We start from the raw sequence: 56680 nt of genomic DNA, 5'->3' as shown, positions 1-56680 counted from the left end.
CATAGCCTTTCACCGGCCCGCCGGCCGAGGCGCCGGCACGATATTGCCCGCGCACCGTGTGCTTCGGCGCTTCGTTGCCGTTGATGCGCTTCAGCGCCCGCAGCACCTTCAGCTTTTCGTCACGGACAGCATCGGCGTCCATCGACGACGGCGCCTCCATCGCGACCAGGCAGAGCAGCTGCAGCATGTGGTTCTGCACCATGTCGCGCAATGCGCCGGCCTTGTCGTAATAGGTGACGCGGTCTTCCAGGCCGACCGTCTCGGCCACGGTGATCTGCACATGATCGACATTGGCGGAATTCCAAAGCGGCTCGTAGAGCGCGTTGGCAAAGCGCAGCGCCATCAAATTCTGAACCGTCTCCTTGCCGAGATAGTGGTCGATGCGGAAAATCTGGCTTTCATGGAAGTCGTCGCCGACCAGGTCGTTGAGCGCGCGCGCCGAAGCGAGATCGCGGCCGATCGGCTTTTCCAGCACGATGCGCGAATTCGGCGTGATCAGCCCGTGCTCCTTCAGCTTGTGCGAGATGTCGCCGAACAGCGCCGGCGCCACCGCCAGATAGAAAGCGCGGATGTGTTCGCTGTCGCCGATCGCCTTCTTCAGCCTGTCGAAGCCCGCACCTGTGGTTGCATCTGCCGGGATATAGGAGAGCCGCGCGAGGAACGTCTTCAGTTCCGTGGCGTCGATATCCTCCGGCTTCACATGATCGGCAATCGCCTGCCTGGCGAACGACTGGAATTCCTCGTCGGTCATCTTCGAACGTGATGTGCCGATGATGCGCGTCGGCTCGGAAAACTGGTGGTCGCGCTGCCGGTGGTACAGCGACGGCAGAAGCTTACGTTCTGACAGGTCGCCGGTGCCGCCGAAAATGATGAAGTCGAAGGGGTCGACGGGAATGATCTGGCTGGTCATGGTCTGTCCGCTGTGACGCCGGTCGCGATAACGCGGCTGATATAATCTAATCGATTTAAACTTGCCAGTGCCATTGCGTCACATCCGCGTGTGCTCTTGACACGGGCGCTAGCCGGAGGCTTGTCGGCAAGCGATGCTTCCGGAGCCTTCGCAGGTGCAGCATAGTGCCGGATGGCAGCGAAAGCCAAAGGAGAAATCGGCGATGGACGCACATCTTTTCGATGGCCCGGCCAAAGGCGTCGCCGCTCGCCTTCAACGATGAGTGAGAAAAGCATGCGCCTGCAAAACAAAGTTGCCATCATCACCGGCGCTGCCTCGGGCTTTGGCGAGGGCATGGCCAGGCGCTTTGCCGAGGAGGGCGCGCGGGTAGTCGTCGCCGATCTGAACGCCAAGGGCGCGGAGCGCGTTGCCGGGGAGATCGGCGAAAAGGCGATCTGGACCCAGACCGACGTCTCGCTGCGGTCCGAATTCGACGACATGGTCCATGCCGCAATGAGCGCCTTCGGCCGCATCGACATCATGGTCAACAATGCCGGTTACACCCATCGCAACGGTGACATGCTGGAAGTCGACGAAGCGACCTTCGACCTGATCACATCTGTCAACATGAAGGCGATCTACCACGCAGCGCTTGCCGTAGTGCCGGTCATGGACCGGCAAGGCGGTGGCGTCATCCTGACGACGGCCTCCACGGCCGGTATCAGGCCGCGACCTGGCCTCACCTGGTACAACGCATCGAAAGGCTGGGCGATCACCGCGACCAAATCGATGGCAGTGGAACTCGCGCCGAAGAACATCCGCGTCAACTGCCTCTGCCCAGTTGCCGGCGAGACCGGCATGCTTGTGAAATTCATGGGCGCCGACACACCCGAGATCCGCGAGAAGTTCCGCGCATCGATCCCGCTCGGCCGGCTTTCGACGCCGCTCGACATTGCCAATGCCGCGCTTTGGCTTGCTTCGGACGAAGCGGCTTTCATCACTGGCGTGGCGCTGGAAGTCGACGGCGGACGTTGTATTTGAACGCCCGGGTCCTCAGGCGCAGGACTGGCTGATGGCAAGCCACCCGCGATCGCTGTGCCGGCCTTACGCCCCGGTTTTGACGTAGCTCTTGTACACCCAGCCGCGCTTGCCGTTGTAGACGATCTGGCACCATTGCTTGCAGCTCATCACCTGCACCGAGGTCTTGGCAGGCACGGTGAGAATGGCGGCAGCATTCTTCTTCGGGCCGATCCGCATGGTGACGGATCTCAGGATGCGTCCGGTACCCGCAGTATTGGCTTTTCCGGATTTTGCCTTGGTACCGTCGGCGTCCTCACTCGCGGACTGCGCCGCCGGCAGTTGCGGCTTGGGTGTGGGGATGGCGGCGGTCTGAGCACCGTCTGGCCCTGTGTTTTTCGTCGAGCTGCCGGGAGCCGCCACTTTGGCAAACAGTGCCGCAGCGTCGGGCTTCGCTGCCGGGTTAGCAAACGCCACCGCGGCGGACGATTTATTGGCCGCCTGCTCGGTCTGGCTTGCCAGTTGGTCGGATGCTGCCGTGGCGGCGGCCGATGCCGTCTTTGGCCCCGTCCAGCGCGGATCATTGGGAGCCAGCGCTGGTATCTCGGCTTCCGCAGCGGCAACCGCTGTGGAAACCGCATCTGCCTTGCCCGTCGTCCGCGGCGCCGCAGTGACCTTGGCAGGCATGATCTTCGTCGTCTTGACCGGGATGGTCGGAACGATCTGCTCCGGGCTTGCGGCCGCTTGTCGCTCATTTGCCGGCAATGCCAGCCATAGTGCCACCGCGGCAACGCCGAGCAGTGCGGCCGTGCCAAGCGCGGCGATTACCAGATGCGCGTTCGACCGGACCCCATGCCAGAACGTCGGCCGCATATCGTAACCGAATTGCATCGCAAGGCGCCGTCGTTCCGGCGCGCCGAAACTGAAGGGCTCTTTCACTCTTGCCACCTCCATTTGCGGGCCGATGTTCTTACGACCCCATGCCGGAGAGCCGGCATTTCGATCGGCATCGGTCCCAAACCAAAAGCGGGCAAGCCCGCAAAATTCCCCGTTCAGCTGCCCACGAGCATCATCTTTCGCCCGCGATTGTGGCATCACTGCGCCCTTGGCGGGAATTCTGCGCCCAGGTTAAGGATTCTGCAACGTCTGGTTAAATCCTGTCCCGCAACGCGTACCAGTTGAGCGCAAGAAAGAGCAATGGCGCGCGCAAACGCCGGCCGCCGGGGAAGGGAGGAATTTTCAGGTCCTCGATCAGCTTCAGCCGGTCGCGGTTGCCGGCGACCGTCTCCGCATAAAGCTTGCCGAAAAAGTTCGACAGCATGACGCCATGGCCGGAATAACCGCCGATCGAGATCACATTGGGCATCACTTCGCGCACGAACGGCTTTCTCGGCACGGTGATGCCGACATAGCCGCCCCAGCCATGGGTGATCTCGACGTCCTTCAATGACGGATAGATCTCGGCGATCTGCCGGCGGATGTGGATGTGGATGTCCTTGGGATCGTTGACCGCGTAGATCTCGCGCCCGCCAAACAGCAGCCGCCCATCCTTCGATTTGCGGAAATAGCGCACGACGAAGCGCGAATCGTCGACCGCCTCGCCACCCGGCAACACTTTGGAATCGGCTCCCAGCGGCACCGTTGCGCCGATGAAGGAGCCGATCGGCATGATATGCGCGGCGCTCACGGGTTCGAGCGTGCCGCCATAGGCATTGACCCCGATCAGGCATTTAGCGGCGGTGATCGTGCCCTTCGGCGTCGCAACCCTGACCTTGCCGCCGCCGGAGGTGATGCCGGTCGACGGCGTCTGCTCGAAAAGCTTTGCGCCGGCCTGTGTCGCGACTTTCGCTGTGCCGATCACCAGCTTCAGCGGATGGATGTGGCCGGTGCCGGTATCGCGGGTGCCGCCGAAATAATGCGTCGAGCCGAGCCGCTCGGCAGTCTCCGCGGCATCCATGAATGAGATGTGCGGATAACCGAACCGGTTTGCCATGATCTCGGCATGAGCCTTGTAGTCGTCGACATAGCGCTTCTTGTGCGCCACCGACATTTGGCCGGGCATATAGTCGATCTCGATCTGGTTCACCGCGGCGAAGTCGAGCAGATGCGCCTTGGCCTCTTCGGCCAGGTCGAACAGCGCCTTGGCGCGGGAAAAGCCGTATTCCGCTTCCAGCTCCTCTGCCCAGGCCCGCTGTCCGGTGCCGAGCTGGCCACCATTGCGGCCCGATGCGCCATCACCGAAACGATGCGTTTCGATAAGCACGACATCCGCGCCTGTCTTGGCGAGGTGAGCCGCGGCCGACAGGCCGGTAAAGCCGCCGCCGACGATCACCACATCGCATGTCCGGTCGCCGTCGAGCGTCGGATATTCGGGCCTTGGCCCGGCGGTGTCTTCGTACCAGGAGCGGCCGGGGGAGATTGGGGATTGGTAGGGCATGATGCAGCCAAGACTCGGAGATTTTTGCAGAGGCGGAGAGAAATAGTGAGTAATGAGTAGTAGTTGGTGAATAGGAACGGACAGTAACGGTCTTGGTGCGATCCAGCCCCGTTCACTACTCACTAATGACTACTCACTACTCACACGTTCAGCAGCAAATACTCCCTCTCCCACGGGCTGATCACTTCCATGAAGGTCTCGAATTCCGCTCGCTTGATCGCCGCATAGGTCGCTGCGAAGGATTTGCCGAGCAGGGCGCAGAGTTCCTCGTCGGCCTCGAACAGGTCGACGGCTTCGAGCAGGCTGCGCGGCAGGTCGATCTGGTCCTCGTTGGCGGTCGTCAGAACCGGCGGCTCGGCCTGGATCTTGTTGGTCATGCCGATCAGCCCGCAGGCGAGCGACGCCGCCAGCGCCAGATAGGGGTTGGCGTCAGAGGAGGGAATGCGGTTTTCGACGCGCCGCGCCGCCGGGTCGGAGCGGGGCACGCGGAAGGCCGTGGTCCGGTTATCATAGCCCCATTTGTTGTTGACCGGCGCCGAGGCCGACTGCGTCAGCCGCCGGTAGGAATTGACGTAGGGCGCAAACATCACCAGCGCGTTCGGCACATGTTTCTGCATGCCGCCGATGAAGTGGAAGAAGGCGTCGGTCTCCGAGCCGTCCTCCGCCGAAAAGACGTTCTTGCCGGTCTTCTTGTCGATGATCGACTGATGGATATGCATGGCGGAACCGGGCTGGCCCTGGATCGGCTTGGCCATGAAGGTGGCGTAGATTTCGTGCTTCAGCGCCGCCTCGCGGATTGTGCGCTTGAACATGAACACCTGGTCGGCGAGCTCGATCGGGTCGCCGTGACGCAGATTGATTTCGAGCTGGCCGGCGCCCTCCTCGTGGATCAGCGTGTCGATCTCCAGGCCCTGGCTTTCGGAGAAATGATAGATGTCGTCGATCAGTTCGTCGAATTCGTTGACCCCGGCGATCGAATAGCCGGCGCCGCCGCCGATCGGCCGCCCGGAGCGCCCGACAGGCGGGGTGAGCGGGTAGTCCGGATCGGGGTTCTTGCGCACCAGGTAGAACTCGATCTCAGGCGCCACGACCGGTCTCAGCCCGCGTCTGTCATAAGCAGCGAGCACGCGCTTCAGCACGTTGCGCGGCGTGAACTCGACCGAGCGGCCGTCCTGGTGGACGAGGTCGCAGATAACCGCCGCCGTCGGGTCCTCCTCCCACGGCACCACGGTCAGCGTCGAGAGGTCAGGCATCAGCTTGAGGTCGCCATCGTCCTCCGGATAGTGGAAGCCGTTGCCGTCCTCCGGATAGCCGCCGGAAATCGTCGTCATGAACACCGCCGAAGGCAGTGCCAGCGAGGTATTGGAGGTGAATTTCTTCGATGGCATCATCTTGCCGCGCGCAACCCCGGCCTGGTCGGGTGTGATGCATTCGATGTCTTCGATGCCGCGCCATTCCAGCCAGGCGCTGACTTCCTTCCAGTTCTTGACGCCACGATGGTTTTTCACGAAGGCAGGCGTGCGGGCACGTCCTCCGCGGCTCGACGGACGGACTTCCTTTTTTGCAGGCGGCATCAATCACCAGATTTGTTGCAGATTGTGGAGTATAGCCGTTGCCGACGAGGGAAGGGAAGGGGAGCGGGCCGGCCTGCGCCTCGATAATCGGGGAAACACAACGACTTCCGGATAAAAGCCTCCTGGTCTAGGGTCGGCCTCCCGCAACGCTGCAATTAATGGGCCGCATGCAACACAGCCGCAAACTGACGACGATCGGCTTCGACGCCGATGACACGCTGTGGCAGAACGAACAGTTCTTCCGCATGACCGAGAAGCGCTTTGCCGCACTGCTCGCCGATCACGCCGAGGAGGACCGGATTTCAGCAAGGTTGTTGGAGGCCGAGAAGCGCAACCTCGCGGTCTACGGGTTCGGCATCAAGGGATTTACGCTGTCGATGATCGAGACGGCTATCGAGGTCACCGAGGGCCAGGTGCCGGCCTCAACGATCGCCGAAATTCTCGCCGCGGGCCGCGAGATGCTCAGCCATCCGATCGAGCCGCTTCCGTATGCGCGCGAGACCGTGGAAAAGCTGGCCGGCGCCTACCGCCTGGTGCTGATCACCAAGGGCGACCTGTTCGACCAGGAACGCAAGCTGGCGCAATCCGGACTGGGAGCGCTGTTCCATGCGGTCGAAATCGTCAGCGACAAGAGCGCTGCCACCTATAGCCGCATCTTCAGGCGCCACGGCGATGGCCCGGAAAAGGGCATGATGGTCGGCAACTCGCTCAAATCGGACGTCGTGCCGGCCATCGAAGCCGGCAGTTGGGGCATCCACGTGCCGCATGAACTGACCTGGGTGCTGGAGCATGTCGAGCCGCCGGTCTCAGCACCGCGCTTTCGCCAGATAGCCAATCTCGGTGAACTGCCAGGCCTGATCGAGCGTATCGGCAAGATTGATTGATCAGGTCTGCGGTCGGCGCGTCGCCGTAGAGGTCAGTTGCGGCCGACCCCGACCAGCCGGTCAATCACCGGCTGCAGCCGTTCGGTGGTGATCGGCTTGACGACCACCGCATCGACGACGCTCGACAGGCCCAGGCTCTCCGGAGTGCCGGTCTTGACTGAAAGCAGGATCACTGACGGAAGCGATCTGCCTGACGCCCTTCGCAGTGCATCGATACCCGACAGCAAGGCGTCGCAGTCCCCGTTCTCCGCCCCGCCGTCGAGAACGACAGTCCCGGGTATCAGCGCGTACAAGGCCTTTGCCGCGGTTTCGGGAGTTTCCGAGATCGGTTTGAGGCCGGACCGCTCCACGATTTTTGAAACCACGACGCGGTTGATCGGTGATTTTCCGACCACCAGCACCCGCGAGAAATCCGGCAGCATCCGCGTCTCCATGTCCCGGCTAACGAAAGGCGGCTGTTTTGCAGGCTCGATATCGCGATTCGCTGGGCACATGGCGGGGCAGGCCGTTGTTCAACATTTCAATGCAGGGTTGAAACTCGAGCGGTAATTGGCGTGAGATCACTGCTCATGTCAAGCTCAAATGGCATATCAGGAGAATATCGCAAGAAACATTAAAATTAAAATTAAGTGCTTTCTTTGTCGCCGCCCGAAGGAGAAGTTGCACCACAACCGGGCAGGCTCCAGTGAACTTTAGCTTTGCAGCGCGAACGACCAACTACGCAGCCGTAGCCGGGTTGACGAAAGATTGGATGAAGGCGAGGCAGGTCTGTCGCGAGCTTGTCGTATCGTCTCGGCGGACTACCCTTCCTCGTCGGCTAAGCACGTCTCTTTGATCGACGGGAGATGACAATGGAACTCGTGACTCACAAGAAATTCAAAAATGGCCGGTTGATGCCGTGGGGAAAGGGTACGGTCGTTACCGGCGCAAAGGGGTTTGTCTATCTTTCCGGAAACACCGCGACCGTCGAGGACTACGATCCGATCGGCAAAAGCGGCGGCGGCGCCGTCGGCGGTGCGGCCGCGCAGTGGCGCGAAATTCTCACCAACATCAAATCAGACCTGGAAGAGCTTGGCACTGCGCTCGACCATCTCATCAGGCTGACCTTCTTTGTTAAGGGGCCATTTCCCGATGGCGGCGTTCTGAGCTCTCCCAATTTTCGCCTGGACGTCCTGGACGAATTCTTTGCCGAGCACTGCCCGAAGCACTGCAGCTACAACAACCCGCCGCCCTCGGAAGTTATCGGCGTTGCAGCACTTGCGCAGCCTGATCTTGTCATTGAAATCGTTGCACTAGCGGCTCTGCCGGACTAGGCAGAGCCGCGGCGTGCGGGGTGCGATAACATGCGCTCAAAAAAGGCGCGGTGCGGTAGAATTCATCAGTCGTGGCTCCGTTGCGTGACGATGACCGGGATCAGCAGGTCGCCCCAGTTGCCGTCGCCGCCATGGTGCCGTGCCGAGCGCACCAGTTCGACCGAGACGCCGGCCTCGACCGCCTTCATTACCGACTGATTGAGCCTGTGCAGATCGTTCGCCAGCATTCGGATGGTCGCCTGCTGGTCGACATTCATGCTGGTGGCCTGCTCTTCGGCCCGTTCCTTGACGCGGCTTATCGATGCCATTGGTCTTCTCCCTGTGTTGCCATGCCTGTTGTGTTGCCATGCCCGTTGGGCGTTCCCTCTGTTTGTCTGCTATTCCGCTATTCCGCCGCCGGCCTGAACTGGGCCTGCTCGGTCGATCCATGCATGGCCGTGGTCGAAGACTGGCCACCGGTGATCGCCATCGAGACGGCGTCGAAATAGCCGGTGCCGACCTCGCGCTGGTGCTTGGTGGCGGTGTAGCCATAGGCTTCCGCGGCGAATTCCGCCTCCTGCAGTTCCGAATAGGCTGCCATCTGCCGCTCCTTGTAGCCGCGGGCGAGCTCGAACATGCCGAAATTGAGCTGGTGGAAACCGGCCAGCGTAATGAACTGGAACTTGTAACCCATGGCGCCGAGTTCCTTCTGGAACTTCGCAATCGTCGCGTCATCGAGATTCTTCTTCCAGTTGAAAGACGGCGAGCAATTATAGGCAAGCAGCTTGCCTGGATGATGCTTGCGCACGCCCTCGGCAAACGTCCTGGCCTGCCCCAGATCGGGCCTGGAGGTCTCGCACCAGATCAGGTCCGCATAGGGCGCATAGGCGACGGCACGGGCGATGCAGGGCTCGATGCCGTTGCTGACATGGTAGAAGCCCTCCGCCGTACGGCCGGCGCCATAATCGACGAAGGGCCGGTCGCGTTCGTCGATGTCGGAGGTCAGGAGCTTTGCCGCTTCCGCGTCGGTGCGCGCCACGACCAGTGTCGGCGTGCCCATGACGTCGGCGGCAAGGCGCGCCGCGTTGAGATTGCGGATGTGTGCGGCGGTTGGGATCAGCACCTTGCCGCCGAGATGGCCGCATTTCTTCTCCGAAGCCAGCTGGTCCTCGTAATGGACGCCGGCCGCACCCGCCTCGATGAATGCCTTCATGATCTCGAAGGCGTTGAGCGGCCCGCCGAAGCCGGCTTCGGCATCGGCGACGATCGGCGCGAACCAGGTGTCGACCGACAGCCCCTTGCCTTCGCAAGTCTCGATCTGGTCGGCGCGCTGCAGGGTGCGGTTGATGCGCTTGACCAGTTCGGGCGCCGCATTGGCGGGATAGAGCGACTGGTCCGGGTACATGGCGGAAGCGGTGTTGGCATCTGCGGCGACCTGCCATCCCGACAGATAGATCGCCTTCAGCCCGGCCCGCACCTGCTGCATCGCCTGGTTGCCCGACATGGCACCCAGCGCGTTGACGAAATCCTCTTCATGGATGAGCTGCCACAGCCGGTTTGCCCCCATTTCGGCGAGGCTCTGCCGGATCTGCACCGAGCCGCGCAGCCGCTTCACCTCCTCCGGCGAATAAGGCCGTTCGATGCCATCAAAGCGGCCTTGCGGCGCCGACGGGACAAGGTTGTAAAAGTCGGTCATTGGTCACTCCAGGCGGGTTTGATGTCGGTTTTCGGATGGCGTCTTAGAGGGAAAAATATGTGCGCCATGTGTGACATCATTTACACGCCGGCACGACGCAAGCGAGGTAAACCTCCAGATTAGCCAGAAAATAAGGGAAAACCTGTGTTGTGTTTGACTAATGAGAGCTGTAAATCTGTCATGATTGTAAAGGCCGCCATACCATCGGCGGATGTAAATTTCTGTCAAGGGCAGTCGATTGGCCGACCATAAAATCTTCGCCGGGCCGCGCATTCGTCGCATCCGCAACGCCAAGGGGCTAACCCAGACGGCGATGGCCGAAGGGCTCGGCATCTCGCCGTCCTATCTCAATCTCATCGAGCGCAACCAGCGGCCGCTGACGGTGCAGCTGATCCTGAGGCTGGCATCCGTCTACAAGGTCGACCCGCACGAACTGCAAGGCGAGGCGCGGGGATCGGTCGCCGATTTGAAGGAAGTGTTTTCAGATCCGTTGCTGGCCGGCGAACTGCCGGGCGACCAGGAACTCATCGAGCTTGCCGAGGCGGCGCCCAACGCTTCCGCCGCTGTGATAAAATTGTTTCGCGCCTATCGCGAGCAGGCTAAGCGATTATCGGATCTCAACGAGCTGCTCGCGCGCGAGGGCAAGGCCACCGCACTCTCCGGTGCCCGGCTGCCGATCGACGAGGTGCATGAGATTTTCGAACGCCGGCCGAATCATTTTGCCGCGCTCGAAGAGGAAGCCGAGGCATTCACGTCGGTGCTCGATCCCGGCGACGATCTTTTCAGTGCGTTGAAGGCTTGGCTGCGGCGTGAATTCGGCATCGTCGTCAAGGTACTGCCGGTCGCCACCATGCCCAACTGGCGCCGTCGCTATGACCGTCACTCGCAACGCCTGTTCCTGTCCGAGCGCCTGTCGCCATTCGATCAGCTGCGCGAGGTGGCTATGGAGGCCTGTCTGATCCGGATGAGCGTCGCTGTCGCCGCTGAGATCCAGGCGCTGAAGCTGACCACGGACGAGGCCCGCCGGCTGGCGCGTTTCGAGCTCGGCCGCTATGCCGCGCACGCGCTGATGATGCCCTATCAGCCTTTTCACGCCGCTGCGGTCCGCACCCGCTACGACATAGACATGTTGCGGTCGCGCTTCGGCGTTTCCTTCGAGCAGGCGGCGAACCGGCTGGCCACGCTGCAGCGGCCGGGTGCGTCAGGTGTGCCGTTCTTCATGCTCGAGGTCGACAGTGCCGGCAATCGCTTCCGCAAGGCGGGCAGCCACGGCTTTCCGCAAAGCCGCTTCGGCGGCGGCTGTCCGAGGCTGCCGGTCCATGCCGCCTTCGCCCAGCCCGGCCAGATCCTGGTCGAGGCGGTGGAAATGCCCGACGGCGCAGCGTTTCTCTGCATTGCCCGCACGCTCGAGGGGCCGCAGGGCTCGTTTGCCGAGCGGCCGCGCCGCACCGCGCTGCTGCTCGGCTGCGACATCGGTTTTAGCGACGAGGTCGTCTATGGAGCGGCGTTGCCGAGGCCAGCTGCCATAGGCAAGACCGGACAGAGCGCCACGGCGACGGCGACGCCGGTCGGCCCTGCCTGCCGGCTGTGCGAGCGCATCGGCTGCCTCGCCCGCGCCGAGCCACCCGTTACACGCCCGCTCGGCCTCGATGAGATGGTGACGGGGCTGTCGGCATTCGATTTTCAGTGATTCGGCTCCAGCAATATTGCGGCTGAATCTTCGACCGGAGAACCTCATCTGTTCCTGCGGCGGCAACCAGTAAGCTGGTTCGCAGCTGCCGGCCATTGGGGGATAGAGCTGCGCTGGGAAAAGATTGGTTACGTCGACGACAGTGACGCCGCGTCCATCGATTACAATGAACTGCTGCGCAATATGCAATCAGACACTCTGTCCGGCAACGATCAGAGGGGTAAAGGACGGCTACGCGCCCATTACGCTGATCGGCTGGGCGTCGCCGCCGGTTTATGACGCGGCCCACAAGCGCTTGCACTGGGCCAAGGAGCTGCAATTTGGGAACGATGCCGCCCATACGCTCAACTACGACGTCCGTTTCCTTGGCAGGGAGGGCGTCTTCGTGATGAGCTATATCGCGACGGGGGAACAATTGCCGGAGATAAGGCAAAGCCTGGATGAAGTGCTTGGCCTCGCGGACTTCAATACCGGCAAGACATACGCCGATTTCGTGCCGGGCGTCGATACCGTTGCGGCGATTGGCGTCGGTGGCCTGATTGCCGGAAAGCTGGCGGCGAAAGCAGGTTTTCTGGTCGTGGCGCTGATCGCGCTGAAAAAGTTTGGCCTGCTCCTGCTGGTTCCGCTGGCCGGTCTCTGGCGCTTTATCCGCGGCAACAGGGGCACCTCCTAAAGCCATCGTCGACAGGTCGTCTCGGATCATCGCCGGGCGAGGGCGAGGGCCCTCATCGGTGCGCCAAACGGAACATTGAACTGGATCACGCCCGGCCTTCTGCTTTGCGTTACGCGAATGAGGCACGTCTCTGTCGTCCATTGCACGTCGTGCTGCTCCGAATTCGCCGACAGTCGCACCCATGACCGTTACCGCATCATCTCCGGTTGCCGCTTCGCAGATCGTGTCGCCGCAAGGGGAACGCGTCGGTTTCCTGCTTGTATTCCTGTCGGCGCTGATGTGGAGTTTTGGCGGCACAATTGCGCGCTTCATCGACAGCACTGACAGCTGGACGGTGGTGTTCTGGCGCTCGGTCTGGGCCGCCGCCTTCCTGCTCTGCTTCATGGTCTGGCGCGACGGCTGGCGTGGCACGCTGAAGCTGTTTCGTGGCATGGGCCTGGCCGGCCTTGCGGTGGCGTTCTGCTTCGCCACGGCCTCGACCTCTTTCGTCGTCGCGCTTGCCTATACCACCGTCGCCAACATCCTGTTGATGCAGGCCGGCGTGCCGCTTCTGGCGGCGCTGTTTGCCTGGGCGCTTTTTCGCGAACGGGTGGCGGTGGCGACCTGGTTGGCGATTGCCGCCGTCATTGCCGGCGTCGCCATCATGGTATCGGAATCGCTCGATGGCGCGGTATCGCCGATCGGCGACGGGCTGGCGCTGCTCATCGCCGTCATGTTCTCGGTCGCAACCGTCATCACGCGCCGCTTTGCCCATGTGCGCATGACCCCGGCGACTTGCCTCGGCACGATGCTGGCGGCCGCCTTTGCGGCATCGCAAGGGTCGGCCCTCGGCGTCTCGAGCCATGATATGGGCTTTCTCTTTGTCTTTGGCGTGATCAATCTGGGACTCGGCCTCGCCTTCTTCGCCACCGGCGCCCGGCTTGTTCCGGCCGCCGTCGCGGCGCTGCTCGGCACGTTCGAACCGATCCTTGGCCCGATCTGGGTCTGGCTCATCCATTCCGAGGTGCCGTCGGCGCGCACCATCGTCGGCGGTGCGGTCGTCGTCACCGCGCTGCTCGTCCATATCGGGCTCGAATTCAAGCGTCAGACGCGGCCCGCGCGAGCGGGCGTCACCGGTGTGCCGTCGCCTAATTGATGCAGCGCACGCGTCAAAGCGAGATGAACCATTGACAATGTCGCGGCCGCGCGGGCAGGCTGCGATCACGGCAACAACAAGACAGGCGTGTCTTGCCAAGTCTCCATGCCGGCCGCATCGAGGCCGGACAACATCGTCGTCTCCCTGCCCGCGCCGTAGCGAAAGCTTCCGACGGCGCCGGAACACCAGCAACGCCACGCCAAGTCTTCGCTGTCGCCTCGTCGCCGAAGCATAATGGCGCCGGCAATTCGCGCTTGTCGCCTGCCTGCAAGCCCAATACCCTGAAGCAAATGCCCAGCCGCGCGAACGCCGCGACGAGCTGGCGACGGAACACTCATCAAAGGAGAATAGCATGACCCGCAAAGCGCTCTGGCTTTCGGCGACTTCGGCGTTTCTGGCAGTTTTCACCCTAGGCGCGCATGCCGAGGATCGCGTCGTCAACGTGTTCAACTGGTCGGACTATATCGACAGTTCGATCATCGACGACTTCACCAAGGAAACCGGCATCAAGGTCGTCTACGACACTTTCGATTCCAACGAGATCCTGGAAACGAAGCTGCTCGCCGGCGGCAGCGGCTACGATGTCGTCGTGCCGACCGGCAATTTCCTTGCACGCCAGATCCAGGCGGGTGTGTTCCAGAAGCTCGACAAGTCGAAACTGCCGAACATTTCCAATATGTGGGACACGGTCATGGAACGGACCGCCAAATATGATCCCGGCAACGAATATTCGATCAACTACATGTGGGGTACTGTCGGCATCGGCTACAACATCAAGAAGGTGCAGGCAGCGCTCGGCACCGATAAGATCGACAGCTGGGACGTGTTCTTCAATCCCGAAAGCCTGGCCAAATTGAAGGACTGCGGCGTCTATGTGCTGGATTCGCCGGCCGACATCATACCGGCGGCATTGAAATATCTGGGCCTCGACCCGAACAGCACATCGCCCGATGACATCGCCAAGGCAGAAGAAACATTGCTGAAGGTCCGGCCCTATATCCGCAAGTTCCACTCGTCCGAATACATCAACGCTCTTGCCAATGGCGACATCTGCCTGGCGGTTGGCTGGTCGGGTGACGTCTTCCAGGCCCGCAACCGCGCCGACGAAGCCAAGCAGGGCGTCGAGATCGGCTACTCCGTGCCGAAGGAAGGTGCGCAGATGTGGTTCGACCAGATGGCGATCCCGGCCGACGCGCAGCATGTCGCCGAAGCGCATGAGTTCCTGAACTACATGATGAAGCCCGAAGTGATCGCCAAATCGTCGAACTATGTGCTCTACGCCAACGGCAACAAGGCTTCGCAGCAGTTCATCGACAAGGCGATCCTGGAAGATCCGGCGATCTATCCAGACGCCGCCACCTTGCAGAAGCTCTACACCGTCTCGCCTTACGATCCCAAGACGCAGCGCATCATCACCCGCACCTGGACCAAGATCGTCACTGGCCAATAACAATCTGACCAGGCCCCGGCGGCCGGCTGCCGGGCCCGCGTTCTCATGGGGCAAGCAGCAGGACGGAGTGGGACATGAAATCGCTTGGCAGCATCCGCAGGGATTTCGCGCCATGGAACGATCCGAACGCCAAGCCATACATCCAGTTCGACAACGTCACCAAGAAATTCGGTGAGTTCACGGCGGTCAACAACCTGTCGCTGACCATCTTCGAACGCGAATTCTTTGCCTTGCTCGGCGCCTCAGGCTGCGGGAAATCGACGCTGCTCAGGATGCTTGCCGGCTTCGAGGAGCCGACCGCCGGCCGCATCCTGCTCGATGGCCAGGATCTGCGCGGCATTCCGCCCTACCGGCGGCCGGTCAACATGATGTTCCAGTCCTACGCCTTGTTTCCGCATATGACGGTCGAGAACAACATCGCGTTCGGCCTCAAGCAGGAAGGCATGGTCAAGGCCGATATCGAAAAGCGCGTCGCCGAGATGCTGAAGCTGGTCAAGCTCGAGCAGTTCGCCAAGCGCAAGCCGCACCAATTGTCGGGCGGCCAGCGCCAGCGCGTCGCGCTCGCGCGCTCGGTGGCAAAGCGCCCGAAAGTCTTGCTGCTCGACGAGCCGCTTGGCGCGCTGGACAAGAAGCTGCGCGAGGAAACCCAGTTTGAGCTGATGGACCTGCAGCAGAATCTCGGCCTCACCTTCGTCGTCGTCACCCATGACCAGGAAGAGGCGATGACGATGGCCGACCGCATCGCCATCATCGACAAGGGCGAGGTGATGCAGGTGTCGACACCGGCCGAGGTCTACGAAGCGCCGGGCTCGCGCTTCGTCGCCGGCTTCGTCGGCAACGTGAATATGTTCGACGGGAGGATCGCGGCTGGCGAGGCCGGCAGCGCAAGCATCGATGCCGGCAACGGCATCACCATCCGAACCGAAAACGCCGGCAGTGCCGCCGCCGGGACATCCGTTACCTTCGCCATCAGGCCGGAGAAGATCAAGGTGTCCTCGACGAAACCCGCCGGTGCCGTCAATGCCATCCAGGGCGAGGTCTATGATATCGCCTATCTCGGTGACATGACCGTCTATCACGTCAGGCTGGACGATGGTCAGGTGGTGCGGGCAAGCACCATGAACGCGGCACGCCTCACCGAGGATCCGCTGAGCTGGAACGACCGCGCCTGGATTTCCTTCCGCCCTGACGCCGGCGTCGTGCTGACACGGTAGGGATTGATCATGTCCGCTGTCACTGCCGCAACAAGCTCTCCGGCAAATGCTGCCGGCAAATCCGCCTCGGCCAGGCTGAGCGCGGCTTTCGTTAGCCGTCTCGTCATTATCGTCCCCTATCTCTGGCTGCTGTTCTTCTTTCTTGTCCCCTTCATCATCGTCTTCAAGATTTCGCTGTCGCAGACGGCGATCGCCATGCCGCCCTATACTCCGGTGCTCGATTTCCGCGGCGGCATTTCCGGGTTCATCTCGGGGGTTGGCGCGCTCAATTTCGACAACTACACGTGGCTGACGAAGGATGCGCTCTACTTCAACGCCTATGTGACGAGCGTCGTCGTCGCCGCCATCTCGACGGTCCTGACATTGCTTGTCGGCTATCCCATTGCCTATGGCATGGCGCGCGCTCCGGCGACGATCCGCCCGACCTTGCTGATGCTGGTGATCCTGCCGTTCTGGACCTCGTTCCTGATCCGTGTCTATGCCTGGATCGGCATCCTCAAGCCCGAGGGCCTGCTCAACCAGCTGCTGCTCGCCAGCGGCATCATCAGCCAGCCGCTGATAATCCTCAACACCTATACGGCTATCTTCATCGGTATCGTCTACTCCTATCTGCCGTTCATGGTGCTGCCGCTCTATTCGTCGTTGGAGAAGATGGACCATACGCTGATCGAGGCGGCGAAGGATCTCGGGTGCCCGCCGACCAGCGCCTTCTGGAAGATCACCTTTCCGTTGTCGCTGCCCGGCGTCATCGCCGGCTGCCTCCTGGTGATCATTCCCGCCGTCGGTGAGTTCGTCATACCCGACCTGCTCGGCGGCTCGCAGACGCTGATGATCGGCAGGACGCTGTGGAACGAGTTCTTCGCCAACCGTGACTGGCCGGTGTCGTCCGCCGTTGCCGTCATCCTGCTGCTGCTGCTGATCGTGCCGATCATGATTTTCCAGCGGGCCCAGGCGCGTGCTCAGGAGCAGGACCAATGAACGCCACCTGGAGCCGCTTCAACGTCATTTCGATCGTGCTCGGCTTTGCCTTTCTTTACCTGCCGATCGTCCTGCTCGTTGTGTTCTCTTTCAATGAGTCGAAGCTGGTCACCGTCTGGGGCGGCTTCTCGACGAAATGGTACGTCTCGCTGTTCCACAACCGGGGTCTGATGGACGCCACCTGGGTGACGGCCCGGGTCGGCGTCATCTCGGCAACCGTGGCGACCGTGCTCGGCACGCTGGCGGCGCTCACCTTGACACGCTACACGCGCTTTCGCGGCCGGCTTCTGTTTTCGGGCATGGTGTTTGCGCCGCTGGTCATGCCCGAAGTCATCACCGGACTGTCGCTGCTGCTGCTCTTCGTCGCCGTCGGCCTCGACCGCGGCTTTCTGACGGTGACGCTTGCCCACACCACGCTGACCATGTGCTTCGTCGCGGTGGTGGTGCAGTCGCGCCTGATCACCTTCGATCGTTCGCTGGAAGAGGCCGCGATGGACCTCGGTGCACCGCCGGTAAGGACCTTCTTCCAGATCACGCTGCCGGTCATCATGCCGGCCATCGTCTCCGGCTGGATGCTGGCCTTCACGCTCTCGCTCGACGACCTGGTTATTGCCAGCTTCACCTCGGGTCCCGGCGCCACGACACTGCCGATGAAGATCTACAGCCAAGTTCGCCTCGGCGTGACGCCGGAAATCAACGCCGCCTGCACCATCCTGATCGCCGTTGTCGCCGTCGGTGTGATCATCGCTTCGCTTGTCAACAAGAGCCGCGAAGTGCAGCGCCAGCGCGACGAGCAGGCCGCGCAGCGCGGTTGAAGCTGCTGCTGCTGCTGCTTACTCTCCCGAAACGCCGCGGCTTATCGGCGAGATGAACGGCGTGCTCCACGTGCCGCCGACGAAGAACGACGACTGATTGGGTCCCTGGGCGTTCGTCTGCGTGGCAGCCTGGCTCGGCCGGACGATGCCGCCGGACAGTGCCAGCCCGCGTCCGGCATAGGATGCAATGCCGGAAAGCCAGATCTTGTATTGCGCGGAATTCACCTCGGCCTTGTCGATGCGTGCCACGCCGTTCGAAATGCTCGCCTTGAGCTCTGCCCCGTCGATCGGCAGCGTTCCGTCCGAGACGTCGTCCAGCGCGAAGAATCCGCCCTGTTCGGTGTGCTTGAGGAACGCCGGCAGGTTAAGCCGGCTCAGCGCACCCGCGCCGAACGTCGCGGACAGCGAGCCATTGGCGTTTTCGAAAATCGAGTCCCAGGTTCTGCCAGGCCCCTTGAGGATGACCGAAACGGTTCCAGTGCCGATCGGCACCAGCCGTGTCATCCCGGCCGCGGTACCGAAAGCGCCGCCGTCGATATCGGAAGCAAGCAGCCGGATCTCGACTTCGGTGCCGGCGGGCTTGCGGTCGAAACGGACGCTGCTCTGGACGTTGCCGCCAAAGGCGGATGCATCCGAGATGTCGAAGACGGCAAGGCCGTTCTTGACCTGGGCGGTGGCGGCGACGTCGGCAAGCTGGATGGCGCCGGCCGTGGCATGCGCCGCCGACAGCCTGAGATCGAGATTGATCCGGTCGGCGAAGCTCGTATCGATTTCGCCCGGATCGGTGCCGCCGGCCGATGGCACCGGGGCAAAGGCGGAGAGAAATGATCTGAGGTCGAGCGTATCGAAGGCAAGTGTGCCGGAGATCACCGGCAATGCCTCGCCGTAGGTGAAGTCCAGCGCGCCCATTCCGGGGTTGTTGTCGAGGGTCAGGGCGGTGTTTTCGAATTTGACGCGCCCGGCCGTCGCCGTGATCTTGCTTGAAACCGAGATCGAGCCGATTGCCGCACCGGGCGCGATGCCGGCCTGCGACCATTCGAGCACGCGTCGGAGCGAAGGTGCGGCGAATTTTGCCTGGCCGTCGAAATAGCCGTTTTCCGACATGCTGGCGCGGCCGTCGAATGAAAAACTGGCCGGCGCCGCCTTGAAAGAAAACGTGACCGGTGCTGTGCCGCCACCAAACAACACAAGCGGGTTCGGCGATGCGGCGTCGATGGCAACACTTTCGCCGCGCCATATCCCGGTCGCCGACAGCGTCGCATTGCTGTTCATCGCGGCCCAGTTCGCCTGGCCGCTCAGGCTGCTCAATATCTCCTGGTCCTTGTCGCCGATGGCAGCCACCACTCGGCCGTCCCTGAACTCGACTGTGCCGAACGGATCTGTTGGCAGCTTGCCGAGATCCGGCTTGGCGGGATTTGTGTTGATCACCGCGCGGGCAGCATCGATCGAACGCGTAATGCGCCCGCCGCTGGGAATCGCAGGCAGGAAAAACCCGCTCGCGGTACGCTGAACCCGGATCGTCGGTCGTACCAGCCGCGCCGTCGAAAACACCACGTCGCCACGCAGCGCCGCCATCGCCGAGAGGTCGACCTCGACCCGTTCGGCTTCGACCACGGGCGGCGCATCCGTCTCTGTCCATTGCGACAGCGTCACGTCGCTCAGGATCGCCCGGAAATTCGGCCAGACCTCGATGCGCGGCGCGCCGTCGATGGTGACCCGGAAACCGCTCCAGGCGCTCATTTCCCACGCGATGCGGTCGCGCACGATGCGGGTCGAGGCGATCAGCGGCAAGGCTGCGACGACCAGCGCGATGACGATGACGGCTGCGCCGATCGCCCATATTCCGCGTCGGATCAAAGGTGATGGCATATCGCCCTGTATGCTTCCATTCCGGCAAAATCGCCCGACGGGTGTAACCGACGGCTGACGCATTTCAAGTCTTTATGGCCCGGCGATGGCATTTGCGCACACCCTGACCGGCGCGGTCCAACAAAATCTTGCTCTGCTGCATCGCGATATTGCATAAGCGATGCAGCCTGCGGAGGAACAATGATGGCTGACGACGCACCGCTCTGGATCCCGACGCAAGAGCAGATCGACGCGGCGCCGATGACCGCCTTCATGAACGCCGCGGCGAGCATGGCCGGCGAGTCTTTCTCCTCCTATGCCGACCTGCATCGCTGGTCGATCGATGACCGCGAGACCTTCTGGAGCTTGGTCTGGGACTTTTGTGGCATCGTCGGCGACAAGGGCGAACGCGTGCTGATCGATGGCGACAAGATGCCCGGCGCGACCTTCTTCCCTGATGCGAAGCTGAACTTCGCCGAGAATCTCCTCAAGAAAACCGGGCGTGGCGACGCAATCGTTTTTCGCGGCGAGGACAAGGTCGAGCGGCGGCTGTCCTGGAACGAGCTGCATGCGCTGACCTCGCGCCTGCAGCAGCTTTTCCTGTCGCTCAAGGTGAAGAAGGGCGACCGCATCGCCGCGATGATGCCCAACATGCCGGAGACCGTTGCTGCGATGCTGGCGGCCGCCTCGATCGGCGCCGTCTGGTCGTCCTGCTCCCCAGATTTTGGTGAGCAGGGCGTTCTCGACCGGTTCGGCCAGATCGAGCCGGTCATATTCATCGCGCCGGACGGCTACTGGTACAATGGCAAGGCGATCGAAGTCGCCGACAAGGTCGCGGCCGTGGCGGGCAAGCTCGCCACCGTCCGCAAGGTCCTCATTGTCGACTATCTCGGCACCTCGCTCGACGTCGCGGCGACCATCGGCAAGGCGGCCGCGCTGGAAGAGGCGCTGTCACCCTTTGCCGCCAGGTCTGTCAGCTGCGAGAGGTTGCCGTTTTCGCATCCGCTGTACATCCTGTTTTCGTCGGGCACGACCGGCATCCCCAAATGCATTGTCCATTCGGCCGGCGGAACGCTGATCCAGCACGTCAAGGAAGAACGGCTGCACGCCGGCCTGCTCGACGGCGACCGCTTCTTCTACTTCACCACCTGCGGCTGGATGATGTGGAACTGGCTGGTGTCCGGCTTGGCGTCGGGTGCCACCTTGCTGCTCTACGACGGCTCGCCCTTCTACCCGGACGGCAATACGCTGTTCGACTTCGCCGATGCTGAGAAGATGACGTATTTCGGCACCTCGGCCAAATTCATAGATTCCGTGCGCAAGGCTGGCCTCAAGCCGGCCCGCACGCATGATCTTTCCAGCGTGCGCACCATCTCCTCGACCGGCTCGCCGCTATCGCCGGAAGATTTCCGCTTCGTCTACGAAGGCATCAAGAAGGACGTGCATCTGGCTTCGATTTCCGGCGGCACCGATATCGTCTCCTGCTTCGTGCTCGGCGTGCCGATCGAACCGGTATGGACCGGCGAGATCCAGGGGCCCGGGCTCGGTCTTGCCGTCGATGTCTGGGACGATGACGGCCGGCCGCTCCGCCAGGAGAAGGGCGAGCTCGTCTGCACCAAGGCGTTTCCGGCGATGCCGCTCGGCTTCTGGAACGACCCTGACGGCAGGAAATACCGAGCCGCCTATTTCGAACGTTTCGACAATGTCTGGTGCCACGGCGATTTCGCCGAATGGACCGCCCATGGCGGCCTGATCATCCATGGCCGTTCCGACGCCACGCTCAATCCGGGCGGTGTCAGGATCGGTACGGCGGAGATCTACAATCAGGTCGAGCAAATGCCGGAAATCCTCGAAGCACTATGCATCGGCCAGGATTTCGACAATGACGTTCGCGTCGTGCTGTTCGTGCGGCTGGCGGCAGGCGTCGAGCTCGATGCCGAGCTGGAAAAACGCATCCGCGCGAAAATCCGCATCGGGGCGAGCCCGCGCCACGTGCCGGCCAAGATCGTCGCCGTCAGCGATATTCCGCGCACCAAATCGGGCAAGATCACCGAGCTCGCGGTACGCGACATGGTGCATGGCCGCGCCATCAAGAACAAGGAAGCGCTCGCCAATCCCGAAGCGCTCGAGCTGTTCCGCAACCTGCCGCAGCTTGCCGACTGACCCGGGATCCAAGGCGGGAGCCGTTTTGAGGTCTCAGGTATCGTTAACAAATTATCTCTTCGGAATTTACCTAGATTTCATGAGTGGTACACATTGGTAAATTTTCCGGCGTGCCGGTAAGGATTTGTTAAGGCCCGGCATCGATAGTCGTGCGTAACTTGAGGGAGAAATCCCGTTCCTCTTAGCCCCGAGAGGATCTGATTCGCTCAAGCCCCGTTGTGACAGCAATTCCAATTTCTCAAGGCGTCCTGTTGGACGCCTTTTTCTTTGCGCAACCATAGCTAACCGGCGAGCACACGGGTCGAGGGAAAGGCGACTTCGACCAGGGTTCCCTCGCCGGGCGTCGAGTTGATGGTGAACCGGGCCCGGTTCGCTTCGACCATCGCCTTGGTCAGCGGCAGCCCAAGACCGGTGCCGTCGCCGCGGCCGCGCTTCAGCGCATTGATCTGCTTGAACGGCTTCAGCGCCTGCTCGATCTCGGACGGGCTCATGCCGATGCCGGTATCGCGCACGCGCATGACGACATCGCCGGAGAGCTCGTAGGCCGTCGACACGATCACCTGGCCGCCGGCCTGCGTGTAGCGGACGGCGTTCGACAGGATGTTGAGCGCGATCTGCCGCACGCTGCGCAGATCGGCCACCACTTCCGGCAGCCGTGAGGCGAAGCTGGAGCGGATGATGACGCGTTCCCGGTTGGCTTGCGGCTGCATCATCGCCACGGTTTCGGCCAGCGTGTCGTTAAGCGACACCGCCTCATAGGCCATCTCCTGCTGGCCGGCCTCGATTTTCGAAATGTCGAGCAGGTCGTTGACCAGATCGAGCACGTGGTTGCCCGAACGGTTGATGTCGCGCAGATAGTCGCGATAGCGGTCATTGGCCACCGGCCCGAATTTCTCGTCGACCATCAGCTCGGAAAAGCCGATGATGGCGTTGAGCGGCGTGCGGATCTCGTGGCTGATGCGGGCCAGAAAATCGGTCTTCTGCGACGAGGCGCGTTCGGCGACCGCGCGCGCCTGGGTCAAGTCCTCTTCGGCCCGCTTCCACTGGGTGATATCGCGCACCACCGCACAGAAGCCGCTGTCGTTGGGCAGCCTGCCGATGGTCATGAACAGCGGAATGAAACGCCCCTGCGCCTCGCGCCCGATCACCTCGCGGCCATCGTTCATCACGCTTGCAACGCCGGGCTCCGACAACCCCTCGAGATAGTCACGCGCCGCGCGCTGGCTTTCGATCGCAAACAGCGAGACGAACGGCTTGCCGGTCACCTCGTCGCTGTCGAAGCCGAACAGCGCTTCCGCCGGACGGCTAATTGAACGGATCGTTCCGTTACGGCCGATCAGCACGACGCCGTCGGTGGCGGTGTCGATGATGGTGCGCATTTCGGCAATGCGCGCCTTGAGCTCGGAAACATCCGGCTGCGTTTGGTCGTCGGCAGCGCCATGCGGAATGGCTGCTGCTTCGTCGTCGCCGGAACGGCGTACGACCAGCATCAGTGCCTTGCCGTTCCCCCACGGGACGGAGCGCAAAATCGCGTCGATCGGAAACTCCTGACCGTCGCGCGTCCTCAGCCGCAATGCGCGGTCGCCGCCCTCCGAACTGCCGTCGTCGGCATAAGGGTCGGCAAACAGCGCGCCGAGCCCGCCCGCCTCGTCCAGGGCGTTGAGCGTCGCATAGCCGGTCAAGCCGAGGAATTCGTCGTTCGCGTAGTACAGTTGATCGCCGGAATGGATAAGCACCGGCACCGGCAGCTTGCCGAGGATCGAGGTATCCGGCCCCTTGTTGTCCGCTCCGGCAAACGCCGACGGCACGAAGCCGCCGAGTTTGAGCGGTGGTGCCTGCGGCCGCTCGACGGGCGGCACCTGGCCGGCAGCGTCGGCTGCGCTGTCCTCGGACCAATCCTCGCTGTCCTCGGCGTCACGAAAATCTTCGGCCGTCGTGCTATCGTCGTCGCCATCCCGCGGCGCTTCGGCGACGATCGTTCGACGGTCGGTGCTGGGCTCGTCGCCTTCCTGCGCTTCATCGCCGGGTTCGCGGTTGGCATAGTCGAGCAGCGATCCGGAAACAGGGCGAGTGACGGGTTCGCCGGCTTGCGCCTCTGCTACCGCCTCATCCGGCTGCTCGCTGTCGAGCCGGGCGAGGTCCTTCTGGTCCTCGGCATCGGCCTCGGGTGGTTCGGCGGCAGCCGCCTCGCTTTCCGGACCTGGTTCCGGCATCTCACCCTTGTCCGTCGGGCCGGCTCCTTTCAGCTTTGGCTCGTCGGCATTGCCGGCTGCCTCGACTTTCTCAACCGGCTTCTGCTTTCCGGCGCTGGGCTGTTCTTCGGCCGGGGTGCTGTCCTTCTTGAGACGCTCGCCAATCTCGCGAAACGCGCTGCGTTCCAGCGTCGACAGGCCCTTGTCGTTGGCCGGCTGCCGGTGCTCGGCCAGCCGGATCACCTTGTCGGCAAAGCGCCGCTCCGGCTTTGGCACGATGGTCAACGCCGGCACTTCGCCCCTGAACGGATCGGCGGGTTTCGGTGTCGCCGGGGCAGGTTCAACGGCTTCCGGCCCGACGCTCGCGGCGGGCTTTTCCTCGGCGACAAGGGCCATGCCGACGGCATCCGGATCGACCACCGCATCGCCGCTCCTGGCGACGCCGAAACCGCGAAAACCTTCGAAAACCCGGCTGCGGCTGTAAACCGGGAGCGCCGCCAGATCGACTGGTATCTTCAGATCGGTGCCGGCGACCGGCCACAGCACGGAGCGGCCGGACCAGGTGTCGCGCCGTTCGAGCAGGCCGGCAATCTCGCCAGAGGCATCGAGGCCATAGGCGGCCGAAACATCCTCGAAGCGGCGCCCGATCACGTCGGCGGCAGGCTTGCCGACGAGTTCGGCAAATTCCGGCGACAGGGCGCTGAACCGGCCCTCCGCGTCGGTACGCCAGACGAAACGCATGGGTGCGGCGGTGCGATCGATCGCGGAAGCGCGGCGTTCGGCCGGGGAGGCGGCTTTGGTGGCTTTTGCGGCGCTTTCCGGCGAAGTATCCGCGCCGGCCTGCGAAGCGTCCGGGCTGGTCTCGGCTTTACCGGACGCAGCCGCCCCGGGCGGGACCTGCGCGTCGTCGCCGGCATTGAAGTACCAATGGTCATGCTGGGTCGGCGTTTCGCCAACCGTGTGTTGATTGTCAGCCGCGTCGACAGCTTCGTGCTCCGCCGATGCTGAGGTGCCTTCCATCGCTGCAAGGTCGATCTCCGCCGCGCCCATCCTGGCGATTGGCGGCTCGTTGTCTTGGCCCGTCGGCCGGGGAAGATCGCCACCGCTCGGTGCCGTTGCTGCTTCGCTGCCGGTTTCCCCCCCGGCGCGCTCGCCATCAGGGGCCTCGCCGTCGAGCCGGTCCTCGTCGATCACCACCAGCAGGTGCCGCTCGTCCGTCAGCCGGGCAAGGCCCGCCGGATAGGAGCTGGATCCACCCGGGACCAGGCGCTTGACGATGCGGTCGCTCTCGCTCGCCACGTCGGCGACAAGCGCGGCCAGCGTCTCAGGCCGGATGCCGAGTGCCGAAAAGCCGTCCGATGCGGCGTCGATATTGCCCTTGGCGTCGACAAAGGCGATGTAGTGGCCGTCTTCCGTAAGACCACCGATGGCGCGATCGGCGATCTCGGCGGCGCTGCGCGAGCCGGTCTGCGCCGCCGGCAGCGCCAGCATGATTGCTTCCTCGCCATCGGGCATGGTCACTGCGCTGGCCAGGAAGCCGACCGCGCGGCTGGTCAGGCCGGTCGCCAGCCGGACCGTGATGGCACGGTCGCGGCCGATCTGCGGAAAACCGCTGGTTGCCATGATCTGGCGCCTGGCGATCAGCGGCAAACCTGCCGAGGCGCCGATGATCGCGCCGATGTCGGGATAGCCGAATACCGCTGCGCCGGGGCCGTTGGCCCAGATCACCTGCTCGAGATCGGCCGACAGAATAGCGATCGCGTCGCCTGCGGCGAAGCGCAGGCGGACCGCGTCGAGCACGGCGACATCGAGGAAGGAGTAGTTTTCAGCCGGCATGCGTTTGGCGACCCTCACAGAGCGGGCAATTTGCGGTTAACGCTTTGTTAATAAAAGCCGACGGCGCGAAGGTCCACAAGTCATAGCGTGCAACCAATGGAATCTCTAGGCGCGTGGTTAACGCCACGAACAAATAATATATGGTGCGATGCAACAAACATGTTGCAATGCACAAAAATTGCCTTTATATTGCCATGATACATGAACGAGACGGCTTTTCGTCAAAGCCGCTGCCGCTGAAAAGGATGGAAAATGTCCAGGACCAAGACCGCTGAAACGATCGAAAACGTTGAATTCCCGAGCTTCGACGCTTCCAAGGCCACTGACCAGATCCGCGCCTTCGCCGAAAAGGGCGTCGAGCAGTCGAAAGAGGCCTATGCCAAGCTGAAGACCGGCGCCGAGGAGACCCAGAAGGCTCTGGAGTCGACCTACGAGACCGCCAAGTCCGTTTCCAGCGACCTGTCGCTCAAGACCATCGCCGCCCTGCGCGCCAATGCCGAAGCCGGCTTCTCGCATTTCGAAGCGCTGATCGGCGCCAAGTCGCTGTCGGAAGTCGTCGAGTTGCAGACCGCTTTCCTGCGCAAGCGCGTCGAAATGACCGTCGAGCAGGCCAAGGACTTCCAGGCGGTTGCTGCCAAGGCGGCCGAGGACGTATCCAAGCCGATCAAGACCGCCTTCGAGAAGGCCGTGAAAGAAATCAAGATCGCCTAGTATTTGCACATAGTCTAACGATGCATCAAAAGGTCGCATTTCGTCAGACAAATAGATGTGCGATATAGTGGTTTAAGTGAATACCCGGCGGGTGGAACCTCCTCCCTCTGCTCACCGGGGTAACCAGCCAGCACCTCCTCCCGCTGGCTCGTAACAGGAAAAGGCCGGCACCTCCTCCCGCCGGCCTTTTCTTTGTCCGGCGGAAAACGACGCGATGCCGGAGCGAGCTTTTGCCTTGCCAAAAGCCTTGAATTAAACTCCGATAGCCCGTATGGACGCATCGCCGAACGACAGAGCGGGTCCCGAACGTTTCATCTCGATCCCGCTCTGGCAAAACGTGCCGTTGTAGCTCAGATGGTTAGAGCGCCGGATTGTGGATCCGGAGGTCGCTGGTTCGATCCCAGCCAACGGTACCATCACCTTTCAGCCACACTTCTGACCGGCAAAATACTGCTAAAGCGGTCTTATGACCGGTTGCCTCACCCACGGTCCCGCGCCTGACGCGCGCCGCGCAGGTGGTCCACGAGGGCTCTCAGCTTCGGCGCGACATTCCGTCGGCTGGGGAAATAGAGATAGAAACCCGCAAACGGCGGGAAATAGCCGTCGAGGATTGGTACAAGCTCGCCGCGGTCAATCCAGGGGCGGAATGTATCCGCCATGCCGAACGTGATCCCAGCGCCTGCAACCGCCAGCCGGATCATCAGCCACATGTCGTTGGTCGTGATCTCGGGCGCAACCGCCACGTCGAATTCGCGCCCGTCCTCGCCAAACTCCCACCGATAGGGCGAAACTCCCGGCGCCGGCCGCCAGCCGATACAGCGATGAGCCACAAGCTCGCGCGGATGGGCGGGTGCTCCGAACTTTTCGAGATAGCGCGGAGCGCAGACGGCCATCTGCCGCTGATCGCCCGATACCGGCACGGCGATCATGTCCTGCTCGATCACTTCGCCGAGCCTGACCCCGGCATCATAGCCTTCGGCCACGATGTCGAACTCCTCGTCTGTCACTACGATGTCCAGATGCACCTCGGGAAACGTTTCGGTGAAGGACGCCAGCAACGGTCCTGACAGGAAGGCCTCTGCGATCGACGAAACCGCGATCCGCAGCAGGCCGCGCGGGCGGTCCAGAAACTCCGTAGTGGCTTCGACTGCCGCGTTCACGTCGGCGATCGCCGGTGCGACGCTCGCCAGCAGGCGCTCGCCCGCTTCGGTCAGGTTGACGCTGCGTGTCGTGCGCTGCAGCAATGCGATGCCAAGGCGCTGTTCAAGCCTGAGGATGCTCTGGCTGACCGCTGAGCGCGTCACGCCCAACCGGTCCGCCGCAGCGCGAAAATTGCGTTCCTCGGCCACCGTGACGAAGACGGCAATTGCATTGAGATCGATGTCCATTGGTTAGCAAGACTTATCTTAGAGGTTAACAATGGGCGGCTTATCGCGACAATGCCCTGGCTCTATCTCTGTCGCAACGGCAAGAAGGCTTGATCCTCCCGATCCAAGCCGAAGCCGACCGACAAGGAGATATCCGATGACATCACTCCCTTCCTCCTGGGACCTGGATGGAAAAGTCGCCCTCGTGACCGGCGCGGCACGCGGCATCGGTCGCTGCACGGCGGAGCTGCTGCGTGCGCGGGGTGCCCGGATCGTGGCAAGCGATCTCAGCGACACCGTACGCGAATTGGAAGCCGAGGACGTGGCAACCCTGGTCGGCGACGTCGCCGACGAGGATCTGGCCAGACGCTCGGTCGAGCTCGCGGCGAAGCGCTTCGGGCGCCTTGACATCGTCGTGAACAATGCCGGTCGCACGCTCAACAAACGTCTGACGGAGACCTCGGTCGACGACTACGACCGCATTCTGCAGATCAACGCGCGCGGCAGCTTCGTCACCGCCCGTGCCGCTGTGGAACTGATGGCCGCCGGTGGTGGCGGCGCGATCGTCAATGTCTCATCGATCTCGGCCGTCGCGGCCTTCGAGACGCAGGCGGCCTATGCCTCCTCCAAGGCGGCTGTCGCACAGCTGACCAAGGTAATCGCGATCGAATATGGGCGTATGGGCATTCGCTGCAACGCCGTTGCCCCTGGCGTGATCGAAACCGACATCATGGAAGGTGTGGTGGAGAATGGCCGGGAGATGCTGCGCAGCTTCGGCAGCGCGCATCCGATCGGCCGGATCGGCCAGCCGCAAGAAGTTGCCGAGGCCATCGCCTTTCTTGCCTCGCCGGCATCCAGCTTCATCACCGGGGCCCTGCTTCTGGTCGATGGCGGCTACACCGCCCAGTGACCCCAATAGGGCCGGCGCGCCGCGGGAGCTCATCCGCACGCCATCCCTTCACATCGTCAAATAATCACGAAACCAAAAGGATCATCTACGATGACCATGAACAAAGTTGTTCTGATCACCGGTGCCTCCAGCGGCATCGGTGCTGGCATCGCCCGCGAACTTGGCGCGGCAGGTGCAAAGCTGATGCTCGGCGCGCGGCGCACCGACCGCCTTGAAGCGCTTGCGGCAGAAATCGAGGCGGCTGGTGGAACGGTTCGCGTGCGAGCGCTCGACGTCACCAGGAGGGCGGACGTCGCAGCATTCGCCGATGCCGCCCTGGCCGAATGGGGCCAGGTCGATGTCATCGTCAACAATGCGGGCATCATGCCGCTGTCGGCCATGGCAGCCATGAAGGTCGACGAGTGGGAGCTGATGGTGGACGTCAACGTCAAGGGTGTTCTGTACGGCATCGCGGCGGTGCTCCCTGAGATGACGGCACGTGGCTCCGGGCATATCATCAATATCGGTTCCATTGGCGCACTGGCCGTCTCGCCCATGGCTGCCGTCTATTGCGCAACGAAATACGCTGTCCGCGCGATTTCCGATGGGCTCCGCCAGGAGAGTGACGATATCCGGGTAACCTGCATTCATCCCGGCGTGGTGGAAAGCGAGCTGGCGAACACGATCTCCGACGAAGCCGCTGCCGCCGCCATGAAAACCTGGCGTGCTATTGCCCTGCAACCCGATGCCATCGCCAGGGCAGTGCGCTACGCACTCGAACAGCCCGACGATGTCGACGTCAACGAGATTGTCGTGCGTCCGACGAAGGCGGCGCATTGATGCCATCCACTTTGACCGCAGTGCTTACGGGTATTGCCCTTGCTGTAGCTCCAGCCGGCCTGACCCTTCCTTCAACTCCAATCCTTGCAGGGGAACCAATGACGCAGCAAGATCATCCTTATGTCGGACTGTGGGTCACCGGGGATCGCCATATCAGGCACGAACTCCTGCCGAACGGCCGTTATGACGAAGCGCGCGGTGACCGCGAGAGCGCCTACCGGGGACGCTACGAAGTGCGGGGCAACCACATAGAATACTGGGACGATACGGGCTTCACCGCGGATGGTGAGTTCGTCGAAGGCGTCCTCCATCATGCCGGCATGATCCTTTACCGCCAGCGATAGAGAGCCACCCTGAGACAAGCACTTCAGGGTTCCACAAGACGCTATTGCATGCCTCGCATGAGGCGCTCGGCAGCTTGCACTGCAAGGCCGGTCACACCACATCTCTCCCAGCAAGCGCGGCGGAAAGAAGCAGGACCGGGAGCGGAGTCGACATTGCAAATGGTTGTCACTATATAGCGGCGGCTTTGACGGCTCGCCTTTTACGTCGTGCCAGCGAGAGCGCGGTAAATGTGCTAGCTATTGTGACATCTATTGTGATCTAAAACGGCTTGAAAACCGAAAAAAAGCAAATAGAAACAATAGCGCGGGTCGAACGAGTTTCCTCGAGAGAATCAGTCCTCAAGAACTAGAACGTGCTCCTTGAACCCTCCATTCCCTTCGGCTCTGTGGACCTCGGACAAGTTCGGCTTGCCGGGCGAAGCCGACTCGGCTCGAATGGCAGCACGCATCTTTTCGAAGATGCCGACGTTTATGATTACCAATCGGCATAGCCGCTAGGGAAACAGCAGTATGAGTGAACACGCGATCGAGTTCTTGCGCGGGTGGATTGGCGAAAAAGTCCACTGCCAGCCCTCGCCAGCCAGAATCGAGAAGCAGGCCGAGACCCTCGCCAGGGAATGCGCGGCCAAGGCTGCCGAAGCCGGCATACCCCTGGAGGATATTCAGGAAGAGGTCGGCGACATTCAGGAGCTCATTGCTTCGAGGCTCGAAGAGGCGGCCGAGGCCGAGCAGGACGAGCGGAATTCCAACAAGCCTGCCGGCTGACGGACGCCTCCGGCAAAACCTGCCGGGCGAACATTGCCTGTCTGATGCAGTTGCGCGGTCTCATCGCCGCGCAGCTTTGCCAAATCTCTCCTCGAGCCATGTTTTCGGCAACGCCGGCACGAAATTGCCATCGCGCCCGCTCATGTCTTCGTTGGCGACCAAAGCATTGAGGATTGCTTCTTCCACGCTCTGAATGACGGCGTCGAAGAACGGGTTGATGTCGGCATCCGGTATGTAACCGGCGCTGGCCAATTTGCCGGCCGCGCCGCGCGCCGCATCGGCATTGGCCGTGCTGAACGCCAGAAAAATATCGCCGGATGAATTGTATCCATAGCCGCCGGTCAGCGCGACGCCGAGCGGCACGCGTTTCGCCAGCCGTTTCAACTGGTGCGGCATGAATGGCGCATCGGTGGCGACGATCGCGATGATCGAGCTCTTTTCGGCTCGCGGCGTGTTGTCCCGGATCGCCGGTTCGGCGAGTTCCGCTCCGGCCCTGATGCCACGGATGACGAGGTTTCGCCTTGCACCGAAATTCGACTGGACGAAGCAGCCGATCGTGAAACGCTCTCCGTTCCAGTCGACGCTGCGCGAGGATGTGCCGGACCCTGCCTTGAAGCCGAAGGTGATCATGCCTGTGCCGCCGCCGACGCTGCCCTCTTCGATCGACCCGCTTTCAGCCGTATCGAGCGCGGAAAACACATGCTCGAAGCTCAGATGATGGCCGTTGATGTCGTTGAGAAAGCCGTCATAAGTCTCCCCCGCCACCGGCAGTGCCCAAGCGCTGTCGAGCGCGTGCGGCAGCACCGTCTGCATCCAGCGCAACGTTGCGTCGCGGCTGACGCCGCAGGAATGCGTGTTGGTGATGGTGATGGGAAGATTGAACGCTCCGAGCTCCTCTATCAGATGCGAGCCGGTCAGTTCGCCATTGCCATTGGCGCTGAACACGCCGGCGAACGCCGGGACGGCCAACTCGTCTCTGGGCCTTGGCAGGATCGCGGTCACGCCGGTGCGTACCGGACCCTTGCCGACAACGAGCGGCCCGTCCCCTGAGATCAGCGTCGTATAGCCGACCGTCACGCCGGGCACATCGGTGATGGCATTGAAGCGGCCTGGGGTGCCTTCGAATGGGATATCGAGGGCGCGTGCACGCAGTTTGCCCGAGGGCGTCGTAAGATGCGGATCGGTCATTTCTTCCTCAGAAAAGCGCCTTGGTCTTCCTCAGAAAAGCGAGCCTTGGCTGCCCGGCGCCTTGAGCTTGGCTGCCGACTTGGCAATCGCCTTCGGCCGCGCCGTGCCACTGATGGCGACGGCATCGGCGGTGCCGTCGGCGAACTCCAGCGAAAGCGCCATTCCCGACACGACCTCCGCCGAACGCTTGACCACCGCGCCGTCCGCATCCTTGACCAGTGCGAACCCTCGCGCCAGCACGGCCTTGTGCGACAGCGTCGCCAGCAATCGATCGGCCTGCGTCAGTTTTCCACGCAGACGGTCCAGCCGCCGCGAAATCGCCTGGTCCTGCCGCCGTGTCAGTGCCAGCAGGGCATCGCCTTGCAGTTTCTGCCGTCTGGCGATCGGCGCCGGTGACAGTCTGGCGGCCGTGCGCGAAAACCGTGCCCGACGCTCGCGCACGATGGCGAAGAACGCCGCTTGCGCTCGGGCGAGGTCGCGGCGGGTCAGTGTGCGGGCTTCGTTCATGCGCCGCGACAAGGTCGCCGGTGTCAGACGCTGGCCCAGAAGCCTGGCCCGCTTGCGCTCGACGCTGACCGACAGCGCCCGGCCGAGCCGGCTCGTCGCCTCGTCGAAGCGCCGCCGCGGCAGCGCCAGCAACTGGTCGGGCGAGGGCAGCGCCCGGGCGGCTGCGCGCGCCGCCTGCCGCTTGCGTTCGAAATTGCGCGACAGTGCGGTCTTCAACCGCGCGCCAAGGCCGGCAAGCGTCGCTTCGAGATCGACTTTGACCGGTACGGCGATCTCGGCGGCGCCTGTTGGCGTCGGCGCCCGCACATCCGCTGCCAGATCGATCAGCGTCCAGTCGGTCTCGTGGCCGACCGCGGAAATCACGGGAATACCCGAAGCGGCGACGGCCCGGGCGAGCGCTTCGTCGTTGAAGCCCCACAGATCCTCCAGGCTGCCGCCGCCGCGCGCCACGATCAACAGATCGGGCCGCGCGATGGCGCCGTCCCAAGCCAGTGCATTGAAGCCGTTGACGGCAGCGGTCACTTCCGCGCCCGCCGTCTCGCCCTGCACCCGCACCGGCCAGACGAGCACGTGCAGCGGGAACCGGTCCTTGATGCGGTGGATAATATCGCGGATCACCGAACCTGTTGGCGAGGTGACCACGCCGATGGCGCGCGGCATGAACGGCAGACGCCGCTTGCGGGCCGCGTCGAACAGCCCTTCCGCCTGCAGCCGGCGCTTGCGCTCGTCCAGCAGCGCCATCAGCGCACCGGCACCGGCCGGCTCGAGATTGTCGATGACGATCTGGTAGTTGGATTTTCCGGGATAGGTGGTGAGCCTGCCGGTGGCGATCACCTCCATGCCTTCCTCGGGACGGAATTTCAGCCGGCTCATCGTGGTCTTCCACACCACGGCATCGAGCCGCGCGCGATCGTCCTTCAGGCAGAAATAGGCATGGCCGGAGGAATGGGGTCCGCGATAGCCGGAAATCTCGCCGCGCACTCGTACATTGCCGAAGACGTCCTCGACCGTGCGCTTCAGCGCGCCGGAAATCTCGCTCACCGTATACTCAGTGGCGTTGGTGCGTGATTCGGGTGCTGCGTCGCTCATCGGCCGATTGGGGAACGGTTGTTGGCCGCCGTCAAGGCGGCCGTGTTCGATGTCGGCCCCAATCGCGCGATCACCAGCCCGGCAGGATCTGGTTCGGCTTCGTCCGTTTCATCTTGGCGAAGGCGAGGGCGGCGAAATCGAACGTGCCGGTCTCTTCGCCGAGCGGCACGGAAATATTGTCGAGGCTTTCCGAAATGTGGCGCGCAAGCGCGTCGACGATCTCCGGCCGCGAGGTCTGGCCGCGCATGATGCCGATGCGGCAATCGGGCAGGGCGCCGAAACCGTCGGCCTCGCCCAGCACCCGCATGCCGGGCCGCAGCGCGCATTCCGGCAGCACCGAGATCGCCAGGCCGGAAAGCACCGCCGCGGCGATGACGGTGGCAGAGAAGCTGGTGAACAGGATGCGATAGTCGCGGCTCTGCTGGTCGAGCACGTCGGCGGCCGCCCGCCGCCAGATGCAGTTCGGCCGGCCGAAGGCCATCGGCAGGATCGGCTGCTCATGCGTCGCGTGGTTGGCCGAGGTAACCCACAGCAGCGGTTCGCGCCGCACCACTTCCGACTGGCCGCGCGCGTCATTGTGCGTCACCAGCGCCAGGTCGAGATTGCCGCGCTTGATGTGTTCGACCAGTCCCGGCGTCGGTTCGCAGATAACGGTCAGTTCGACATGCGGGTTGGAGCGGGCAAACCGCGCCATGATCTCTGGCAGGAAGCGGTCGGCATAGTCATCCGGCGTGCCGATGCGGATGGTGCCTTCGAGCCGGCGGTCGTCGAAGGCGGCCAGTGTTTCCTTGTTGAGATAGAGCAGCCGCCTTGCGTAGGAGAGCAGTCTATCGCCTTCCTCGGTCAGCCTGTTGGTGCGGCCGTCTTTTTCGAACAGCGGCTTGCCGATCCGTTCCTCCAGCCGCCGCATCTGCATCGACACCGCCGACTGGGTGCGATGCACCGCTTCCGCCGCGCGGGTAAAGCTGCCGGTGTCGACAATCGAGATGAAGGTCTGCAACTGATCGAGATCGAGCGGCGCTTTCATTGGCCTAATCCATCATTGATGCTGATGCTAAAGATTAGAAACATTCGTTGGATTAATCAATCGGGCCATGGCAAATTCCGATTGTCCACATGAACGCATGTGAATCGAAGCCGGAACGGCCGCTGTTGCCAGCGCCCGATCGACCGGTTTCGCCCGTTCGAATGTGAAGGAGACCGACATGGCTACGTTTGATTTCGCTACCGAGACCTCGCGCATCACCTCGCGTCCGGCCGTTGCGACGCGCGTGGCCAATGCCGCTGCCAATGTTTACCGCGCCTGGAAAAACCGCCGCGCCTTTTATCGCCTCGGCGAGATGTCGGATGCCGAGCTCGCCGACATCGGCCTGACCCGCGCCGACCTGCACGTCGCTGTCGGTGTACCCTTTGGCCGAGATCCGACAGAAAGGCTTCGCGTCATCGCCATCGAGCGCGCCGAAACGATCGAGGATCTTGCCCGCAAGGTGGTGTGATCGCACAAATTCGCGATTTTGGTCGCATTGAACCTCTTGAGGCACGACGCCACCAAGTTACGCAGGCTCCCCACTCCCTGCCGGATCCCCCCGGCCAGCCTGCGCGCTGCCCGGTCCTCCCAGGACCGGGCTTTCTTTTTTGAGCGGCACTGATGATTGGTTGCCGGTGTCTGGTCTAGCGCCGGCCCATGCCTTGCTTGAACTGGTCGAAGATCGACTCCATGCCTTTCTGGTAGTCGTCGCGCTGCTGGGCGCCTGTCTCGAACATTTTGCCGAACAGGTCGTCGAACGGGTTTCTCGGCCTGCCGCTCGGATTGGCCTGCGGCTGCGGCGCCTGGGGTTGGTGCGGCGCCTGACGCGGCTGAGACTGTTGTGCGCCACCGCCGAACATGTCCTGCAGTACTTTGCCGAGCGGATTGTCACCATAAGGGTTCTGTGTCTGCTGGGGTTGGTTCTGCGGCTGCTGCCCGCCGCCGAACATGTCCTGCAACACCTTGCCCAGCGGGTTGTCGCCGTAAGGGCTCTGCGTCTGTTGCGGCTGCTGCCCGCCGAACATATCCTGTAGCACCTTGCCGAGCGGGTTATCCGTGGGGGCCGCAGGCTGAGGGGCCGGTGCCTGGCTGCCGCCGCCCGCCTGCCGCATCATCTGCTCGATGAGTTCGCCGAGCGGATTGCCGCCACTGCCTGCCGCATGCATCTGTCCGCCTAGCTGGTTGGTGGTCTGCTTGAACAGCCCGCCCATCATCATCGAGGCGATTGCCGGCAGCATCTGCTGCAGCACCTGCTGGCTGACGCCACTCGCCTGCGCGGCCTGGTTGGCAACGGCCCGCGACAGGTCCTTCGAGCCGAACAGATGGCCGAGAATGCCGTTGCCCTCATCGAGGCCCTGCGGCGAGAAAGCCCGGCTTGCATCCTCGAAATATTTGGCGTGCTGGCCGCTGGCCATCGCCGTCATGAAGGAGCCGAGCCCGTAAGGGTCCGCCGTGTTGCGCTTGAGCCCCTGCGAAAAGGCCGGCAGCAGCGCCGCGACCGCCGCCTGCGTCTGCTGCTGCGACAGCCCGAACTGCTGGGCCAGCGCCTGCATGCCGTTGCCATTCTGGGCCTGTGCCAGAATATCGAACAAGGAAGGCATTGTTTTCTCCTCCGGGAAAATCCTCGTTGGAGAAGCCTAGTTCGTTTCCATCACTGATTGAAGCGAATTTGCCGGACCGTGGCTCATGCGGACAGGGAAGCGTTAATACGCGTATTCCATGAATACCGGCTCGATCGAGCCGCCCCAGCGTGTGTGGTAGGCGGAGAGCATCTCCTCGGCGCTGGTCGTGCCGCGCGCGACGACCTCGTCCAGCGTGTTGAGGAACGAGGTCTCGTCGTAGCCGTCGCGGTTCTTGCGGCCACGGTTCTTCAGTCCCATGCGCGAGATGACGAGCACGTCGCGGGCGATCTCGCGCAACGTCGTGTTGCGGAAGGGCGCCGAAATGCCCTGTTGCGGCACCGCGTTGCGCATCGCCAGCACTTCGTCATAGCTCCAGCTCGAGGTCAGCGCCTCGGCCGCGTCGAGCGCTGCCGCGTCGTAGAGCAGCCCGACCCAGAAGGCCGGCAGCGCGCAGATGCGCCGCCACGGCCCGCCATCGGCGCCGCGCATTTCGAGAAAGCGCTTCAGCCGCACGTCCGGGAACAGGGTCGACAGATGGTTCGCCCAGTCGCCCATCGTCGGCAGCCCGTCCGGCAGTTCGTCACGGGCAGCCCCCGCCATGAACTGGCGGAAGGTGATGTGCGTCATGTCATGGTACTGGCCGTCGCGGATGACGAAATACATCGGCACGTCGAGCGCCCATTCGACATAATCGGCAAAGCCGAAATCGGGCGAGAAGCAGAATTCGAGCAGGCCGGAGCGCTGATTGTCGGTGTCGCGCCAGATCTCGCCGCGCCAGCTCTGCAAGCCGTTCGGCCGGCTTTCGGTGAAGGGCGAGTTGGCAAACAGCGCCGTCGACAGTGGCTGCAATTTCAGCGACACCTGCATCTTGCGGCGCATGTCGGCTTCGCTTTCGAAGTCGAGGTTCACTTGGATCGTGCAGGTCCGGTACATCATGTCGAGGCCCTTGGTGCCGACCTTGGGCATGTAGCGGGTCATGATCTCGTAGCGCGATTTCGGCATTTTCGGCGTCTCGGCCAGCGACCATTTCGGGCTGCCGCCAAGGCCGAGAAAACGAATGCCCATCGGTTCGGCGATCTCGCGCACCTGCGCCAGATGCGCATTGCCTTCGCGGCAGGTCTGGTGGATCGTCTCCAGCGGCGCGCCGGACAGCTCGAACTGGCCGCCTGGCTCCAGCGAGATCGCGCCCTGACCGGTCGGCTCGACCAGTCCGATGATGCGGCCGGCATCCATGATCGGGTCCCAGCCGAGTTTGTCCTGCATGCCTTCGAGGATTGCGCGGATGCCGCGCTCGCCGCCATAGGGCACCGGGGCATTGCCGTCGACATAGAACGGGAATTTCTCGTGCTCGGTGCCGATGCGCCATTTGTCGCGCGGCTTGTTGCCTTCGGCCAGGTGCTCGACGAGTTCGTCGACGCCTTCGATCGGCCGGAAATCGGTGGTATCGCGCGCCATAATAGCCCTCCGCACATGACCCCGAAAACCGGCTTCGATTTTCTGAAGGGATCAGGTGCCCAATCAAATGCTACAGCGTCCTTTGCGCGTCCGAAAGGACACGCGGCCACTGCCGGCGCTAGATGGACGAAATGTCAGTAGCCGATCAAGCGAAAAATCCTGAGCCAGAGGGTAACGGGAATTGATCACCAATCGCCGATTGTCGCCTGGATCAGCGCCAGTGCCGCCACTGCCGCCGTATCCGCTCGCAGGATGCGCGGCCCGAGCGGAATGGCGGTAACGAAGGGCAGCGCTCTCAGCATCCTGCGCTCCTCGTCGGAAAAGCCCCCCTCAGGCCCGACCAGCAGACCGAGCTTTCTCTCCCGCACCGCCTGCAATGCCGGCAGGGGATTGTTGGTCGATGCATCCTCGTCGCAGAAGATCAGCCGCCGCTCGCGGTCCCAGCCCGCCAGCAGGCGCTCGAATTTTTCCGCTTCCCGCAGTTCCGGCACCGCCAATATGCCGCATTGCTCGGCCGCCTCGACGACATTGGCGCGCAGGCGCTCGATACCGGGGTTTGCCACTTGCGTGTGCTGGGTGATGACCGGCTGCAGGATGCCGGCGCCCATCTCCACCGCCTTTTGCACGAGGTAGTCGAGCCGCCCTTGCTTCAGCGGCGCGAAGCAATAGACGAGATCGGGCAGCGGCGGCTGCGGCCGCTGCAACTCCATCGCCTTCAGGCGCAACGCCTTCTTCGATTTCGCGGCGATTGCCGCCGACCATTCGCCGTCGCGCCCGTTGAAGACCAGAACCTCGGCGCCTTCGCCGAGCCGCAGCACATGCGAGAGATAATGGCTCTGCTGCTGGCCGACGTCGAACTCGATATCCGGTCCAAGTTCGTCCGGCACGAATAGCCGCTGCATCTTGTAATTGGCGCGCATTGCCGAGGAATGGGCGAGGCCGTCGCCGGCGTCAAGCCTCCGCGCTGGCGTGCCAGACAGGTCTGTAGCCACGCTTCAGCACGGAAACAGTTGTCGCCGGCGTGAGCATGCCGATTGGACCGTGGGTAAAATCGCCGAATCCCACCGGATCGCCATAGCCGCCGAAACTCCAGGGCAGCGCGGCGCCGTCAAACAGGGCGTACGCCCTGTTTCCTGACGAGATCATCGAGCCGTCCGGCAAGTCCGCAAGCGCCTCCGGTTTCAGTCGCGGCGCCCGCCCGCCCGATGCCAGGCGCTCCTTGTGCAGGCGCTTGTCGAGCTGCGGCGCGCGTGGCTCGGCAAGGCCGAAGGCGTCGCCGAAGCGCTGGACAAAATCCCTGGCCCGCTCGCGCCGGCAGAAGAAGCAGGGCCGGTGCCCGGCGGCAAGTGCCGTCACCTCGTCGAGGAAAAACAGCTCGGTCCAGCCGGCCTTGCCGCCCAATTGGTCGTCGCTTTGCCGGTTGCGCCCCATCGGCTCGCGCCGCACGTCGCCGTATTCGCAGACACAGATGATCCAGGCTTGCAGCGCCCAGCGCTTCTTCAACAGCGTTCTCGTCTCGGGGTCGTGAATGATGCCGCGATTGCCCATGAACAGGCCGCGCTCCGGCACGGCATGGATGGCGCCGAACGGGTCGACCCGGTTTTGCAGTGGCATAGGCGTTCCCTGTTGGCTGCAATGCTGACGCCATGATATCGCTCGCTGCAGCAATTTCATGTCAGCAGGTTTCGATGCGGGTCTTGGTCGTCCAGAACTTCGACAATGAGGGCCTTGGCCAGATCGGCGCGGCGCTTGTCGAGGCGGGGGCCGATATCGACCTGCGCCGGCCGTATCGCGGCGACGCGCTGCCGCAAGATAGCGGCTGGCATGACGCCATGGTGGTGCTCGGCGGCGCCCAGAATGCGCTCGACGACGAGCTCTGCCCGTATTTCTCGGGCCTGCTCGATCTGACGCGCAACTTTGCCGACAGGGATCGCGCGGTGCTCGGCATCTGCCTTGGCAGCCAGTTGGTCGCGCGCGCCTTTGGCGGCGAGAACCAGATAGGCGGTGCCTCGGAGTTCGGCTGGCACGAGGTCGCGCTCACCGCGGCGGCGCAGGCCGATCCGGTGCTCGCCGCCTTGCCCGAAAAATTCCCGATCTTCCAATGGCACGACGACACCTTTGTCTTGCCCGAGACTGCCGTGCGGCTGGCCGGCAATGCCGTCGCCGAGAACCAGGCGTTCCGCATCGGCCGCGCCATCTACGGCTTCCAGTTCCATTTCGAGGCCGACAGTCCGATGGTGCGCGACTGGAGCACATCTTTCGCACCGCTGATCGCCGAGCGGCATCCTGAATGGGCGGGCCGGCTCGACGATGAAATGGCCCGCAACGGACCGCAAGCCGATGCCGCCGGCCTGGCCATCGCCCGCGCCTGGGTGGCGACCATCTGACGGCTCATACAGCCAACGTATTTGGCGACGTTGCATATTTGGCACGCGGCGGCAAATCCGCCGGGGATAACGCGTTTCATCCTTGGCCTGTGTCAGTCCGCCAGCCTAAAAGGCGCCCGCTCTGCATCTTGCGTGCAACCGCGATGAACCTTTCCTGTGACCCGCGCGACACACCGCCGATACAGAACATGCCTAGAAGCGCGAAACCGTCAGACATTTGCGACGTATTTCGCGTTTCAACGCATTGGTAACCCGCTCGTGCATAGATGCAGAAAGCTCAACAAGAGATGACGTCCGTGAAAGCAGCCTTTTTGTCCTTTGCCATGTTGTCGGCCATCGTCTTGTGCGGCCTCGGCATTTATTCCGCCGACGCGGCCAACAACCACAATGCCGTCGACGGCTACGGCGTCACCGCCGCGCTTCGCTAGACCCTCTGCACATAACCTCGCGCCTTACCTACGCCCGCTCACCCGTCACCGTCAGGATCCGTTTCTCCGCGCCGTCCACGACGAGCGCGGTGAGGTTTCCCGAGTGCCAGGCGAGGGTGTCGACATTGACGCGGTTGCCGGTGATCTCGGGCTTGGCCACCGGCGTATGGCCGTGCACCACGATCTTGGGATGGAGGCCGGTGTGGTCGTGGAAGACCTCGCGGATCCAGATCAGGTCCTGCGGGCTCTGGCTTTCCAGCGCAATGCCGGGCCGGATGCCGGCATGACAGAAGAAGAAGTCGCCGAATGTCACTGAAAAGGCCAGAGAGCGCAGGAACTCGACATGGTTCTGCGGCACCGCCTCGACCAGCGCGGCGTGCCCTTGCCGCAATGCCGCATCGGCGCGGCCAAACCAGGCGCTGCTGCCACCGAGCGACACTCCATAGGATAGCGCCGTCTGGATGCCGCCATAGCGCATGAACAGGCCGTCCGGGTCGGGGACATCGAGAAAATCGAGGAAGCCGAGATCATGATTTCCGGCCAGCATCAGGTGACGTGGATCGCGTTTTTGCGCGTCGATCAGGAAATCGATGACGCCTTTGGAGTCCGGACCCCGGTCGACATAGTCGCCGAGATGGATCACGCGCCAATCGGCAATGGGCTTCCTCTCCAACTCGCTCTCGATCCGGCGGTGCATGGCGGTCAGCAGGTCAAGCCGACCGTGCACATCGCCGATCGCATAGAGGCGCATACCTTCCGGTCCGCGCGCTTCGAAAAAATTGATGCCGGGCTCCGTCAATGCCTGCGTCGCCTCCGTGGTCATGCCGTCACGGGACTTTAGCGCCGGAGCTGATCCTTGCCCATGTCGGTGACCAGACGCTTTCCGCACAGTGCCAGCGTTATGTCCATCTCCTTGCGGATGATTTCCAGCGCCTTGGTAACCCCTTCCTTGCCGAGTGCGCCGAGGCCGTACAGGAAAGGCCGTCCGATATAGGTGCCCTTGGCGCCGAGGCACAATGCTTTGAGCACGTCCTGGCCGGAACGGATGCCGCCGTCCATGTGCACCTCGATCGTGTCGCCGACGGCGTCGGCGATCTCTTCCAGCGCCATGATCGACGACGAGGCGCCGTCGAGCTGGCGGCCGCCATGGTTGGAAACGATGATCGCGTCGGCGCCCGTCCTGGCCGCCATCAGCGCGTCTTCCTTGTCGAGTATGCCTTTCAGGATCAGCTTGCCGCCCCAGCGCTCCTTGATCCAGGCGACGTCCTTCCACGACAGATGCGGATCGAACTGCTCCTTCGTCCACGACGACAGCGAGGCGAGGTCGCCGACGCCCTTGGCATGGCCGACGATGTTGCGGAAGCTCCGGCGCTTGGTGCCGGCCATGCCGACGCACCAGCGCGGCCTTGTCGCCATCTGCCAGATGTGCTTCGGCGTCATCCGCGGCGGCGCCGAAAGCCCGTTGCGAATATCCTTGTGGCGCTGACCAAGGATCTGCAGGTCGAGCGTCAGCACCAGTGCCGAACATTTCGCCGCTTTTGCGCGGTCGATCAAATCGAAGACGAAGTCCTTGTCGCGCAGCACATAGAGCTGGAACCAGAACGGCTTCCTGGTCACCGACGCGACATCCTCGATCGAGCAGATGCTCATTGTCGACAGCGTGAACGGCACACCGAATTCCTCCGCCGCCTGCGCGGCCAGCATCTCGCCGTCCGGGTGCTGCATGCCGGTCATGCCGGTCGGCGCCAGCGCCACCGGCATCGTCACTTTCTCGCCGATCATGGTCGATTCCAGCGAGCGGTTGTCCATGTCGACAAGCACGCGCTGGCGGAACTTGATCTTCTGGAAATCCTCTTCGTTGGCGCGGTAGGTGCTTTCGGTCCAGGCGCCGGAATCGGCGTAGTCGAAGAACATCTTCGGCACGCGGCGGCGCGCCAGGTCCTTGAGGTCGGCGATGGTGAGAATGCTGCTCATGGATCTTTTTCCGCTGGTTCTTCGCTGGTTCGTCGTTGGATTTTCTGGGCGGGGCCTACGACGGTTTTCTCGCCGCCTCACCGTCACCGGGCTCGGAGCGTTGCCTGAGCCTCAGCCGCGACACGCGCTGCCAGTCGCCGCTGCGCTCGGCCTCGGCCATCGATCGTTCGACGTAGGAGATGTGGTCCATCGCCGCCTGCCGCGCCGCAGCCGGATCGCCGGCCTTGACCGCTGCATAGATTGCCCGGTGCTGCGAAAGCAGCGCCTCGCGCGCGCCCGGCACGTTGAACACCAGCCGCCGGTTCTGGAACACGCCTTCCGACAGCAGGCGATAACAGGAGCGCAGCGTGTGCAGCAGGATGATGTTGTGCGCGCATTCGCAGATCGCGTGATGGAACTCGATGTCGATTTCCGCCTCGTCGTCGAAATTGGCGGTCCGGTGCGCCTCGTCCATGCGCGCCATGATGCGGTCGAGCAGCGCCAGATCGTCAGATGTGGCACGCCGCGCCGCATATTCCGCAGCCACCGCCTCGATCTCGCGGCGGTACTCCAGATAGTCCGTCACCGCCTTGCGATGCATCGAGATCAGGTCGGTCACCGGCTTGGTGAACAGCTGGCCGATGACATCGGCGACATGGGTGCCGCCGCCTGGCCGTGTCGTCAACAGCCCGCGCCCTTCCAAGGCTTTCAAGGCATCGCGCAGGATCGGCCGCGACACCTCGAACTGGCGCGCCAGCTCGCGCTCGCCCGGCAGCCGGTCGCCGGTGCGCAGCACGCCTTCGAGGATCAGGCTCTCGATCTGCTGCACCACCTCGTCGGCGGTGCGCGAATGCTCGATCCGGGAGAAAATGTCGCTCAAACGGGGTCCTGGGGGTTGAACCGAAGTCGCGCAAGATAAAGCCAGCGTCGCCAACTGGTCAAATTATTTATCCAATTCGCCGGGGCCGGGTCGATTTCGAAGCCGCGGCGCCATATCATCTTCAGCTAAATTGGGCGTTTGCGTCCTCTGGCGATTGCCTCTAGAGGGACCTCATTGCCAAAGGGCTCAGGGAAGCCCGGGGGACCAGCCGTGCCAGACGCCGACCCGTCCAACCTCGAATTCCAGCTGCGCGCCAAAGCCGTGGTTGGCAGCGTCATGGGCTTTCCGGCGCATGAAGGTCGGCCGGGCGCGCTCGGCGAGGTCCACGCCCGGCCGCATCCGCTGGTCGAAAAGCCGCGCGTGCTGGTGCAGCTTTCCTTCATGACCGAAGCTGGATCCGGCGTCGATCAGGCCGTACTTTCCGAATTGTCGCGACGCCTCGGCATCGCCGCGCCCGACCCCCACGCCCGCCATCACGCGATGAAATGGGGCAAGGGCTCGCTGCGCTGGGAACGGCACACGGAGTTCTCGACCTACCTCTGGGAAGGACCGCTCGCCGACAACGGCAGAGGGCAAGAAGACACACCCTTCGGCAACGGGTTTTCGCCGCCGGGAACGGTGATTTCCGGCATCAGGCTGGAAATCCGCAAATGGACGCCGGCGAGCGAGAGGCTGATCGCCGGCTTCGACCCGACCAGCCTGTGCTACTCGCTGGTCGAGCGCGGCAACGCGGCCATCATCACCGATTTCCGCCAGGATGGCGACGGCTTGACCCGCATGCTGATGCTCGACCGCGGCCTGACCCCGGCGCGCACCGGGGCACTGTCACAGCGGCTGATCGACATCGAGACCTACCGCACGCTGGCCATGCTCGGGTTGCCGCTGGCGCTGACGCTGTCCGGTCGCGCCCGCCGCATCGAAGACAGGCTGGCTCAGACCACGCTGGAAATGAAGGTCGCCGAGACCCGCGACAGCCAGACGCTACTTGCCGACTTGACCGAACTGGCTGCCGAGCTGGAGGCCGATGCCGCCTCCAGCCTCTACCGCTTCGGCGCCAGCCGCGCCTATGATGGCATCGTCCGCGAACGGCTGGAAGCGCTCGACGAAGAGGCGGTGCCCGGCTACGACACCTGGGGCGGTTTTCTGCAGCGCCGCATGGCGCCGGCGATGCGTACCTGCCGTTCGGTCGAGGAGCGTCAGGCCAACCTGTCGACGAAGCTCACCCGTGCTACCACGCTGCTGCGCACCTGGGTCGACGTCGAGGTCGAAAAGCAGAACCGCGATCTCTTGGCATCGATGAACAATCGTGCCCGCCTGCAATTGCGGCTGCAGCAGACGGTGGAGGGCCTCTCGGTCGCCGCTGTCTCCTACTATGTCGTCGGCCTCATCGGCTACGTCGCCAAGGGCGCCTCGATCTTCGGCCATGCCTTTGCGCCGGAAATGGTCACCGCCGCCTCGGTGCCGCTCGCCGTCGTGCTCGTCTGGTGGGGCGTGCGCCGCGTCCGCCGCATGCACTCCGAACCAGGCAAGCAGCCCGGCGAATAGTGAAGGGCGGAGCGGCACATTGCCGCTGCGGAAGGCTGTCCCGGCCATAGGCCTCCCAACTCGGCCAACACGGCATTTGCAACCGACCACCGTCGCTGGTAAAAGATTTTTACCAGTCGATCTGAAGGAGGCTGTCGATGTCCGGCCTTGCCATGCCGAAACCAGACGGCACCACGATGCGCCGGCGCGACGAGATCGTCGCCGATATGCGCATCATCGTGCCGGGCGAGGGCGTCGTCGACGCCGCCAATGCCATGCGCGCCTTCGAGAGCGACGGGCTCACCGCCTACCGGCAATTGCCGCTCGTCGTGGTGCTGCCGCAGACCGTGGCGCAGGTGTCGCGCGTATTGAAATATTGCAGCGATCGCAACATCCGCGTTGTGCCGCGCGGTTCCGGCACCTCGCTGTCCGGCGGCGCGCTGCCGCTCCAGGACGCGGTGCTGCTGGTCATGAGCCGCTTCAACCGGATTCTCGAGATCGATTTTCAGAACCGCGTCGTCGTCGCCCAGCCCGGCGTCACCAATCTCGGCATCACCACCGCCGTCGAGCAGGAGGGCTTCTATTACGCGCCCGATCCATCCTCCCAGATCGCCTGCTCGATCGGCGGCAATGTCGCGGAAAATTCCGGCGGCGTGCACTGCCTGAAATACGGCCTAACCGCCAACAATGTGCTCGGCATCGAGATGGTGCTGATGAATGGCGAGGTGGTGCGCCTCGGCGGCAGCCATCTCGACGCGGAAGGCTACGACCTGCTCGGCGTTATGACCGGCTCCGAAGGACTGCTCGGCGTCGTCACCGAGGTCACCGTGCGCATCCTGAAGAAGCCGGAGACGGCGCGTGCCCTGCTGATCGGCTTCCCGACCAGCGAGCAGGCCGGCCAATGCGTCGCCGACATCATCGGCGCCGGCATCATCCCGGGCGGCATGGAGATGATGGACCGTCCGGCCATCCACGCCGCCGAGGATTTCGTCCATGCCGGCTATCCCCGAGATGTCGAGGCGCTGCTGATCGTCGAACTGGACGGGCCGGGTGTCGAGGTCGATCACCTGATCGGCCTGGTCGAAGCAATCGCCTATAGGAACGGCTCGACCACATGCCGCATTTCGCAATCGGAGCAGGAGCGGCTGAGTTTCTGGGCCGGCCGCAAGGCGGCTTTCCCGGCGGTCGGCCGGATCTCGCCCGACTATTACTGCATGGACGGCACGATACCGCGCAAGGAACTGCCGCGCGTGCTCGCCGGCATGCGCGAACTGTCGGAGAAATACGGGCTCGGCGTCGCCAATGTCTTCCACGCGGGCGACGGCAATCTGCACCCGCTCATCCTCTATGACGCCAACGTGCCGGGCGAACTCGAGAAGGCGGAGAGTTTCGGCGCCGACATATTGCGGCTCTGCGTCAAGGTCGGCGGCGTGCTGACCGGCGAGCACGGGGTCGGCGTCGAGAAGCGCGACCTGATGCCGGAAATGTTCAACCAGATCGACCTCGACCAGCAGATGCGCGTCAAATGCGCGTTCGACCCCAACCATCTGCTCAACCCGGGCAAGGTGTTTCCGCAGCTGAGGCGATGCGCCGAACTCGGGCGGATGCACGTGCATCGCGGGCAAGTGGCGTTTCCGGACATTCCGAGGTTTTGAGGGTATGTTGGCGCTTGGACACCCCCCTCTGTCCTGCCGGACATCTCCCCCGCAAGGAGGGAGATTGGCTGCTTCAACGTCCTGCTCGCCTTCAAGCGTTGATGGTTGGCGAAAGCCTAAGCGACATCCGATCTCCCCCCTTGCGGGGGAGATGTCCGGCAGGACAGAGGGGGGTGGGAAGGATCGCGGCCTCTCGTCATTTACGACTGGTGGTTCTGCCGCATGACCACCTTCACCCCGACCACATCAGCGGAAACCCTCTCCACCATCGCCTGGGCCGCAGCGGAAGACTCGCCGCTCGAAATCCTCGGCCACGGCTCCAAGCGCGGCATCGGCCGGCCGCAGCAGAGCGAGCATACGCTCGACCTGTCGAAACTCTCCGGCGTCACGCTCTATGAGCCGGCCGAGCTGGTGCTGTCGGCGAAGGCCGGCACGCCGCTGGCAGAGATCGAAAGCCTGCTTGCCGAAAACGGCCAGCAACTGGCCTTCGAACCGATGGATTACGGCCCGCTGCTCGGCGGCAAGCCGGGACGAGGCACCATCGGCGGTGTGCTTGCCGCGAACCTTTCCGGGCCGCGCCGGCTGAAGGCCGGTGCTGCGCGCGACCACATTCTCGGCATATCTGCCGTTTCCGGGCGCGGCGAGGCCTTCAAGTCCGGCGGCCGCGTGGTCAAGAACGTCACCGGCTATGATCTGTCCAAGCTGATGGCCAACAGCTGGGGCACGCTGGCGGTGTTCACCGACGTCACCTTCAAGGTGCTGCCTGCCGCCGAGACCGAAGTCACGCTCGCCATTCGCGGCCTGCTCGACGATCATGCCGTCGCCGCCATGGCGCTGGCGCTTGGTTCCAGCGCGGAGGTGTCGAGCGCTGCCCATCTTCCCGAACGGGTCGCAGCTAGGGTGGCCAGCGGCAGTCTCGGCAGCGATGCGGCGACGCTGCTGCGCATCGAGGGCTTCGGCCCGTCGGTCGCCTACCGCATTGCCGCGCTGAAAGACCTGCTGAAAGACGCTGGGCCGCTGCAGGAGATTTCCGGTTCGGTCTCGTATTCGGTCTGGCGCGACATCCGCGACTGCGCGCCGTTCGCCGATGGCGGCGAAAGGCCTGTGTGGCGCGTCTCGATGGCGCCGTCACAGGGCCACCAGATGGTACTGGCGCTGCGCATGCAGGCCGCGGTCGATGCCTTCTACGATTGGCAGGGCGGGCTGATCTGGCTGCACATGCAGCAGGACGATCCCGAGGCCGGCCTGTTGCGCGGCCTCATCAGAAGACATGGTGGCGGCCATGCGACGCTGGTGCGCGCAACCCCCTCGCACCGCGCTGCCGTTCCCGTGTTCGAACCGCAAGCGCCGCAACTGGCAGCACTGTCGGCGCGGCTGAAGGCTGAATTCGACCCGAAGAATATCCTCAATCCCGGCCGTATGGCGCCGGGCGCAGGCTCTGCTACTCTCGCCCCGGCAACCGAGGGAGGAGCCCAATGAGCGATCCAGGCCAAAACGGTACGTCACGCCAGACCGACCGCTGGCTGGAGCCCGGTCCGACCAATGCGCTGGTCATCTACATCCTCTATCTCGCCGGCCTTGTCATCGGCGTCAGCGGCATTGTCGGTATCGTCCTGGCCTATATCAACCGCGGCAAGGCCGGCGGCTTCGTCGAGAGCCATTACACATTCCTGATCCGCACCTTCTGGATCGGCCTGCTCTATGCGCTGATCTCGGCGCTGCTGATGATCGTGGTCATCGGTGTCGTGCTGATTTTCGCCGTCGCCGTCTGGTTCATCGCCCGCTGCATTCTCGGCCTGCAGGCGCTGCAGCGCGGCGAAGCGGTCAAGAACCCGGAAAGCTGGTTTCTAGGATTATGAGCGTGATCCCCAAAAGTGGGTACCGGTTTTGGGAAAAGATCATGCTCAAACGGTAAGGATTTGTTTACGTGCAGACCAATTTCTCAGCTGCCCAGCTCGCCGATCCGCATGTCGCGGAATCGGAGAAGATCCTGCGCAAATGCGTGCATTGCGGCTTCTGCACGGCCACCTGCCCGACCTATGTGACGCTCGGCAACGAGCTGGATTCGCCGCGCGGCCGGATTTACCTGATCAAGGACATGCTGGAAAATGGCCGGCCGGCCGACAAGGAGATCGTCACCCATATCGACCGCTGCCTGTCCTGCCTCGCCTGCATGACCACCTGCCCGTCGGGCGTCAACTACATGCATCTGGTCGATCACGCCCGCGCCCACATCGAGCAGACCTACAAGCGTCCTCTGGCCGATCGTCTGACCCGCGCCATGCTGGCGTTCGTGTTGCCCTATCCCTCGCGTTTCCGCGCGGCGCTCAAGCTGGCGAAGCTCTGCCAGCCATTCGCCGGCCTGTTTGAGAAAATCCAGGCCTTGAGGCCTCTGGGCGCCATGCTCAAGCTCGCACCCGCGTCGGTCCCGGCAGTCTCGCCGATGGCCTCGCCGGGCGTCCATGCGGGGCAGGGCCCGAAGAAAAATGGCCGCGTCGCCATCCTCACCGGCTGCGCGCAATCCGTGCTCGATCCCGGCATCAACGACACGACGATCTCGCTGCTGACCAGACTCGGTGTCGAGGTCGTCGTACCCGAAGGGGAAGGCTGCTGCGGCGCGCTGGTGCATCACATGGGCCGCGAGGCGGCTGCCCTGGCGTCGGCCAGGCAGAATGTCGATGCCTGGACGCGCGCCATCGAGCAAGGCGGGCTCGATGCCATCGTCATCACCGCGTCAGGTTGTGGCACCACCATCAAGGATTACGGCTTCATGATGCGCCTCGATCCGGCCTATGCCGGCAAGGCGGCGCGCGTCTCGGCGCTGGCCAAGGACATCACCGAATATCTGGCAAGCCTCGACCTGCCCGAGCCGGTGGTTAAGCCGGGCACCGTCGTCGCCTATCACTCGGCCTGCTCGATGCAGCACGGCCAGAAGATCACCCGCCAGCCGAAGGAGCTTCTGGTCCGTGCCGGCTTTGTCGTGCGCGAGCCGCGCGAAGGGCATTTGTGCTGCGGTTCTGCCGGCACCTACAACATCCTGCAGCCCGGCATTTCGGCGACGCTGCGCGACCGCAAGGTCAGGAATATCGAGGCGACCGGCGCTGACATCGTCGCCACCGGCAATATCGGCTGCATCACCCAGATCGCCTCTGCCGCGAAGCTGCCGGTGGTCCATACGATAAAGCTGCTCGACTGGGCCTATGGTGGGCCGAAGCCCGAAGGCGTTCGCGAAGAGAGGGCGGCTATCGCGGCCGAGTGATCCGCCAGTCGTCTACTCGGCCGCCAGCCTGTCCGCCGTGCCGTAGGTTGCCTGGTAGCGTGCGCGCTGGCGACTGAGCGCCACCATGGTGTTGCGCAGCAGGATCGCCACGGTGATCGGGCCGACGCCGCCCGGCACCGGCGTGATCCACGACGCGACATGCCTGACGCTCTCGGCATCGACGTCGCCGACGATGCGGCTCTCGCCGTCCGGCCCGATCTCCGAATTGATGCCGATATCGATGACGGCCGCACCCGGCTTGACCATGTCGGCCTTGATCAGCCGCGGCTTGCCGACGGCGACGAACAGCGCGTCGGCGCGGCGTGCGTGTGCCGCCACCGAGCGCGTCATGTGATGGCAGACCGTCACCGTCGCGCCTTCGCTCATCAAAAGGAAAGCGATCGGCTTGCCGACGATCTCGGAATGGCCGACGACCACCACTTCGAGCCCCTTCAGGTCGAGGCCGGTTTCCTTGAGCAGTTCGACCGAGGCAGCCGCCGTGCAGGGCGCCAGATCGAGCTGGTTGTAGACGATGTTGCCGATCGAGGCCGGATGCATGCCTTCGACGTCCTTGAGCGGATGCACCGCCGCCTGCAGCGTCTTTATCGGGATGTGCACCGGCACCGGTCGCTGGATGATGATGCCGGTGACGCGCGGGTCGGCGTTGAGGCCGTGGATCGCCGCTTCGAGTTCGCCGGCAGTGATGTCGGCGCGAAAGCGCCTTTCCTCGAAGCCGATGCCGGCAAGCCCCGCCTTGGCGCGCTGGTTTCGGACATAGACGTCGACCGCCGCTGTGTCGCCGACGGTGATCGACACCAGCTTGGGCGGAAAGCCTTCGGCGGTGGCGATCGCCGCGTCCTCGCGCACGCCGGCGATGATGCGTTGGGCAACCGGGCCGCCTCGGAGATAGCGGCTGTCGTCGGAGAGGGTCATCGAGATAGGGCCTTTGTCTGGAACTTTAGCCGCCACATAGCAAAGCAACCGCGAAAAGGCAGTGCGAAAAACGAACCGCCATGCCCGTCGCGCGACGTGCCGGCGAAATCTTCCCGTCAATTCTTGCTGGCGTTGGCGGAAACAAAAAGGGCAGCACGGCTTGCCGCGCTGCCCTTTCGTGACTGGCCGCATCCCCACACGGCCCGTCCCCCGTTATTCAATACTCCCGAGGCTTCTGAGCAGAATCATCGGTGAGGTCAACCGCAGATTACATCACTACAACCGTCGTGCCAACATTGACCCGCTCGTAAAGGTCGACCACGTCCTCGTTGCGCATGCGGATGCAGCCCGACGACACCGCGCCGCCGATCGTCCAGGGCTGATTGGTGCCGTGGATACGGTACTCGGTCGAGCCGAGATAGAGCGCGCGTGCGCCGAGCGGGTTTTCCATGCCGCCGGCGAGATAGGTCGGCAGATAACGGCCCTTGGCGGCCTCGCGGGCGATCATCACCGCCGGCGGCCGCCAGTCCGGCCAGACGCGCTTGTTGGTGATCTTGTGGGTGCCGGACCATTCGAAGCCCGGCTTGCCGGTGCCGACGCCATAACGCCGCGCCTTGCCGTTCTTCTCGACCAGATAGAGGAAATTCTCTCGCGTATCGATGACGATCGTGCCCGGCTTCTGCGGGCCGTCATAGGCGACTTCCTGCGGCAGATAGATCGGGTCGATCTGCGGCCGCATCACCATGCGCTTGGCCGGTGCCTGCACCGCAGCGGTGCGCAGCTGATCCGGTTCGGCCTGGCGCTGGTAGCGCCGTTGCGGCTGCGCCTCTTGCCGGCTCTGCCGCACGATGCCCGGCGCATGGCCGAGCTGCAGCACCCAGGGCGCCGAAAGGTCGGGGCTGACCACCACCGGCGGCCTCTCGGCATAGCGGTCGTTGGCATTCGCGGTACCGGCGGCAAGCACGGCCGCGGCGCCGAACAGTGGGAACAAGAATATCTTCATCGCAACGCACCTTGATCGTCGAACATGCCGGGGTGCAAAGCCTCCCCGATTTCGCCGACATTGGGCGCGAAGCGGCAACCGAAACATGAATCGGAATGCGTAAAATGCCGATCTGTCAGTAAAGCTTTTGGTGTGGTTACCGCCCGGTTCAGGAATCTGGTAAAGCCGCGGTAAAGGCCGCGTCAAAACGCGTTAACGCCAGGACAAGAACGGAATTCCTCCATGGACGAAAAGACAGGTCTGCTTGCCGGTCCCGACGGCATCGCCCGCTGCTTCTGGCATGGCAACCTGCCGGATTACCTGCACTACCACGACCACGAATGGGGCCGGCCGGTCGCCGACGACCGCCGGCTGTTCGAGAAGATCTGCCTCGAAGGTTTTCAGTCGGGCCTGTCCTGGCTGACTATTTTGCGCAAGCGCGACAATTTTCGCGAGGCCTTGGCCGGCTTCGATGTCGACAAGATCGCCGCCTTCACCGACGCCGATGTCGAGCGCCTGCTCGGCAATGCCGGCATCATCCGCCATCGCGGCAAGATCGTGTCGACCATCAACAACGCCAAACGCGCCCGCGAGCTCATCGACGAGGCCGGCTCGCTGGCGGCATGGTTCTGGAAGTTCGAGCCCGGCCCCGACGAGCGGCCCGAGATCGTCGATCTCGCCCATCTGCGCGCCAACCCGACGACGGCCGTCTCGGTGCGCATTTCGAAGGAGCTGAAGAAGCGCGGCTGGAGCTTTGTCGGCCCGACCACCGTCTACGCCTTCATGCAGGCGATGGGGCTGGTCAACGACCATCTCGAGGGCTGCGTCTGCCGCGAGCCGGTCGAGGCGGAGCGGAAAGCCTTCAAGCGGCCGAAATAGCGGCTCAGGCGCCGCCGGCGCCGGCGAGGAAAAACCCGGCGAGGATGGCCGCCAGCGCGGCGAACACGGGATAGATCACCAGCAGGCCGGTTATCAGCACGTCGCGCATGGTCGGCCCGTTGCGCTGTTGCGCCGCGATCTCGAACGGCCCTGCGATTTGCTTCGTCGCCTTCGGCGCATGATTGTCGGCCGGCCGCAGCCGGACCGAGGCGTCGCGTGCGCCGCTATCGATGATGTCGAACTTCTGTAGCGTGGCCATGGCCCCGAACCCGTTGTTTCGGCGCGCTTATCGGCCCGGATTGTGTCGGCACGATGCCGCGCGCGTGGCGCAATTGTTTCAGCTTCTTTTTCTTGCCTTCTCCCACAAGGGGGAAGGAGAAGCGCAAACCCTTGCCGCTCCCGGCTGCATCGGTTAGGACACCGGCGCCGTGGAAATCGGTTATTTAGCCGATCCCCGGAACGCCACGAAACACCGAGTACCCATCCCATGGCCGACAAATCCGAAAAGATGAAAGCGCGGCTGCCGCGCGGCTTTGTCGACCGCGGCGCCGCCGACCTGCGCGCCGTCGAGAAGATGATGGCGACGATCCGCTCGGTCTTCGAGCTCTACGGTTTCGAGCCGGTCGACCAGCCGCTCATCGAATACACCGATGCGCTTGGAAAGTTCCTGCCCGACCAGGACCGGCCGAACGAGGGCGTTTTCTCGTTCCAGGACGACGACGACCAGTGGCTGTCGCTGCGCTACGACCTGACCGCGCCGATGGCGCGCTTCGTCGCCGAGAATTACGAGCGCCTGCCGAAACCCTATCGCAGCTATCGCTCCGGCTGGGTGTTCCGCAACGAGAAGCCCGGTCCCGGCCGCTTCCGCCAGTTCATGCAGTTCGACGCCGATACTGTGGGCACCCCGGGCGTTGCGGCCGATGCCGAGATGGCGATGATGATGGCGGACGTGATGGAGGCGCTGGGCATCAAGCGCGGCGACTACGTCATCCGTGTCAACAACCGAAAAGTGCTCGACGGCGTGCTGGAGGCGATCGGCCTCGGCGGTGACGAAAATGCCGGGCGCCGGTTGACGGTGCTGCGGGCGATCGACAAGCTGGACAAGCTCGGCGTCGAGGGCGTGCGCCTGCTTTTGGGCGCCGGGCGCAAGGACGAGAGCGGTGATTTCACCAAGGGCGCCGGGCTGGACAATACGCAAATCGACGTTGTCATCAGCTATTTCACAGTCATGGCGCAGCATGATCCCGAAAAAATTGTCCAGACACTGGGATCCATCAACCCCGGTGTCAGCAATCTTTTCGAGGAAAGGAAACTCGAACATCTGGGCATCACGAACGCCTCGTTTGTTGAGGGTCTTGCAGAGTTGGAGCAGATAAGAACCATGGTCGCACAAAGCGGCTACGGTGAGGATCGCATTCGCATCGACCCCTCCGTCGTGCGTGGCCTCGAATATTACACCGGCCCGGTCTACGAGGCCGAGCTGCTGGCCGAAATCCCCAATGAGGACGGCCAGATCGTGCGCTTCGGTTCGGTCGGCGGCGGCGGCCGTTATGACGGTCTCGTCTCGCGCTTCCGTGGCGAGCCGGTGCCGGCGACAGGTTTTTCCATCGGCGTCTCACGGCTGATGACGGCGCTGAAGAACCTGGGCAAGCTCGATACTTCCGATGTCATCGCGCCGGTCGTCGTGCTGACCATGGACAAGGATACGGAAAGCCTCAGCCGCTACCAGAAGATGGTGGCCGAGCTGCGCGCCGCCGGCATCCGCTCGGAAATGTATCTCGGCGGCGCCGGCATGAAGGCGCAGCTGAAATACGCCGATCGCCGCGGCAGCCCCGTCGCTGTCATCCAGGGCGGCGACGAGCGCGCCAAGGGCGAGGTGCAGATCAAGGACCTGATCGAAGGCGCACGGATGTCGGCCGAGATCGCCGATAACGCCGAATGGCGCGCCGCACGGCCGGCGCAGGTGACGGTGGCGGAGAGTGAACTGGTTGCCGAAGTGAAGAAGATACTTGCGGCGCAGGCGGCTGACCGCGCGAAGGGTGGCGCGTGAACACCCCCCTCTGGCCTGCCGGCCATCTCCCCCGCAAGGGGGGAGATTGGATGTCGCGCCTGCTTTCGCCAATCTCCGGCGTTGGAGAAAAGGTGCCGGGGCCCAAGCTGCCGATCTCCCCCCTTGCGGGGGAGATGTCCGGCAGGACAGAGGGGGGTGCCTCGCGCCCAACCGATCAATGACCTCCCGCTACCCCGCCGTCGCATCCGACATCGCGACGCTCTTCGCCGCGCGCAACACCCATGCGGTCGAAGTCGCCGTGCTGCAGCCGGCCGACCCGTTCCTCGACATGGCCGGCGAGGATTTGCGCCGACGCATCTTTCTCACCGAAAGCGAGACCGGGCAGACGCTTTGCCTGAGGCCGGAATTCACCATTCCGGTCTGCCTCGACCACATTGCCAGCCAGGCCGGCACGCCGCGCCGCTATTCCTATCTCGGCGAGGTGTTTCGCCAGCGCCGCGAGGGCGGCAACGAATTCTTCCAGGCCGGTATCGAGGACCTCGGCGACCGCGACATGGCCGCCGCCGACGCCCGCTCGCTGGCCGATGCGCATGCGCTGCTCTCGTTGGTGCTGCCCGGCCGCGAGCTGGTGGTCACGCTCGGCGACCAGACCATTTTCGAGGCGGTGCTGGCAGCACTTGGCCTGCCGCGCGGCTGGCGCATGCGGCTGGCGCGCGCCTTCGGCTCGGCGGCGATGCTGGAGGCAGCCCTTGCCGACCTCGCCAATCCGCCGCGCAACAGCCAGCTCGCCGGCGCGGTCGCCGCCCTTGTCCTTGATGGCGATCTGGACGCTCTTTCGGCGCATATCGCCGGCGGCATGGAAGAGGCCGGCCTGTCGGCAACGGCCGGGCGTTCGCCCTCCGAAATCGCGCGGCGCCTGGTCGAGAAGGCCGAATTGCGCAGCGTGCGGCTGTCGAACGAGGCATTTGCGGCGCTGAAGGGGTTTCTGGCGATCGACGTGCCGCTCGACAGCGCCGCCGGGGCGCTCGAAAGCTTTGCCGCCGATGCCGGCCTTTCGCTGGGCGCCGCGCTGGAGAATTTTGCCGCCCGCGCCGCGGCCATCGCAAGCCTCGGCCTGCCGATGTCTGAAATCCGCTACGACGCTGCCTTCGGCCGCCCGCTCGATTACTACACCGGCCTGGTCTTCGAGATCGCGGCGCAGGATGGCGACCGGCCGCTCGCCGGTGGTGGCCGCTACGACCGGCTGTTGACGCTGCTCGGCGCAAAAACGCCGATCCCCGGCGTCGGTTTTTCCGTCTGGCTCGACCGCATCGAGGCGCTGCGGGAGAAGGCGCCATGATCACGTTGGCGCTGCCGTCGAAGGGCCGGCTCAAGGAGCAGGCGCTGGAGGTGCTGGCCAAGGCCGGGCTTGCCGTCAGCCTGCCCGGCGACGAGCGCAAATACCGCGCCCGTATCGATGGCATGGACGGCGTCGAAATAGCGTTCCTGTCCGCCTCAGAGATATCAAGCGAAATCGGCCAGGGCTCGGTCGATCTCGGCATCACCGGCGAGGATCTGCTGCGCGAAAACCTTGCCGATTGCGAGGCGCGCGCCGAAATCATCGCCCGCCTCGGTTTCGGCAATGCCGATGTCGTTGTCGCCGTGCCCGACATCTGGCTCGATGTCGACACGATGGCCGATCTCGACGACGTCGCCGCCGACTTCCGCCAGCGCCATGGCCGGCGGCTCAGGATCGCCACCAAATACTGGCGGCTGACCCAGCAGTTCTTTTCGCAAAAGCACGGCATCCAGGTCTATCGCATCGTCGAAAGCCTGGGCGCCACCGAAGGCGCGCCGGCGGCCGGATTGGCCGATATCGTCGTCGACATCACCACATCAGGCTCGACGCTGCGCGCCAACCATCTCAAGGTGCTGGCCGACGGGCTCATCCTGCGCTCGCAGGCCTGCCTCGTCGCGTCGCGGAAGGCGCGGGCGGCGGCGGACGAGGCCGTGTTGCGCGATATTGCGGGCAGGATGGCGGCGGTGGAGACAGGCTGACGCCGCCGATCTCCCCCTTGAGGGGGAGATGTCGCCGAAGGCGACAGAGGGGGTCGGTACGTCTTGACGCGACTCTCCTGACGGACAGAACAGGCTGGAGCTCCACGCGCGGCGGGGGCCGCGGCCCGGGCGGGCCGGGCCCCCCCCCGGGGGGGGGGGGCAGGG

Annotated in this window: 52 protein-coding genes and 1 tRNA gene (1 of these 53 cut by a window edge); 30 read left to right on the top strand and 23 right to left on the bottom strand. The window is 63.6% G+C overall.

What is annotated here, in order from left to right; all coding sequences use genetic code 11:
• A protein-coding gene (zwf, locus tag NKI79_RS28290) for a glucose-6-phosphate dehydrogenase (protein WP_352472717.1) crosses the window boundary here: on the bottom strand, window positions 1-910 show its 5' portion. It extends 560 nt beyond the left edge of the window; the window shows 910 of its 1470 coding nt (coding positions 1-910); the start codon lies at window positions 908-910; the stop codon falls past the left edge of the window.
• 273 nt (window positions 911-1183) lie between these two features.
• Between zwf and NKI79_RS28285 the strand changes: the two genes are divergently transcribed.
• A complete protein-coding gene (locus NKI79_RS28285) occupies window positions 1184-1930 on the top strand; it encodes an SDR family oxidoreductase (protein ID WP_352804050.1) in 747 nt (248 codons plus the stop codon).
• A gap of 63 nt (window positions 1931-1993) precedes the next feature.
• Here the strand turns inward: NKI79_RS28285 and NKI79_RS28280 are convergent, their stop codons facing one another.
• The 3 genes from NKI79_RS28280 to NKI79_RS28270 all read right to left on the bottom strand — a co-directional run bounded on the left by NKI79_RS28280 (window position 1994) and on the right by NKI79_RS28270 (window position 5917).
• Entirely contained in the window at window positions 1994-2845 is an 852-nt protein-coding gene (locus NKI79_RS28280) for an SH3 domain-containing protein (protein ID WP_352806207.1), read from the bottom strand.
• 211 nt (window positions 2846-3056) lie between these two features.
• Window positions 3057-4343, bottom strand: coding sequence for an NAD(P)/FAD-dependent oxidoreductase (locus NKI79_RS28275; protein ID WP_352806204.1), 1287 nt, complete (start codon window positions 4341-4343; stop codon window positions 3057-3059).
• A gap of 140 nt (window positions 4344-4483) precedes the next feature.
• Entirely contained in the window at window positions 4484-5917 is a 1434-nt protein-coding gene (locus NKI79_RS28270; protein WP_352806202.1) for a glutamine synthetase family protein, read from the bottom strand.
• Window positions 5918-6084: 167 nt separating this feature from the next.
• Between NKI79_RS28270 and NKI79_RS28265 the strand changes: the two genes are divergently transcribed.
• The gene (locus NKI79_RS28265) at window positions 6085-6801 is read left to right on the top strand and encodes an HAD family hydrolase (protein ID WP_352806200.1); all 717 of its coding nucleotides are present in this window, start codon (window positions 6085-6087) and stop codon (window positions 6799-6801) included.
• A gap of 32 nt (window positions 6802-6833) precedes the next feature.
• On the opposite strand, the gene NKI79_RS28260 is transcribed toward NKI79_RS28265, so the two are convergent.
• Window positions 6834-7223 carry an ANTAR domain-containing protein gene (locus NKI79_RS28260; protein ID WP_352804061.1) on the bottom strand — a complete coding sequence of 130 codons (390 nt, stop codon included), beginning with the start codon at window positions 7221-7223 and terminating at the stop codon, window positions 6834-6836.
• Window positions 7224-7652: 429 nt separating this feature from the next.
• On the opposite strand from NKI79_RS28260, the gene NKI79_RS28255 reads away from it, so the two are divergent.
• Window positions 7653-8114, top strand: a complete 462-nt coding sequence (locus NKI79_RS28255) for a RidA family protein (RefSeq protein ID WP_254819286.1) — start codon at window positions 7653-7655, stop codon at window positions 8112-8114.
• A gap of 65 nt (window positions 8115-8179) precedes the next feature.
• Here the strand turns inward: NKI79_RS28255 and NKI79_RS28250 are convergent, their stop codons facing one another.
• Together NKI79_RS28250 and aceA are read right to left on the bottom strand one after the other, a co-directional pair.
• Window positions 8180-8422, bottom strand: coding sequence for an SMc00767 family acetate metabolism repressor (locus tag NKI79_RS28250; protein ID WP_023719402.1), 243 nt, complete (start codon window positions 8420-8422; stop codon window positions 8180-8182).
• A 77-nt stretch (window positions 8423-8499) separates the two neighbouring features.
• Window positions 8500-9789 carry an isocitrate lyase gene (aceA, locus tag NKI79_RS28245; RefSeq protein WP_352806198.1) on the bottom strand — a complete coding sequence of 430 codons (1290 nt, stop codon included), beginning with the start codon at window positions 9787-9789 and terminating at the stop codon, window positions 8500-8502.
• A 238-nt stretch (window positions 9790-10027) separates the two neighbouring features.
• Here aceA and NKI79_RS28240 point away from each other — a divergent pair, with 238 nt between their 5' ends.
• The 8 genes from NKI79_RS28240 (at window position 10028) to NKI79_RS28205 (ending at window position 17744) form a co-directional block, all read left to right on the top strand.
• The gene (locus NKI79_RS28240) at window positions 10028-11479 is read left to right on the top strand and encodes a helix-turn-helix domain-containing protein (protein WP_352804068.1); all 1452 of its coding nucleotides are present in this window, start codon (window positions 10028-10030) and stop codon (window positions 11477-11479) included.
• Between the two features lie 15 nt (window positions 11480-11494).
• Window positions 11495-11758 carry a DUF2167 domain-containing protein gene (locus NKI79_RS28235; RefSeq protein ID WP_352806241.1) on the top strand — a complete coding sequence of 88 codons (264 nt, stop codon included), beginning with the start codon at window positions 11495-11497 and terminating at the stop codon, window positions 11756-11758.
• Window positions 11646-12152, top strand: coding sequence for a DUF2167 domain-containing protein (locus tag NKI79_RS28230; RefSeq protein ID WP_352806238.1), 507 nt, complete (start codon window positions 11646-11648; stop codon window positions 12150-12152). Before NKI79_RS28235 ends, NKI79_RS28230 begins: the two co-directional genes overlap by 113 nt.
• Before the next feature lie 181 nt (window positions 12153-12333).
• The gene (locus NKI79_RS28225; protein ID WP_352806196.1) at window positions 12334-13287 is read left to right on the top strand and encodes a DMT family transporter; all 954 of its coding nucleotides are present in this window, start codon (window positions 12334-12336) and stop codon (window positions 13285-13287) included.
• Window positions 13288-13639: 352 nt separating this feature from the next.
• The gene (locus NKI79_RS28220) at window positions 13640-14737 is read left to right on the top strand and encodes a polyamine ABC transporter substrate-binding protein (RefSeq protein ID WP_352475848.1); all 1098 of its coding nucleotides are present in this window, start codon (window positions 13640-13642) and stop codon (window positions 14735-14737) included.
• Window positions 14738-14811: 74 nt separating this feature from the next.
• Window positions 14812-15951: an ABC transporter ATP-binding protein gene (locus NKI79_RS28215; RefSeq protein ID WP_352806194.1), complete on the top strand. Its 1140-nt coding sequence runs from the start codon at window positions 14812-14814 to the stop codon at window positions 15949-15951.
• Between the two features lie 9 nt (window positions 15952-15960).
• Complete coding sequence (locus NKI79_RS28210; RefSeq protein ID WP_352806191.1) at window positions 15961-16929, top strand: ABC transporter permease subunit; 969 nt, start codon at window positions 15961-15963, stop codon at window positions 16927-16929.
• Window positions 16926-17744, top strand: coding sequence for an ABC transporter permease (locus NKI79_RS28205; protein ID WP_254819294.1), 819 nt, complete (start codon window positions 16926-16928; stop codon window positions 17742-17744). Before NKI79_RS28210 ends, NKI79_RS28205 begins: the two co-directional genes overlap by 4 nt.
• Window positions 17745-17762: 18 nt before the next feature.
• Here NKI79_RS28205 and NKI79_RS28200 read toward each other — a convergent pair whose 3' ends face one another.
• A complete protein-coding gene (locus NKI79_RS28200; RefSeq protein ID WP_352806190.1) occupies window positions 17763-19613 on the bottom strand; it encodes an AsmA family protein in 1851 nt (616 codons plus the stop codon).
• 183 nt (window positions 19614-19796) lie between these two features.
• Here NKI79_RS28200 and NKI79_RS28195 point away from each other — a divergent pair, with 183 nt between their 5' ends.
• Window positions 19797-21755: an acetoacetate--CoA ligase gene (locus NKI79_RS28195; protein WP_352806187.1), complete on the top strand. Its 1959-nt coding sequence runs from the start codon at window positions 19797-19799 to the stop codon at window positions 21753-21755.
• Between the two features lie 281 nt (window positions 21756-22036).
• On the opposite strand, the gene NKI79_RS28190 is transcribed toward NKI79_RS28195, so the two are convergent.
• Window positions 22037-25783: a PAS domain S-box protein gene (locus NKI79_RS28190; RefSeq protein ID WP_352806185.1), complete on the bottom strand. Its 3747-nt coding sequence runs from the start codon at window positions 25781-25783 to the stop codon at window positions 22037-22039.
• Window positions 25784-26035: 252 nt separating this feature from the next.
• Between NKI79_RS28190 and NKI79_RS28185 the strand changes: the two genes are divergently transcribed.
• Entirely contained in the window at window positions 26036-26494 is a 459-nt protein-coding gene (locus NKI79_RS28185) for a phasin (protein ID WP_254819298.1), read from the top strand.
• 339 nt (window positions 26495-26833) lie between these two features.
• A tRNA-His gene (locus NKI79_RS28180) sits at window positions 26834-26910 on the top strand.
• A gap of 63 nt (window positions 26911-26973) precedes the next feature.
• On the opposite strand, the gene NKI79_RS28175 is transcribed toward NKI79_RS28180, so the two are convergent.
• Entirely contained in the window at window positions 26974-27882 is a 909-nt protein-coding gene (locus NKI79_RS28175; protein WP_352475842.1) for a LysR family transcriptional regulator, read from the bottom strand.
• 136 nt (window positions 27883-28018) lie between these two features.
• Between NKI79_RS28175 and NKI79_RS28170 the strand changes: the two genes are divergently transcribed.
• The 4 genes from NKI79_RS28170 (at window position 28019) to NKI79_RS28155 (ending at window position 30699) form a co-directional block, all read left to right on the top strand.
• Window positions 28019-28771, top strand: a complete 753-nt coding sequence (locus NKI79_RS28170; RefSeq protein WP_352806183.1) for an SDR family NAD(P)-dependent oxidoreductase — start codon at window positions 28019-28021, stop codon at window positions 28769-28771.
• Between the two features lie 90 nt (window positions 28772-28861).
• Complete coding sequence (locus NKI79_RS28165; protein WP_352806180.1) at window positions 28862-29590, top strand: SDR family oxidoreductase; 729 nt, start codon at window positions 28862-28864, stop codon at window positions 29588-29590.
• The gene (locus NKI79_RS28160) at window positions 29590-29934 is read left to right on the top strand and encodes an Atu4866 domain-containing protein (protein WP_352806178.1); all 345 of its coding nucleotides are present in this window, start codon (window positions 29590-29592) and stop codon (window positions 29932-29934) included. Before NKI79_RS28165 ends, NKI79_RS28160 begins: the two co-directional genes overlap by 1 nt.
• 510 nt (window positions 29935-30444) lie before the next feature.
• Window positions 30445-30699 carry a hypothetical protein gene (locus NKI79_RS28155; protein ID WP_352715470.1) on the top strand — a complete coding sequence of 85 codons (255 nt, stop codon included), beginning with the start codon at window positions 30445-30447 and terminating at the stop codon, window positions 30697-30699.
• A 60-nt stretch (window positions 30700-30759) separates the two neighbouring features.
• Here NKI79_RS28155 and NKI79_RS28150 read toward each other — a convergent pair whose 3' ends face one another.
• From NKI79_RS28150 to NKI79_RS28140, 3 genes are all read right to left on the bottom strand, one after another.
• Window positions 30760-31887: a DmpA family aminopeptidase gene (locus NKI79_RS28150; protein ID WP_352806175.1), complete on the bottom strand. Its 1128-nt coding sequence runs from the start codon at window positions 31885-31887 to the stop codon at window positions 30760-30762.
• A gap of 30 nt (window positions 31888-31917) precedes the next feature.
• On the bottom strand, window positions 31918-33483 hold the full coding sequence (gene xseA / locus NKI79_RS28145) for an exodeoxyribonuclease VII large subunit (RefSeq protein ID WP_352806173.1): 1566 nt from the start codon (window positions 33481-33483) through the stop codon (window positions 31918-31920).
• A 70-nt stretch (window positions 33484-33553) separates the two neighbouring features.
• Complete coding sequence (locus tag NKI79_RS28140) at window positions 33554-34510, bottom strand: LysR substrate-binding domain-containing protein (RefSeq protein WP_023680469.1); 957 nt, start codon at window positions 34508-34510, stop codon at window positions 33554-33556.
• Window positions 34511-34688: 178 nt separating this feature from the next.
• Between NKI79_RS28140 and NKI79_RS28135 the strand changes: the two genes are divergently transcribed.
• Window positions 34689-34979, top strand: a complete 291-nt coding sequence (locus tag NKI79_RS28135; protein WP_352475835.1) for a DUF1127 domain-containing protein — start codon at window positions 34689-34691, stop codon at window positions 34977-34979.
• A gap of 175 nt (window positions 34980-35154) precedes the next feature.
• On the opposite strand, the gene NKI79_RS28130 is transcribed toward NKI79_RS28135, so the two are convergent.
• From NKI79_RS28130 to NKI79_RS28115, 4 genes are all read right to left on the bottom strand, one after another.
• Window positions 35155-36111, bottom strand: a complete 957-nt coding sequence (locus NKI79_RS28130) for a DUF937 domain-containing protein (RefSeq protein ID WP_352806172.1) — start codon at window positions 36109-36111, stop codon at window positions 35155-35157.
• 102 nt (window positions 36112-36213) lie between these two features.
• Complete coding sequence (locus NKI79_RS28125) at window positions 36214-37587, bottom strand: glutamate--cysteine ligase (protein WP_352806170.1); 1374 nt, start codon at window positions 37585-37587, stop codon at window positions 36214-36216.
• Between the two features lie 185 nt (window positions 37588-37772).
• Window positions 37773-38507, bottom strand: coding sequence for a 16S rRNA (uracil(1498)-N(3))-methyltransferase (locus NKI79_RS28120; protein WP_352806235.1), 735 nt, complete (start codon window positions 38505-38507; stop codon window positions 37773-37775).
• A gap of 31 nt (window positions 38508-38538) precedes the next feature.
• Window positions 38539-39201: a hypothetical protein gene (locus tag NKI79_RS28115; RefSeq protein ID WP_254819309.1), complete on the bottom strand. Its 663-nt coding sequence runs from the start codon at window positions 39199-39201 to the stop codon at window positions 38539-38541.
• Between the two features lie 74 nt (window positions 39202-39275).
• Here NKI79_RS28115 and NKI79_RS28110 point away from each other — a divergent pair, with 74 nt between their 5' ends.
• Window positions 39276-39974, top strand: coding sequence for a type 1 glutamine amidotransferase (locus tag NKI79_RS28110; protein WP_352806167.1), 699 nt, complete (start codon window positions 39276-39278; stop codon window positions 39972-39974).
• Window positions 39975-40270: 296 nt separating this feature from the next.
• On the top strand, window positions 40271-40402 hold the full coding sequence (locus NKI79_RS28105; RefSeq protein ID WP_280952144.1) for a hypothetical protein: 132 nt from the start codon (window positions 40271-40273) through the stop codon (window positions 40400-40402).
• Window positions 40403-40430: 28 nt separating this feature from the next.
• Here the strand turns inward: NKI79_RS28105 and NKI79_RS28100 are convergent, their stop codons facing one another.
• From NKI79_RS28100 to NKI79_RS28090, 3 genes are read right to left on the bottom strand one after another with little or no spacing between them, the layout of a single operon-like run.
• A complete protein-coding gene (locus NKI79_RS28100; RefSeq protein ID WP_352806232.1) occupies window positions 40431-41201 on the bottom strand; it encodes a metallophosphoesterase in 771 nt (256 codons plus the stop codon).
• Between the two features lie 38 nt (window positions 41202-41239).
• Window positions 41240-42376 carry an alpha-hydroxy acid oxidase gene (locus NKI79_RS28095; RefSeq protein WP_254819311.1) on the bottom strand — a complete coding sequence of 379 codons (1137 nt, stop codon included), beginning with the start codon at window positions 42374-42376 and terminating at the stop codon, window positions 41240-41242.
• 55 nt (window positions 42377-42431) lie between these two features.
• The gene (locus NKI79_RS28090) at window positions 42432-43235 is read right to left on the bottom strand and encodes a FadR/GntR family transcriptional regulator (protein ID WP_352806165.1); all 804 of its coding nucleotides are present in this window, start codon (window positions 43233-43235) and stop codon (window positions 42432-42434) included.
• Window positions 43236-43445: 210 nt separating this feature from the next.
• Between NKI79_RS28090 and NKI79_RS28085 the strand changes: the two genes are divergently transcribed.
• From NKI79_RS28085 to glcF, 5 genes are all read left to right on the top strand, one after another.
• Window positions 43446-44780 carry a DUF3422 family protein gene (locus NKI79_RS28085; RefSeq protein WP_352806162.1) on the top strand — a complete coding sequence of 445 codons (1335 nt, stop codon included), beginning with the start codon at window positions 43446-43448 and terminating at the stop codon, window positions 44778-44780.
• A 137-nt stretch (window positions 44781-44917) separates the two neighbouring features.
• Window positions 44918-46414 carry an FAD-linked oxidase C-terminal domain-containing protein gene (locus tag NKI79_RS28080; protein ID WP_352806159.1) on the top strand — a complete coding sequence of 499 codons (1497 nt, stop codon included), beginning with the start codon at window positions 44918-44920 and terminating at the stop codon, window positions 46412-46414.
• Window positions 46415-46636: 222 nt separating this feature from the next.
• Window positions 46637-47893 (top strand): FAD-binding protein, encoded by a 1257-nt coding sequence (locus NKI79_RS28075; RefSeq protein WP_352806156.1) that lies wholly within the window; start codon window positions 46637-46639, stop codon window positions 47891-47893.
• Window positions 47890-48273, top strand: a complete 384-nt coding sequence (locus tag NKI79_RS28070; RefSeq protein WP_352806154.1) for a DUF4870 family protein — start codon at window positions 47890-47892, stop codon at window positions 48271-48273. Before NKI79_RS28075 ends, NKI79_RS28070 begins: the two co-directional genes overlap by 4 nt.
• Window positions 48274-48341: 68 nt before the next feature.
• On the top strand, window positions 48342-49673 hold the full coding sequence (glcF, locus tag NKI79_RS28065) for a glycolate oxidase subunit GlcF (RefSeq protein WP_352806151.1): 1332 nt from the start codon (window positions 48342-48344) through the stop codon (window positions 49671-49673).
• A 12-nt stretch (window positions 49674-49685) separates the two neighbouring features.
• Here the strand turns inward: glcF and NKI79_RS28060 are convergent, their stop codons facing one another.
• Both NKI79_RS28060 and NKI79_RS28055 read right to left on the bottom strand, forming a co-directional pair.
• On the bottom strand, window positions 49686-50606 hold the full coding sequence (locus NKI79_RS28060) for a bifunctional 5,10-methylenetetrahydrofolate dehydrogenase/5,10-methenyltetrahydrofolate cyclohydrolase (protein WP_352506893.1): 921 nt from the start codon (window positions 50604-50606) through the stop codon (window positions 49686-49688).
• Between the two features lie 268 nt (window positions 50607-50874).
• Window positions 50875-51609, bottom strand: coding sequence for a L,D-transpeptidase (locus NKI79_RS28055; RefSeq protein ID WP_352806149.1), 735 nt, complete (start codon window positions 51607-51609; stop codon window positions 50875-50877).
• A 222-nt stretch (window positions 51610-51831) separates the two neighbouring features.
• Between NKI79_RS28055 and NKI79_RS28050 the strand changes: the two genes are divergently transcribed.
• A complete protein-coding gene (locus NKI79_RS28050; protein ID WP_352806146.1) occupies window positions 51832-52467 on the top strand; it encodes a DNA-3-methyladenine glycosylase I in 636 nt (211 codons plus the stop codon).
• A gap of 4 nt (window positions 52468-52471) precedes the next feature.
• Here the strand turns inward: NKI79_RS28050 and NKI79_RS28045 are convergent, their stop codons facing one another.
• Window positions 52472-52726 carry a hypothetical protein gene (locus NKI79_RS28045; RefSeq protein WP_352702099.1) on the bottom strand — a complete coding sequence of 85 codons (255 nt, stop codon included), beginning with the start codon at window positions 52724-52726 and terminating at the stop codon, window positions 52472-52474.
• Between the two features lie 228 nt (window positions 52727-52954).
• Between NKI79_RS28045 and hisS the strand changes: the two genes are divergently transcribed.
• From hisS to hisG, 3 genes are all read left to right on the top strand, one after another.
• Window positions 52955-54517, top strand: a complete 1563-nt coding sequence (gene hisS / locus NKI79_RS28040) for a histidine--tRNA ligase (RefSeq protein ID WP_352806143.1) — start codon at window positions 52955-52957, stop codon at window positions 54515-54517.
• Window positions 54518-54695: 178 nt separating this feature from the next.
• The gene (locus NKI79_RS28035; protein ID WP_352806140.1) at window positions 54696-55817 is read left to right on the top strand and encodes an ATP phosphoribosyltransferase regulatory subunit; all 1122 of its coding nucleotides are present in this window, start codon (window positions 54696-54698) and stop codon (window positions 55815-55817) included.
• Window positions 55814-56515 carry an ATP phosphoribosyltransferase gene (gene hisG / locus NKI79_RS28030; RefSeq protein WP_352806137.1) on the top strand — a complete coding sequence of 234 codons (702 nt, stop codon included), beginning with the start codon at window positions 55814-55816 and terminating at the stop codon, window positions 56513-56515. The genes NKI79_RS28035 and hisG overlap by 4 nt, the downstream gene beginning before the upstream one ends.
• The last annotated feature ends 165 nt before the right edge of the window (window positions 56516-56680 follow it).

This window comes from Mesorhizobium sp. M0340 (genome assembly GCF_040321535.1).
Taxonomy (GTDB): Bacteria; Pseudomonadota; Alphaproteobacteria; order Rhizobiales; family Rhizobiaceae; genus Mesorhizobium.
This window is presented reverse-complemented; position numbering and strand designations above follow the sequence as displayed.

Coding starts and splice junctions, on each gene's coding strand:
- NKI79_RS28045 (WP_352702099.1), bottom strand. CDS start 52,726: ATGGCCACGCTACAGAAGTTCGACATCATCGATAGCGGCGCACGCGAC.
- NKI79_RS28070 (WP_352806154.1), top strand. CDS start 47,890: ATGAGCGATCCAGGCCAAAACGGTACGTCACGCCAGACCGACCGCTGG.
- NKI79_RS28165 (WP_352806180.1), top strand. CDS start 28,862: ATGACCATGAACAAAGTTGTTCTGATCACCGGTGCCTCCAGCGGCATC.
- NKI79_RS28115 (WP_254819309.1), bottom strand. CDS start 39,201: ATGCCACTGCAAAACCGGGTCGACCCGTTCGGCGCCATCCATGCCGTG.
- NKI79_RS28205 (WP_254819294.1), top strand. CDS start 16,926: ATGAACGCCACCTGGAGCCGCTTCAACGTCATTTCGATCGTGCTCGGC.
- NKI79_RS28215 (WP_352806194.1), top strand. CDS start 14,812: ATGAAATCGCTTGGCAGCATCCGCAGGGATTTCGCGCCATGGAACGAT.
- xseA (WP_352806173.1), bottom strand. CDS start 33,483: ATGAGCGACGCAGCACCCGAATCACGCACCAACGCCACTGAGTATACG.
- NKI79_RS28135 (WP_352475835.1), top strand. CDS start 34,689: ATGGCTACGTTTGATTTCGCTACCGAGACCTCGCGCATCACCTCGCGT.
- NKI79_RS28150 (WP_352806175.1), bottom strand. CDS start 31,887: ATGACCGATCCGCATCTTACGACGCCCTCGGGCAAACTGCGTGCACGC.
- NKI79_RS28255 (WP_254819286.1), top strand. CDS start 7,653: ATGGAACTCGTGACTCACAAGAAATTCAAAAATGGCCGGTTGATGCCG.
- NKI79_RS28110 (WP_352806167.1), top strand. CDS start 39,276: ATGCGGGTCTTGGTCGTCCAGAACTTCGACAATGAGGGCCTTGGCCAG.
- NKI79_RS28285 (WP_352804050.1), top strand. CDS start 1,184: ATGCGCCTGCAAAACAAAGTTGCCATCATCACCGGCGCTGCCTCGGGC.
- NKI79_RS28120 (WP_352806235.1), bottom strand. CDS start 38,507: ATGCGCGCCAATTACAAGATGCAGCGGCTATTCGTGCCGGACGAACTT.
- hisG (WP_352806137.1), top strand. CDS start 55,814: ATGATCACGTTGGCGCTGCCGTCGAAGGGCCGGCTCAAGGAGCAGGCG.
- NKI79_RS28185 (WP_254819298.1), top strand. CDS start 26,036: ATGTCCAGGACCAAGACCGCTGAAACGATCGAAAACGTTGAATTCCCG.
- hisS (WP_352806143.1), top strand. CDS start 52,955: ATGGCCGACAAATCCGAAAAGATGAAAGCGCGGCTGCCGCGCGGCTTT.
- NKI79_RS28080 (WP_352806159.1), top strand. CDS start 44,918: ATGTCCGGCCTTGCCATGCCGAAACCAGACGGCACCACGATGCGCCGG.
- NKI79_RS28210 (WP_352806191.1), top strand. CDS start 15,961: ATGTCCGCTGTCACTGCCGCAACAAGCTCTCCGGCAAATGCTGCCGGC.
- NKI79_RS28190 (WP_352806185.1), bottom strand. CDS start 25,783: ATGCCGGCTGAAAACTACTCCTTCCTCGATGTCGCCGTGCTCGACGCG.
- NKI79_RS28075 (WP_352806156.1), top strand. CDS start 46,637: ATGACCACCTTCACCCCGACCACATCAGCGGAAACCCTCTCCACCATC.
- NKI79_RS28035 (WP_352806140.1), top strand. CDS start 54,696: ATGACCTCCCGCTACCCCGCCGTCGCATCCGACATCGCGACGCTCTTC.
- NKI79_RS28250 (WP_023719402.1), bottom strand. CDS start 8,422: ATGGCATCGATAAGCCGCGTCAAGGAACGGGCCGAAGAGCAGGCCACC.
- NKI79_RS28270 (WP_352806202.1), bottom strand. CDS start 5,917: ATGCCGCCTGCAAAAAAGGAAGTCCGTCCGTCGAGCCGCGGAGGACGT.
- NKI79_RS28230 (WP_352806238.1), top strand. CDS start 11,646: ATGAACTGCTGCGCAATATGCAATCAGACACTCTGTCCGGCAACGATC.
- NKI79_RS28195 (WP_352806187.1), top strand. CDS start 19,797: ATGGCTGACGACGCACCGCTCTGGATCCCGACGCAAGAGCAGATCGAC.
- NKI79_RS28220 (WP_352475848.1), top strand. CDS start 13,640: ATGACCCGCAAAGCGCTCTGGCTTTCGGCGACTTCGGCGTTTCTGGCA.
- NKI79_RS28130 (WP_352806172.1), bottom strand. CDS start 36,111: ATGCCTTCCTTGTTCGATATTCTGGCACAGGCCCAGAATGGCAACGGC.
- NKI79_RS28225 (WP_352806196.1), top strand. CDS start 12,334: ATGACCGTTACCGCATCATCTCCGGTTGCCGCTTCGCAGATCGTGTCG.
- NKI79_RS28275 (WP_352806204.1), bottom strand. CDS start 4,343: ATGCCCTACCAATCCCCAATCTCCCCCGGCCGCTCCTGGTACGAAGAC.
- NKI79_RS28175 (WP_352475842.1), bottom strand. CDS start 27,882: ATGGACATCGATCTCAATGCAATTGCCGTCTTCGTCACGGTGGCCGAG.
- NKI79_RS28055 (WP_352806149.1), bottom strand. CDS start 51,609: ATGAAGATATTCTTGTTCCCACTGTTCGGCGCCGCGGCCGTGCTTGCC.
- NKI79_RS28155 (WP_352715470.1), top strand. CDS start 30,445: ATGAGTGAACACGCGATCGAGTTCTTGCGCGGGTGGATTGGCGAAAAA.
- NKI79_RS28095 (WP_254819311.1), bottom strand. CDS start 42,376: ATGAGCAGCATTCTCACCATCGCCGACCTCAAGGACCTGGCGCGCCGC.
- NKI79_RS28050 (WP_352806146.1), top strand. CDS start 51,832: ATGGACGAAAAGACAGGTCTGCTTGCCGGTCCCGACGGCATCGCCCGC.
- NKI79_RS28265 (WP_352806200.1), top strand. CDS start 6,085: ATGCAACACAGCCGCAAACTGACGACGATCGGCTTCGACGCCGATGAC.
- aceA (WP_352806198.1), bottom strand. CDS start 9,789: ATGACCGACTTTTACAACCTTGTCCCGTCGGCGCCGCAAGGCCGCTTT.
- NKI79_RS28200 (WP_352806190.1), bottom strand. CDS start 19,613: ATGCCATCACCTTTGATCCGACGCGGAATATGGGCGATCGGCGCAGCC.
- NKI79_RS28160 (WP_352806178.1), top strand. CDS start 29,590: ATGCCATCCACTTTGACCGCAGTGCTTACGGGTATTGCCCTTGCTGTA.
- NKI79_RS28260 (WP_352804061.1), bottom strand. CDS start 7,223: ATGCTGCCGGATTTCTCGCGGGTGCTGGTGGTCGGAAAATCACCGATC.
- NKI79_RS28125 (WP_352806170.1), bottom strand. CDS start 37,587: ATGGCGCGCGATACCACCGATTTCCGGCCGATCGAAGGCGTCGACGAA.
- NKI79_RS28170 (WP_352806183.1), top strand. CDS start 28,019: ATGACATCACTCCCTTCCTCCTGGGACCTGGATGGAAAAGTCGCCCTC.
- NKI79_RS28060 (WP_352506893.1), bottom strand. CDS start 50,606: ATGACCCTCTCCGACGACAGCCGCTATCTCCGAGGCGGCCCGGTTGCC.
- NKI79_RS28140 (WP_023680469.1), bottom strand. CDS start 34,510: ATGAAAGCGCCGCTCGATCTCGATCAGTTGCAGACCTTCATCTCGATT.